The sequence below is a fragment of the Halomonas sp. I1 genome, from assembly GCF_032334135.1.
In the GTDB taxonomy this organism is placed as follows: Bacteria; Pseudomonadota; Gammaproteobacteria; order Pseudomonadales; family Halomonadaceae; genus Halomonas.
Genome location: NZ_JAVXUS010000003.1, coordinates 113,008 through 167,988 on the forward strand (window position 1 = coordinate 113,008; position 54,981 = coordinate 167,988).

The window sequence follows — 54,981 nt, forward strand, 5'->3', positions numbered from 1 at the left end:
GAGAACAGGGCCGGCGCAGTGACGTATTGCGCCTGAACAGCCAGCGTGCGCGTCACGTAGCGGATCAGGCCCACAGCCAGATGGGTCTTACCGGTCCCCATGTTGCCCATCAATACCAGGCCGTCGCCGGTCTCGAGGTGCTCTGTCAGCCCCTTGGCGTACTCGCAAACCTGGCGGTGGGCGGCAGCCTGCTCGTCACTGTCGCTGACGTAGCCCTTGAGGGTGGCGCCTTGCATGCGCCGCGGCACGCCGGATGCTTCGAACATGGCCTGGCCGCGCATGCGACGAAGTTCGTCCGCCTGGCATGCGTCGCGTTCCGCCTGGTGCTGCTCGATAGTCTCCGCAGAGCAATCCGGGCAGCCGGTCCAGCGTTGACCGTCCAGGTTGAGCATCACGGATTCATACTCGCCGTGACGATCACACTCCGCGGGGCGCGTCTGCAGGGCGCCGAGAATGCCTTGCTCCGTCATAGCGAGAACGTCCCGTCCGACCGCGGCGTCAGGCCAGCGGAGTTGGCTTGATCCAGACCGGTGTGCTTGGGCCGGGGGCGGTGGTCTTCCATGCGATGGACGTTGGCCTTCACCGGGAAGACGCCTTTCCAGCCGTTGACGATGGTCTGCTCGATCACCGCAGCCGGATCGCTGCCGTCCTGGCGGAGCTTGTCGAGCTTGTTAATCGCCTTGGTCTTGGCCAGGTCGTTCATCGGGGCCTTGAGCTGGCGTCGGTGCTCGATCAGTTCGGCCCAGGCGTCGGCAGGAAGCCAGTCAGGCAAGGCGCTTTCTTGATCACTGGTATCCTGATCCTTGGTATCGTGATCACTGGTATCCTGATCTGTCGGAGATTTTTCCGACCCCGGATCGGATTTTTTTCCGACATCGCTCGGATTTTTTTCCGACCCACCTCGGAGATTTTTCCGACCTTGGGCCGGAAATTTTTCCGATCCGTCCTCTTTCTTGTTCCAGGCCTTGGCCTTGGCTGTCAGACGGACCAGCGTGATGGAGTTGGTGCTAGCAAGAACGATCAACCCCTTGTCCTGCAGCACCTTAAGCATCCGATAGGCGGTGTCCGGCTTATCAGTCAGCAGCGGCAGCTCCTCGACGATCTTGCTCTTGGCCAGCGCGTAGAAGACCTCGCCGTCACGGGTCACCGGGTCGGCCCAGGACGGGACGCCATAGACGAACGCGAACAGCATGGCCTGCTGTGAGTTGAGCCCCCACTCAAGGGCCCTGGACTGGTTGATAGTCACGGTGTACTGCATGGCTCAAAGCTCCAGCTCGCGGGTCACGCGGGCGATGAATTGGTCGTAGGTCTCGGTCATCACGTAACCGGCTGCTTCCTGGCCCTGACGGATCTGTTTGGCGTGTTCATACCACTGCCAGCGCACCGGCTCCGGTAGGTGCCGGAAGGACCGGTAGCTCGGCTCGGCGTCGATGATTGACGCGCTGGATAGTTGATCGCTCATGCCGCCACCTCCCCGATCCAGTAGCCGTACACGCGCGCCAGGTAGTCGATACCGGCGGACGTGACGCGGGTCTGTTCATAGGCGTGACCGTTGCGCTCGCCAGTCTTAACGACGAATCGCTCGGCGGCGTGGTGTTTTTGGTGTGGCAGCAGGCTGCCGGACTGGCGGAACAGAATCTTGTCCTCGATCATCGCCTTGATGAACGCCTTTTCCGGCAGGCCGAGAATCTTGGCGGTCTCGCGGATTGACTTGGTGTTGCCGGTCTCGACGAACCGGCCGACAAACTCCACGGCAGGCTTGGCGGCTTCAGCTTGCTCAACGGCTCGCTGCTCAGCTTCTTTGGCATCGGCCCATGCACGGGCAGCTTCAACCGGGTTGTTGAAGTCGGGCAGCGCAGTAGCCGCAGGCTGGGCGTTGCCGCTCTCCAGGTCGTACCAGCGTCGGATTACAGCGGCCCGACGCTTCACGTCATAGCCGGTGACCAGCACTTCGGTGTGGTAGCGGTCGAGCTCGAAGCACGCGAGGATGCGGCCGGAGCCATCCCGGTACTGGGCTGAAAATTCAGCCGAGTCGATTCCAAGCTGGTCGCACATGGAGCGGATGTCGGCCATCACGTTCTTGTGAAGCTTCCCGGTCAGTTCCGCGATCTCGCGGCTGCTCATGGTCGGGTTGCGGTCAGTCAGTGCTTGCATTACGCTTACCTCATCACGTTGTTGATACATGAAGCCCCGGGGTTTGGTTGGTAGCCTCCCGGGGCTTTGTCGTGTCAGTCGCCCACCACCTTGAGCGACGGCTTCACGACCCGCTGCTTGATCAGCTCGCGAGTCCCCATCAACGCCGCGATGGCGTTATCGATGTCCTTCATCACTTCCGGCGCTGCCGCTGCGTCCTGTTCATCCAGCACGCCGTCTTCCAGCAGGCCGGTATACGAGCCCATCATCTCGCCGGCCTCTCGGCTCACGGCGCCCAGGGCAGCGAAAGCACAGGCCGGTGTCTCACCGGCTTGAGGCCGGCGAACGCCCAGGAAGCCGTGGCGACGAACCAGCTCGACGCGGTTCTCGGTGTCGCCCAGCTCCTCCAGGGCCGTCATCCACGGCTCTTCCAGCCAGGCCGGGAACTCCACCGCCCCGCTCGCCCACCGCTGGACACGCTTGTTCCAGCTCATGACGGCGTGGTCGTACTCCTCGCTGACCTCGGTGAATGAGGCCAGGCATGCCATGTCCTCGGTCTTCGCCGGGCACATGGCATGCGCGAGGATGTTCAGCGTGCGGGCGAAACGCTCGAGCGATACACCGCGTTGTTCTTTCAGTTGGCCGAGGGCGTCGCGGAGCAAGGCGTCTCGGCTGGGGTGTCTGGTGCTAGACGTGGGCATCGGAATGTCCTGTCGATACGCTGTAGGTGTGGTTAGGCGGCATGGACGCCGGGGCTGAAAACCTGCGGGCACAGCTCAGCCGCCTTAAAGGCGCCGCCCGTCAGTGACTCGGCGCGCATGGCAACAACAGGAGACATCCCATGCTTTCCGCGCACCCAGTTGGAAACGGCCCCCTGGTTCACCTGAAGGGCGTCAGCAGCCTTGGCTTGGGTTCCGAAGTGAGCGACAAGACGCTCGAAGATGCTGTCCATTGCGCTTCCCTCTATGCGAATTCTCATATTGTAGGCCATGCGAAAAGACATTTGCAACGATATGAGCCCGCGCATAACAATCAGCGCATGGAATTCAAAGACCGCCTCAAGGCTGCGCGAAAGCACGCCAAACTGACGCAAGTGCAGCTCGCTCAAAAGGCGGGAGTGCATCAGTCCGTTATTTCAAACCTGGAGCAGGGAAAGCACCGGGGATCCTCTCATGTCGTGAAGATCGCCGAGGCTTGCGGCGTACGCGCCCGATGGCTGGCATCAGAAGATGGCGAGATGATTGGCCAGGAGGACGGCGGTGGCGTCGCCCAAGCGCCAAGTGAGGAGGATTACGCCCTAATCCCCCAGCTCAGCGTCTGCGGCGAGAATGGAGACGGCTACCTCAACCACCACGTCGAAGTGAAAGGCGGCCTGGCATTCAAGCGGGACTGGCTTGAGCGGGTCCACGCCAAGCCGGAGAATCTGCGCGTCATCTACGCCAAGGGCGACAGCATGGAGCCCTACATCATCGAGGGTGACGTTGTGCTGCTCGACCTCTCCCGCACCGAGCCCATCCACGGCAAGCCGTTTGCCATCCGCCGGCCTGACGACAGCATTAGCATCAAGCGCCTCATGCAGCGCGTCACCGGCGAATGGATCCTCAGCAGCGACAACCCGAACAAGGCGCTGTACATGGATGAAGAGGTGAACGACATGTCAGCGAGCCAGGTGCCGATCATCGGCATGGTGATCTGGCGCGGCGGCGCGATGGCCTGATCGGCTCGCTGTGGCTCAGGAAGCCTAGGGCGTAGAGCGCCACCTATGCCCTACGGGAACTTTTCGCTACACTGCATGTGTCATATAGCCACCACCCACCAATAAGGAGGTCTTGCGATGAGCATCAGCGCACTACAGGCCGCAAAGGTGGCGTGCGAAGCATCGGGCTGGAGTCTCACCAACCTTCAGCTCCAAAAAATCCTATACATCGCACACATGGTCTTTGCCGGTCGTCAGAACGGCGAACGACTTATCACGGGCGATGAATTCGAGGCGTGGAGCTACGGCCCTGTCTTGCCATCTGTCTACCGCTACGTCTCTGCGTTTGGCGCGCGCCCGGTAGGGAATGTCTTCCGCCGGATCGGGGACCCTGCTGACGGTGATGAGGTCAAGATCATCCGCGATGCGGTGAAGTCGCTTGGCAATACGCCGCCATTCCGCCTTGTCGAGTTCACGCATCGCCCTGGCGGCGCATGGGATAAGAACTACCACAATGGCGTGATGGGCATCCATATCCCGCATGACGACATCTGCGCCGAGTACAAAACAAGGTTCCCGGATGCCGAACGACACCCAGCCCCCGCATGATGAGTTCAACGACATCGCGAGCGAGGGTGGGGGCGAGCCTCACCCTTCCGATCACGCCAGTCAGGCGGTAGAAGATCTCTCCGAGAGGCTTCAGGCCGAACAGGACGCCCGCAAGGAGGAGCGATTCCTGTTCGTGCTCATCGGCCTGACTCTTCTCAATCTTCACACGTTCACCAGCGCAACGACCTGGACTACGCCGATTGTGATCGGGCTGCTGCAGTTGATCGGCCTTGCCATCTACGCTCGGCGGTGTGGAGTCGAAGAACTGGAGAAGCTGGTAGACAAGTTCCTCTCTGCCATGCCAGGCCGCGACAAGTAGCCCCGCCCTACTCTCCCCAACCCGCCCCAGTGGCGGGTTTTCTGTTTCTGCCCGCCTGATCCCGCCCTGAGCGGGATTTTTTGTGTCTGACTGATCCATAAAAATCATGGAGTTATGCGCTATCTCCTAAAAATATGCGAATACTCATTGACAGGTAATATGCGATTGCACATAATTCAAACCGTCACAGGGCAAAACGCCTACCCGAGCTGCCGGGAGCAAGACGCAGCGGCTCTTTAGACAACCTGGATGGTGCCCCAGACACCGAAAACCTGGGCGGTCGTCGGCAACAGCCGGCGGACGGGCACGGCCACCTCAGATCAGAGGGCACCCCTGTGGTGTGCGCGTCGGGAAACAAGATCCCCGGGGCGTAGAGCGAAAGCGAGCGAAGGTCGTGTGCAAGAAGGATTCCGCCCATTGCCGAGGCAGTGGGCATCCGCCACTCCGTTCATCGAGCGGGGTGACGGATGGCCAACAGGAGGAATCGCCATGAGTGATATCGAAACAACAGCCCGCCTCGCAGAGCTTCACGGGTTGCAAACGAAAATCCTCGCCCTGCGAGAAAAAGAAGAGGATCTGAAGCAGCGCGCCGACGACGCTCTCCTTCTCAGGGTCGAGCTTGAGCGCGCCTTGTGGAACAAGCTGGCCGACCTGAACGGCGTGGACGGCCAGCTTGAAGATGGAGAGCCAGTACCCCCTTTTACTACTCTTCACGGCCCTCAAGCTGAGTGATTCGCTGGTCTTGCCGATCAACGGCATCCGCAAGGCTCCTAATAGCCTTTGCTATTGCCTTCGGGTCGATGCGATTGCCGTGCGTGGCTCGGGACTCAATTTCTGCCGCAAGCCGTCTTGCTGCGCCAGTGCTTACTCCCGATCCGCCACCCCTGGGCTCGCCGCTGACTCTGCGCTGACCAATTCCTCGTTCCATTAGTTGATACCTCTTTCGCTACGCGATGTGTGGAAACTTCAGCGTAGCGCGAAGCGCGTCACCTGCGAAGTGGTGAGGCAGCCGGGGCAGACCGGCATGCGTATTCCCGCACAGCGGGGCGTCACGCAAGACGCTGGCCCTGAGCGTATCGGGGCCATCGGGATAGGCATCGCGACTCTGAGGTTATGCAGTCGAGCGAGCGGAAGGCCGCTCAAGGCCGGGTGCGGAGCCGGTGTCTATCCCGATGCATCCGCATCACCAGGAGAACGCCATGACGATGATCTGGCTCGCCCTCCTGGCTTGGGCAGCGGGACCGAGACCGCTGGTAATGAGAGCGACGGCGCCAACGCCTGCGGCAGCAGCGCCGACCATCGCCGACATGCCGCCCAGCCAGCAAGAGGGCAGTAGAGAAGCGCCGCACCAGCCGTGGCTCGGCACGGAGTGCGCAGCGGGCGCGATGACAGAAGTGCGCGACCACAGCGGCCCGTCCCTGAGCCGAGATCAGGGGCCACCGGAAGGCGTCCACGGACTGAGGCAAGGGTTCGTCCCTCTCGTCAGGACGGCTGGGGCGCCTTCCGATGCACAACGGACAGGAGAGAGCAATGAATTGGTTCGACAAGGCAGCAGACCAGATCGAGCAGGAGTACGAGGACGGCCACATCGACATGCACGAGATGCATGACCAGCTGGCCGATCTGAGGGCCGAGGCACAGCAGGAGGCGGAGGACGCGGCGCAGGCTGCGTACGACGACTGCATGGGGTGGTGAGCCACCTCATCCGAGAGCGGCCTTGATGACCTATCAGCGAAAACTCAGACGGGTCGGCCCGAGCGCTGAAGGCCGCTCTACGGATGACAACGGACAGGAGAGAGTGATGAAAGACACCGCTATTTCACTACTGGCGAGCGACGTTGATTGGTTCAAGGTCGCGTGCCGTATGGCTCAGATTGCGCCGTCCGGCTTTTCCATCGCCGTCATGTTGGAGGCCGGGAACGCTCCTTATGACTGGAAAGAGCAGGTCAAGATGGCAAAGACGCCAGGTGAGGCTTCCGACCTCATTCAAAAGCTGGCTGGCTGCAACCACCCGACGTTAGGCGCGTACGCACACTCCTTACGTGGCGGCCACTGATCAACAGAACATCGCGCCCTAGCGCAAGGAGAGAACGATGACTACCACAGCAGTAGATGACCAGCTTGACCCCGATCCGAATGCGCGGTCTGGCGGCTGGATCAGCGTGGAGGATCGGCTACCCAGCACAGACGAGAGCGTGCTGGTAGTCGAGACGAAAATAGGTTGCGAGCCGCTATATCGAGTTGCAGCGATTGATGACTGTGGCGACTGGGCCGAAGACCAGGAGTGCATGATCATCCACCCGAGCCACTGGATGCCGCTCCCGGCACCGCCCCACACCGCGCCCCGGGCGTAGAGGAGGAGAGATGGAAGACGAACTGACGCCAACGGAAAAGCTGGTGATCGACCAGTTCCTGGCCGGCAGTTGGTCAGCATTTCAGAGTCACTGCGTAGATCACGGCGTCGATGCCGATGAGATCGCCGAGAAGCTGAGCGACGACGACTGAGCACCACCCCGATCCGCCGGGTAAGCGCGGCCCATAGCCTCCCGGTGGGCTGAGAATACGCCGGGACGCATCAGGCATGCCGCCTGCCCCGACGGGACTACGGGGAAGCGCCAGGCGGCATAGCCGATGCGCCACCGCATCCCAATTCCCTGCATTCGCCCGCCCAGCGCGGGCGCTTTTTATTCTGCGGGCTCGCCACGGCGGGCCGCGCCCACGACATGGAGATCGCCATGGATAACATCACCCCAACAACTAAATATCAGCGCCGCATCCAGAACGATCAGCGGGCGGTAAGCCGCTACGCCCGGCGCCGAGATATTGATCGACTCCACGACGAGATGCGGCTCGAGCGAGAGCTGCGGGAGCTCGCGGGATGAGCGCCAAATACATCGCCATCGAGCCACGCGGGCGCATCAGAACGCCGCGTGTTGATCTACCGGGGTCGCCGTTCGGAAGCCGCAAGCAAGCCAAGCAGGCGGCGCAAAGAGCCGGCATCGAACAACCGCGCATCACCACTGTGACCAGGAGGGCGTATGCCAACTGACACATTCCTCCAGACCCTCACCCAGGGCGGGCACATGACCGCCATGGCGCTATTCGCCGTATGCATTGCCGTGGCCACCACCCTGGTGGTGATCGGCATCGCGATTGAGCGACGAGACACACGCAAGCAGCAGGAGCTCGACCGGAGCGTCAAGCAGGCGCGACGCCCGCTCGTCGGGCCGCACTGGTCCGACCGGCACATCGATCAACGGAGGCAGTCATGACCAACGACCAGATTCAGACGCTGGCGGACATCCAGCGCATGGCGCTCATATCCGTGCCCGGGCAAACCGGACAGCAGACACGTCACGAACTCAACACGTTCACCGACGGCGGCGCATGGAGCGCGGTCGGCGTGTACGACAGCAGCAACGCTCCGCTCTATTACTCGCGAGTCAGCATCGAGGCAGATGGCACGGAGATGCCGAAGCCTGGCGATCCCGACTCGCCCTGCACGCTCAGTGAGCAGCACACGCAGCTCGCCGAGTGGATCGCAGCGAACCGGCAGAAGGTGGCGGCATGAATACAGCAGTAAAGTTCCCGCAATTCGACCCTGACCAGCCCGATCGCGACGAGCATCGCCGGCAGGTGCAGGCGGAATACCTCAACGACTGGATCAACGGCAATCTCTACGACGACGGCGGCGTGTACAGCGGCCCGCTGGAGAAGATGGCCGAAGACGATCGGTTGGTGCAGTTGCTGACGGCGAAGGATGACGAGCAGTTGCTGCAGGTCGCCAAGATGCTGCGCGGGCAGCTTCGCCAAAGCGTCGAGACGCAGGCAGATATGGATGATGCCGCATAAAGAAGCCCACCACCTGGCGCAACAGGTGATGGGCTGTGGAGATCCGCCTACAACGAATCACGGGGAGTATAGCCCATGACTCAAGTCGCGCACCAGCAGCAAGAGGCGCCATCGCCGCTCGCTGTCTTTACCCACTCTCTCGACAAGCGCGAGGATCAGTTCAAGCAACTGCTCGACGGAACCGGTATTGACTTCTCGACCTTTCGGTCGGCTGCCTTGACCGGTGTCCAGGCCAATCCGGACCTGCTCCATGCCGATCCCGCCAGCCTCTTTGACGCACTGAGCCAGTCCTGTCGAGACGGCCTGTTGCCCGACAACCGCCAGGGCGCCCTGGTCATCCACTCCACCAATACCGCGAAACGCGAGGAGCCACCCAACTGGGTGCAGAAGGTGGCCTGGATGCCAATGATCCGCGGCCTCCTCAGCAAGATCCGTAACGCGCCCGAGGTGGCCAATGTCCACATGGATGTCGTCTACCAAGATGACACCTTCGATTACTGGGTAGACGAAGACGGACAGCACTTGAAGCACCGCCCGAAATGGGGTGGTGATCGCGGCGACGACAAGATCTCGCTCGCCTACGCCACGGTCCGGCTGAAGAGCGGCGAGGTGCAGATCGAGGTGGTGGCCCGTGCAGACCTCGAGAAAATCCAGGCCGCCAGCAAATCCGGAAGGAAGGGTTACGGCCCCTGGAAAGACTGGAAGCCGCAGATGTGCAAGAAGTCCGCCATGCACCGTCTGGCACCGAAGCTGCCGCTCCCTGATGCGGTGATGAAGGTCATCAACCGTGACGAGCAGCTCTATGACTTCGAGCAGCGCAAGGAGCAAGACGTCACGCCCCAGCAACCCCAGGTCGAGGCGCTACCCCCCTACTCCGACGAATCCTTCAAGGGAAACTTTGAGCAGTGGCGGGCCGCCATTCTGGCAGGCAAGACGTCGCCCGAGCGCGTCATTGCCAAGGTCAGCAGCCGGGCAATGCTCTCTGATGAGCAAAAGCAGCAGATCCAGAACATTACCGCGGAGGCATCAGTATGAAGATTCTCGAGGTTGTTCAAGGCACCCAGGAATGGCACGACGCCCGCGCCAACCACTTCACTGCCAGTGAGGCCCCGGCGATGGCCGGAGTCAGCAAGTATCAGACCCGCGCCGAACTGCTCAAGCAGAAATACACCGGTGTCGCCGAGGAAGTGACGGCCGCCCAGCAGAAGCTGTTCGACCGTGGCCACGCCACCGAGGCAGCGGCCCGCCCCATCGCCGAGGAGATCATCGGTCAGGAGCTCTACCCGGTCACCGGCGTCAGCGAGGAACATCCCCACCTGCTGGCCAGTCTGGATGGCTCCACGATGCTCGAAGACATCATCTTCGAGCACAAGCTTTGGAACGAGAGCCTGGTCGCCGCTGTGCAGGCCAACGACCTGCCCGAGCACTACAAGGTGCAGATGGATCAGCAGCTACTCGTCAGCGGCGCTGAGCGCTGCCTGTTCATGTGCAGTGACGGCACCCGTGAGAACGCTGTCTGGTGCTGGCATGAAGCGGATCAAGCCCGTTTCGATGCCCTGCTCGCCGGCTGGGAGCAATTCCGCGCCGACCTCGAGGCCTACCAGCCCACCGAGCAGAAGGTCACGCCCCAGGGCGAGGCGCCCGAGGCCTTGCCAGCCCTCAAGATCGACCTCACCGGCGCCGTGAAGGACAGCAACTTGCCGGACTTCAAGGCCCGCGCGCTGGCCATGATAAACGGCATCCGTACCGAGCTGACAACGGACCAGCACTTCGCCGATGCCGCCGAAACCGTCAAGTTCCTGCAGAAGGGTGAGAAGCAACTGGAGGCCAGCAAGAAAACCGCCCTAGAGCAGACCGCCAGCATCTCGGAGCTGTTCAACACCATCGACGAGCTGCGCGAGACGATGCGGAAAAAGCGGCTACATCTCGACAAGCTGGTGAAGGCAGAGAAGGAAAACCGGCGGCTCGAGATCCAGCGCAAAGCGGTCGATTCCTTTATGGACTGGCTGACTGAGCTGGGTGGCCACGTCACTCCGCACCACACCCTCGACGTTGCCGGCGCCATGAAGGGCAAGAAGACCATCGCCAGCCTGCAGGCCGCCGCAGATGATGAGGTCGCCCGGGCCAAGGTTGAATCCCAGCAGGACGCCAAACGGCTCACCGACAACCTCGCCCTCCTCGAGCAGGAGCAAGGGGAGCACGGCTTCCTGTTCGTCGATTGGCGCGAGTTGATCCAGAAACAAGCCGATGACCTGGTGGCCACCATCAAGGCACGCATCGCCGAGCACAAGGAGGCTGTGGCCAAACGAGAGGAGGCTGAACGCGAACGCATCCGCCAGGAGGAGGCAGCCAAGGCGAAGGCCGAAGCCGAGCAGCAGGCGCAGCAGGAGAAGCCCCAGGAGTCAGCGCATGTCGGCGTCGATACCGGTGCTGGCGACGACAAGACCGTCCGCCAGCCGATCGACACCAGCAAAATCACTGCTGCCGCCGACCGTGGCGCCGCCCTCAAGCCGGCCCGAGAGGTCGAGCAACCCGACACGGTGACCATCAGCCGCAAGGAGTACGACGCCCTGCTGGAGGCGCGCGCCAAGCTCGACGCCCTGGAGGCCGCCGGTGTGGACAACTGGAGCGGCTACCCCGACGCCATGGCCCAGCTCGAGGCCGCCTGACAACCACCCCAGGCCCTGCCGGGCCCGCCAGGAGATACCAATCATGTGGTTCAAGAACCTACACCTTTACCGCCTGCACGACGCCCCCGATGCCGATGCTGCAATCCTCGAGAGCTTTCTCGCCAAACAAGCCCATCGACCGCTCAGCGGCAGCGAGGCGCGGCGCATTGGCTGGTGTCCGCCCGCCGGCCGCGCCGGCACCCAGCTCTGCCACGAGCTCCAGGGCCACCGGCTGCTGACGGTCATCCGCCAGGAACGGCTCCTGCCACCGGCGGTGATCAAGGAAGAGGTCGAGGAGCGTGCCGAGGCCCAAGAAGCCGCCGAGTACCGCAAGCTGACGCGCCAGGAAAAGCTCACCCTCAAAGAGCAGGTCTACGAGGAGCTGCTACCCCGGGCCTTCGTGCGCAGCCAGAAAATCGACCTGTGGTGGGACACCCGCCGCGGACTGATCGGCATCAATACCAGCAACCGCAAGCGTGCCGAGGAAGTGCTCGACCTGCTGCGGGAGACGCTGGGCTCACTGAAAGTCACGCCGCTGGCCACCAACACCCTACCCATGCGGGCCATGACTCACTGGATGATCGACCCATCCAACCGCCCAGCTGACCTCATCGTCGGCGACCAGGTGGAGCTCAAGACCAAGGGCGACGACGGCGTGATCCGTGCCCGCCAGGTGGACTTGGACAGCGATGAAATGTTCAAGCACCTCGAGAGCGGTCGGATGGTCAGCAGGATGGCCCTGGGTATCGAAGGCCGCATGACGTTCGTACTCCACGACGACCTGGCGGTGAAATCCATCCGGTTCGACGACGCGGTGATTGATGAGGCTTCCCAGCAGGACGATGGCGACGACCCTATTGCTCGCCTTGAGGCCGACTTCTCGATCATGGCCCATGTTCTCGGCGTCACCGCCGACACATTGGTCCAGTGGCTGGGTGGCGAAGCCCAGGCTGGTGCAGACACCCCTTCAGCAGCATAGGAGGCCCCATGGCCCGAGGCGTCAACAAAGTCATCTTGGTCGGCAACGTCGGTCAAGACCCCGAGGTGCGGTTTACGCAGTCCGGGAACCCGGTCGGAAATATAAACCTGGCAACGTCCGACCAGTGGAAAGACCGGCAGACCGGCGAGAAGCAAGAGAAAACCGAGTGGCATCGGCTGATCGTATTCCGACGACTGGCCGAACTGGCCCAGCAGTACGTCCGCAAAGGCTCGAAGCTGTATATCGAGGGAAAGCTACAGACTCGCAAGTGGCAGGACCAGAGCGGCCAGGATCGCTACACCACCGAGATCCTGGTCAACGATATGCAGATGCTCAGCTCCCCGAATACCGGCCAGCAACAGGGGCAGGCGCAGCAGCAACACGGTGCGCCGGCGGGACAACCCGGCAACCCTGGAGGCGGATACCCGCAAGGTGGCGGCATGGGGCCGCCCCAGCAAGGCAGCAACGGCAGCAACTACGGAGCGCCGAACCCCGGCAGCTTCGATGACTTCGATGATGAAATTCCCTTCTGATCCAGCTTCCACCTGACACGGCCAACTGGCTGTAAACCGAGGCTGCTCGCCAGGACGGGCCGGCCAGTTATAGCAGCACCCAATATCCACTGAAGCAGCGGCGACGCGCCGACTCCCCGCCCTACCCTCGGCGCCACTCTGGCAGTCCGGCCGGAGCGCTGTGGGCGGGCGTACCGCTGCGCGGTAGGCGCGGGCAATGCCGGTCACCCCTCCGAGATGGGGCACCACCCACAGCAGGAGATCGATATGGATAGTGACATGCTCTCTTACACCGACCAGCGAGGCGCCAAGCTACTGGCCAGCCTGTGTCATTCGCAGTCTGTAAAGGCTGGCTGGTGGCATGACCCCGAAACAGGCAAGCCGCTCGACTTCACCCCCGAACGCTTCGCGCAAAAGCTATGCCTGATTCACTCCGAGGTAAGCGAGGCCATGGAGGGTCATCGGAAGGGGATCATGGACGACAAGCTGCCGCATCGGGAAATGACCGAGGTTGAGCTTGCCGACGCCGTGATCCGCATCTATGACCTGGCGGGCCGCGCCGGTTACGACATCGTCGGCGCCATGATGGAGAAGCTCGAGTACAACGCCCGGCGGGCCGACCACAAGCTGGAGAATCGTACCGCCGAGGGCGGGAAGAAGTATTAAGCCCACCACCGGCCCGCGGGGCCAAGGAGCGAGAGATGGAACCAATACGCCAGGCAGCCAGGGTGCTGGCTCACTCGTCGAGCGGCAATCCGATTATCTCGACGATCACGATCATCCTGTTCTACTTCATGTTCTCGATAGTTGAGGCAGGCACTGAGAGGCTGGTTTTCGGCGAAAGCTTCCCCCACTGGCTAGATCCGATCTTCGGGACGCTATTCATCGCATTTGCCGCCTACAGCGTATGGGCGTGCGCGATATACAACTCGATGGAGCGCGGGCAATGAACATGATGCTCGCCACCGCCTCGATGCTGAACGCCACCGCTCGGGACTGGCCGGGTGCAGCCATTCACGACATCTCGCCGCCGGAGATCAATCACCGCAAGGCGCCGCCCCGGCCACGATACGGCGGAGTGAAGCTCCACCAGCGGGCCGCCGCCAAGCGCCGATCACGCAAACGGGCGCGACAACTCAAGCACTTCTGAGCCTCGGCAACGCCGGGGCTTTTTATTCCAGGGAGACCGACATGACGGTGGACTACCAACAGTTTCTCGAAAACAAGATTGCCCAGGCCCCGGTCTACGGTGAGCCGGTGGCCAAGGCCGACATCAACCCGATCCTCAAGCCTCACCAGCGAGCCATGGTGCAATGGCTGGTAGATGGTGGGCGCCGAGCCTGTTTCGCTGCTTTCGGCCTGGGCAAAAGCGTCATTCAGCTCGAGACAGTGAGGATCTGCCGCGAGCGTGCCGGCGGCATGGGGCTTATCGTTATCCCGCTGGGCGTCCGCCAGGAGTTCCGGCGTGATGCCGAGATGCTGGGCATCGACATCCAGTTCATCCGGCGCATTGATGAGGCCACAGACCCGAACGGGATCTACTTCACTAACTACGAGACGATCCGTGACGGAAAGATGGATCCGCGGCTGTTCTCGGTAACATCGCTCGACGAGGCCTCGATCCTGCGCGGCTTCGGCAGCAGCAAGACGTTCCGCGAGTTCATGTCGTTATTCGCCGGCGACGACCGCAAAGCTGGAGTGAAGCGCGAAGGCATCCGCTACCGCTTCGTGGCTACGGCCACACCGAGCCCCAACGAGTTCATCGAGCTGCTCGCCTACGCCGCATTCCTCGGCATCATGGATGTCGGCCAGGCCAAGACGCGGTTTTTCAAACGCAACAGCGAGAAAGCCGACCAACTGGAGCTCCATCCTCACAAGGAAAAGGAGTTCTGGCTGTGGGTCGCCAGTTGGGCGCTTTTCGTACAGAAGCCCAGCGACCTTGGGTTCAGCGACGAGGGCTACGCCCTGCCCGAGATGGACATCCGCTGGCACGAAGTCCCCAGTGACCATAGCGCCGCCGGCACCGAAAAGGATGGCCAGGGCCTGCTATTCCGCAACGCAGCCGGCGGCATCCAGGAAGCTGCACGCGAGAAGCGGGACAGCCTATCTGTCCGCATCGACAAAATGCTGGAGATCCGAGCCGAAGATCCTGCAGCCCATCGCCTGATCTGGCACGACCTGGAGTCAGAGAGGCATGCCATCGAGAAAGCGGTACCAGGCATCACCAGCGTATACGGCAGCCAGGACCTCGATCGACGCGAGCAAGCGATCATCGACTTCAGCGAGGGTCGCTTCCAAGAGCTGGCCGCCAAGCCATCTATCGCCGGCAGCGGCTGTAACTTCCAGCGCCATTGTTCCTGGGCCGTATTCCTCGGCATCGGCTTCAAGTTCAACGACTTTATCCAAGCGATTCATCGCGTCTACCGCTTCCTGCAGACACACCAGGTGCGAATCGACTTGATCCACACCGAGGCTGAGATCGAGGTGCGGCGACAGCTCGAGCGCAAATGGAATCAACACATTCATATGGTGGGGAAAATGACCGAGATCATTCGTGAGTACGGCCTGACGCACGCCGCCATGGCCGCCACCCTGGCCCGCTCACTCGGCGTGGAGCGCGTCGAGGCCTCTGGCGAGGGCTACGCCGTGGTCAACAACGACTGCGTGCTGGAGACCCGAGGCATGGATAACGACAGCATCGACCTGATCGTGACCAGCATCCCGTTCGCCACCCAGTACGAGTACTCGCCGTCATACAACGATTTCGGCCACACCGACGATAACGCTCATTTCTGGGAGCAAATGGATTACCTGGTACCAGAGCTGCTGCGAGTGCTCAGGCCAGGCCGGGTCGCCGCCATTCACGTGAAGGACCGAATCACGCCCGGAGGCATCAACGGACTCGGTTTCCAGACCGTTCACCCATTCAGCGACGAGACGGTCGCCAACTTCACGAAACATGGATTTGCCTTCCTGGCTCGCAAGACGATCGTCACCGACGTCGTGCGTGAGAACAACCAGACCTACCGCCTCGGCTGGTCTGAGCAATGCAAGGATGGCTCCCGCATGGGTAATGGCACGCCGGAGTATCTGCTGGTCTTCCGCAAGCCTCCCAGCGACCCCAGCAACGGCTATGCCGATCTGCCGGTAACGAAGGATAAGAGCCAATACAGTCGCGCGCGCTGGCAGATGGATGCCCATGGGTTCATGCGCAGCAGCGGTACCGCCCGCTGATGCCTGAAGAGCTCGAGGGCCTGGACCAGTCGGGCATCTTCCAGATGTTCAAGCGGCACAGCCTCGAGAACGTCTACGACTTCCGCCACGACGTGAAGATCGCCGAAGCCGTGGACGAATCAGGATGGCTCCCCACAACGTTCATGCTGCTGCAGCCGCAAAGCTGGCACCCCGACGTCTGGGCTGACGTCGTGCGCATGCGGTCGCTCAACACAGCGCAAGCGACAAAAGGCAAAGAGCAGCACCTGTGCCCGCTGCCACTGGATATTGTCGAGCGCTGCATCGAGCAGTACAGCATGAAGGGCGAGGAGGTCTACGACCCATTCGGCGGCCTCATGACCGTGCCCTACCAGGCCATCAAACTTGGTCGCCGCGGTCGTGGATGCGAGCTCAACCCCACCTACTACTTGGATGGCGCCGCTTACTGCGCCGCTGCATCGCGCGAGATGTCGATGCCCACCCTGTTCGACATGCTGGATGACAACGAGGAGGCTGCATGACAGCAACAACCGCGGCCACCGACGCCGCATACGATCAACTCGCCAGGCGCAATGCCGAGCTGGAACAGGAAAAGGCCGCCCTAGTCGATGTCCTGGAACGAACTGAAAAGGAACGCGACGACCTGCTTGGCGAGATTGAGCGGCTCCACGCCGTGATCGAGCCGTTCGCCCGAGCCTGGCTACACCGTGAGCCGAAAGGCGAGCCAGGAAGCAAGGGGTATCAGCGTCGTCTAGAGCGCTCGCTGCTGCCGTTTTACTCATGCGGCGACGATAGCGAGCCGCTAACTGGAGCCCATTTGCGCGACGCGGCCCTGGCGCTATCAGCCTCGGGCATCGATATGGAGAGCGAATCATGAGCATCGACATCGACAAGCTGGAGGCTGATGCAAGAGACTGCCGCGCCGAGCGCCCGGAATTTCAGATGGTGGCGGATCCGGGCGACATACTCGCCCTGATCAATCGTCTACGCGAGGCCGAGGGCCGGGAGCAGGCCCTGGCGGCGCATGTGGAGCGGGTGCAAGATCGGGCGCGCCTGATAACAGACCGTCGCCAGTGGGAGGGCAATGCCGACCCGCGCGTTCCTCATGTCCTGCTCGACAATCTCTCAGATGCATGCATGGACGCACTCGCCAACTCCCTCGCCCGCCGCGATGCGCGGATGAAAACGGAGGAGCTAGAGCGTATCGAGCGCTACGAGGAGCGCGTGGGAATTGACTGCTTGGGCGGGTTTATTTATGCCCGCATCTGCGAGCTACGCCGCCAATCCGAGCGAGGTGAATCATGCCCTACCTCATCGCCGGAATCGTGATCGGCGTCGTGCTGACGCTGGGGATCGAGGCGCTGCTTTTCTGTATCGGCACCCGGGAGATGAATCATAGAGGCGAGGATGAGTGACTCATAATTGAGCACCATACTGCTCAGAAACCGCCGACCCGCCCGATATTGAGCAATATTCCGCACATCGCCGCCCACGGGCGGCTTTCTTGTTTCTGGAGAACGACGCACACCATCAAAGGAGCCGAGCCAATGAAAACCGAATTCCTGCTGCTCGCCCAGTACGAGCAGGTGCTGATCCCGCTCGAGGTGTTCGCCAAGGACATCATGGGGGTCGAGCTCCAGACGGCACGCAACCGGATCGCCGCCGGCACATTCCCGGTGCCGCTGACCCGGACAAGCCAGCGCAACCCGATGATCCACGTATCCGACGCTGCGGCCTATATCGATGCTCAGCGTGACGCCGCGGCCTAGCGGTCGCGGTCCTTCTTCGCTAGATCCCCCGCCCTCAGATTCACGTACCGCCGCAAGCTGCCCCAATCCCGGTGCCCGGACACCAGGGCCACCTCCTGTATCTGATACCCGCGCTCGAACAGCCGGCTGATACCCTCGTGGCGCAAATCATGGAAGTGCAGGTCTTCGATCTCGAGGTGGCGGCAGATACGGCGAAAGCCGTTCGATACCGACTCCGCTCCATACGGGAACACGCGCTCGTCGATGCGCGGCTGATCCTCAAGAATCGCCTGACTCTCCCCCATCAGCGGCACCTCTTGGTCAGTTTTCTGCCGGGGGTGCTTCCTCAGACGGATGATGACCGTCCCCGCCTCGTGATCCACATCTTCCCAACGCAAGCTGCATATCTCATCGAGCCGCATGCATGAAGCCACTGCGAATCGGATCAGGTCGTTGTACCGGATGCGGCGCAGCGCCTTGTTATGCTTCGTGTGCGTCAGCAGATCGCCGAGCTCCTTGTCGGTCGGTCGGCGGTCGCGGCTCTGTGGCGAGCCAATCAGCCCAGCCCGCCGAAGACCTTCGCGCCACGTCGCCATCATCTCCTTGAGCCTGGTCGGCAGATCGGCCTCGACTGTACCAGTGGTAATCGCCCCGGACAGGTGCATGATGTCCGACTTCACCGTGGAGGCGCTGACGCCGTCGACATCCCGCCGAGTGGTACAGAAGTCGGCCAGTTTGGAGTAGCTCAACTCAGACAGCAGCGTCTCCTCGCCGAGCCCCTTCCTCAAGGTGCGATCACCCGCCTTGTTCTTGCGCCCACGGCTTGAGATGCGGTCGAGGTGCGCCATGTGCAGATCGAGCAGGTCGCCCAGTGTCATGCTACCCAGGCTGACGCCGCCGCCGGCAGCCTGCTCCTCGATACCACCCTCCACACTCTTGGCCCAAGCCTTCGCCCGCGCCTTGGTAGAGAATGTCTTGCTCTGTGCCGGGTGGCCTTTCTTCCGTACAATGGCCCGCCAACGGTCGCCGCGCTTCTGGAATGTCGCCATGGTGTACCACTCTCCTGCCAAAAACAGGCTCCGCGAAAAAACTGGTACGCGGATGGTACACCAAGGTCGGTTTTGGGCGGTATTGGATAGTATTAAACGTGATCGGACGAACGCCGGAACGAAGGTTAAGTGACTGATATGTCGATGAATAACGCTCTCTCAGAGGCTCGTCGGTTCAGTGTCGCACCCATGATGGACTGGACGACCCGCGACTACCGAGCGTTCGCTCGAACCCTGACGCGCCGCGCCCTGCTCTACACCGAGATGGTGACGACCGGGGCCATCCTGCATGGGTCACCTCGGGAGCGCTTCCTGGGCTTCGATGCCATCGAGCATCCCCTGGCCCTGCAACTGGGCGGCAGCGACGCCGGAGAACTCGCCGAGTGTGCCGCCATCGCCGAAGCCTGGGGCCATGACGAGGTCAACCTCAACGTGGGGTGTCCCAGTGATCGCGTGCAGAACAATTTGATCGGCGCCTGCCTGATGGCACATCCCGAGAAGGTCGCCGCGGCCGTCAAGGCGATGCAGGCGGCGGTATCGATCCCGGTGACCGTGAAGTGTCGCATCGGTATCGACGACCAGGATGAGGACGCCGACCTCGCGTCTTTTATCCAGTGCGTCGCGGATGCCGGTTGCGACACCTTCATCGTGCATGCCCGCAAGGCCTGGCTGGAAGGGCTCTCGCCCAAGCAGAATCGTGACGTGCCTCCGCTCAACTACCCGCGCATCCACCGCTTGAAGGCCCAGCACCCCGAGCTGCACATCGGACTCAATGGCGGCCTCAAGACCCTCGACGACTGCCACGAGCAACTCACCCACGTCGATAGCGTGATGGTCGGTCGTGAGGCCTATCAGAACCCCTGGTTACTGGCGTCTGTGGATTCTCGCCTGTATGGCGAGCCAGACCCGGCTGTGGATCGCCATGCAGCGGCACGCGCCCTGCGCCCTTATATTGCCCGGCGCCTCGAGGAAGGTGCCAGGCTCAATCACCTCACCCGCCACTTGCTGGGCTTGTTCCAGGGATGCCCCGGCGGTCGCCGCTTCCGGCGCCACCTGTCAGAAAATGCCCACCGCGACGGCGCCGGCCTGGCAGTACTCGATGACGCCCTGGGCCTGGTGGCAGAAGAGCCACCCGCCCTGGCCGGCTGACGCTTGGCTGCTACCTGCTCAGTAGAGCGAGTCGGGCGGCGGCTCCAGGCTCGACTGGAAGGTTTCCACGGCACTCTCGGCTTCTTCGATGACATCGAAGCGTGCGATATGAAACAGCGCTTCGCCCTCGTTGACCAGCGGCAGGCGTCCCATGCCAATGACGATACCGTCGGCCATCGACAGAACCTCGCCCTCGGCATTGCCGAAGGGGTCGGCCACGCGCCCCAGCCGCTCGCCCTTGGCAACCCGGGCACCAAGCCGCACCTGAGGACGCAGGATGCCGTCGATCGGCGCTCTCGCCCAACTCGACCCGGTCGCCAGTTCCGCCGCCGGTGGCGTGCGACGTCGGTGCTCACCGCTGAGCATCCCGAGACGCCGCATTACCCGCAGCACCCCCCTCACGCCAGGCGTGATCGCCCATTCGTCGAAACGTAGCGCCTCGCCGGCTTCGTAGGTCAATACCGGCGTGCCACGATTCTGCGCATAGTGGCGCAAGCTGCCTTCGCGCAACTCTGCATTGAGAATGATGGGCGCCCCGAAGGCACTGGCCATGCGTTCGGTCTCGTCATTCGACGTCAGCTGCGCTCGGATCTGCGGCAAGTTCGTGCGGTGAATGGCGCCGGTGTGGAGGTCGATGACATGGCTCGCCTGATCGACGATCTGCTCGCGGAACAACGCCGCTACCCGACCGCCCAGAGACCCCGACTCGCTCCCGGGGAAGCATCGATTCAGGTCACGCCGGTCCGGTAGATATCGGCTGTGCTGCACGAATCCGAACACATTGACGATGGGAACGGCGATCAGGGTACCCCGCAGTCGCGACAGTTGCCGCGAACGCAGCAGTCGTCTCACGATTTCCACACCATTGATCTCGTCGCCGTGAATACCGCCGCAGACCAGCAGCACCGGGCCGGATTGCCGGCCATGCACGATCTCCACGGGAATATACAAGGGGGCATGGGTGTAGAGCCTGGCCACCGGCACGTCAATCTGTTGCCGGGTTCCCGGCGCCACACGCACACCGGCCAGTTCGAAGGAAGCACGCGCCATCGTCGGTCCTTGTTGACGGGAAAGAGCTTGCCTCGTCTTATACACCCCCTAAACGTCGGGCACGAGTCATCGCTTACAACCATACACCAACGAATGTAAAAACTGCCGCCCTCGGGTAGAATGGGCATCACGCATTACCCGGAGTCGAATTTACCCATGGCCAGACGTACCAAGGCCGAGGCCGAGGCCACACGAGAGGCGCTGCTGGACGCTGCCGAAGAAGTCTTCTTCGAGAAAGGTGTCGCCTGCACCTCCCTGGAACAGATCGCCCGACAGGCCGGCATGACCCGCGGGGCCGTCTATTGGCATTTCCGCAACAAGGCCGATCTGTTCCGCGCCATGCTCGACAGGGTCCGAATGCCATTCGAGGAGCTCGTGGCGGAAACGGCCCCCAGCGATGCCTCGCCACTGGAAGCGATCCGCCTCGGCTGTCGGCAAGGCTTCCGCCGCATGGAGCAACCCCGCCATCGGCGCGTGCATGCTACCCTGCTCCATCGCTGCGAGTTTTTCAGCGACATCGACCCCCAGGCCATGGAAGCCGAAATGGCCAATGAATGCCTGGGCGCCCTGCTGATCTACCTCAACAATGCCCGGGACCAGGGCCTGCTGCGCGACGACCTCGACCCCGACGTCGCCACCCGCCTTCTTCAGGCCACCCTTAGCGGCCTTTTCCATGACTGGCTGCGCGATACCGAGGCGTTTTCTCTCTACGAGCGAGGCACTCAACTGGTCGACACCCAGCTTCGCTTGTTCAGTCGAGACAACACCTCAGGCTGACGGCGTGGAACCATTGTGGCCATGCCCGTGCGTCTCCGAGGCCTCGTGCTGGCCGACCAGGTGCAGCCGTACCAACCGCGTACGGGCATCCAGATAGTCCTGTTCGGGCACCGAGCGATAGGCATCGATATCCGGGAGATACTTGACCAGGATCCGCGCTTCGCCGGGCCTGGGCCGATTGCCCGTCTTGCCCAGCAGACGCACCTCACGCGCCTCGTCATCATCCATCACGGCGCGGGCATGGTCACCCTCATCGATGCCAATGACTCGGACGCGCTCGCCAAGCAGGCAACGCCGGGACAGGCCGGGATGCCGATGTAGCCGGCAATGCAGCCGCTGGCACAACCTCGCGGCCAGCGGCGACGCCAGAGCGAACGATGCCCACAGCACCACGACCCCCACCGGCACCCGAAACATTCCCAGCGGGAACCACCTGAGCACCAGCAACTCGATGGCCAGAGTCAGGGCGCCGGCCAGCACCACCAGCATGCTCAGAGCCATCGAGACGGGCACACCGGCGAATCCCAACGACACCATGGTGCTGGCCAGATGATCCTCCTTGAGGCTGTCACGTTCGAACAGTTCGGTGGGCACCAGGCGCAACAGCACCAGCAGCCAATACACTCCCAGCAGCGCCAGCAGCACCGTGAAAACGATCAGCGGGAAGCTCAGGGCGAGATCGATAATGGCGTTCATGGCGTCTCCTCCGGCCGGCCTGATTAGCCGGCAAAGTGTTCTTCTTACTGTCAGCGTAGACGAGTCGCCCCGAACGGGGTTCCCTCTTTTCGTCGAAAGGCATATTCGCCTTCCTGCAAAGAAAACGGGCATCGCCCCGGAGGAACGATGCCCGTATACGCTCGATCACGTCGAGGGGTCAGCGCGTATCCTGCTCCAGCACCGGCTCACCACCGCGATCGTCGCTCTTGCCTGTCTTGCGCTTCAGCCAATCGGTGACCACAGCGATCATGGCATAGAAGCTCGGCACGAACAGACTGCCGAGAATGGCGACCGAGGCCATGCCCACCGCCACCGTAGTACCGATATGATGGCTACTGGTGGCACTGGCACCGGTGGCGATAGCCAGCGGCAAGGTGCCGAAGATAAACGCCAGCGACGTCATGACGATCGGTCGAAAACGCAACCGCGCCGCCGTGATGGCCGCCTCACGGATCGACCTGCCCTGCTCGCGCCGTTGCAGCTCGGCAAACTCGACGATCAGGATGGCATTCTTTGCCGCCAGGCCGACCACTACCAGCATGCCGATCTGCACATAGACACTGGTATCGAGCCCGCGTAGCACGATGCCGCCAATGCCGCCGAGGAAGGCAAACGGCGTGGCCGTCAGCACCGCCAGCGGCAGGGACCAACTCTCGTACTGCGCCGCCAGGATCAGGAACACCATCAACATGCCGAAGACGATGGCCAGCGTGGCCGCATTGCCTGCCTGGCTTTCCTGGTAAGCCGTGCCGGTCCAGCCCATGCCCCAGCCGTCGCCCAGCTCTTCCTGGACCAGCTGCTCCATGGCCTCGATGGCCTGCCCCGAGCTATACCCCGGCGCCGGCCCGCCCTGGAACTGTGCACCACTGTAGACGCCAAAGCGCGTGACCACCGACGGTGAGGTCTGGCGCTCGATGCTGGCGAATTCGGAGATCGGAATGCGTTCTCCGTCACCGCCACGCACATAGATGTTGTTGATGTCATCCGGCGTCTTGCGGAACTCGTCCTCGTTCTGCAGATAGACCTGGAAGTTGCGGCCCTGATAACTGAAGTAGTTGACGAAGCCATTACCCAGCGTCGTGCCCAGGGTCGAGTTCAAGGCATCCATGGAAACGCCGTAACTCAAGGCTTTCTGCCGGTCCAGTTCCACCTCGTAGGACGGCACATTGGCGCTGTAGGTAGTAAACACCTGGCTCAGTGCCGGGTGCTTGGCCGCCGCCCCCATCAGCTTCTGGGATGCCTGGGACATTTCTTCGGGTGACGCCCCATCGAAAGACTGCAGGTAGCCGGTGAAGCCACCCGTGGTCGACAGTCCCACGATGGGCGGCATATTGAAGGCCATGGCCGAGCCCCCCGGAATCTGAGCACCGAACTGCATGATCTTGCCGATCAGCTCACCCACCGTAAGGTCACGGTCCTCCCAGGGTTCCAGGTTGATGAAGATGATGCCTCGGGCAGTATTGACCGAGCTGGTCAACATGTCATAACCCGCGACTGCCGTGGAGAACTTCACGCCATCGACATCCTCGATGGCTGAGCTCAGCTTGCCCATATAGGCTTCGGTGCGCTCCAGCGAGGCCGCATCGGGCAACTGCACCGATGCCAGCACGATGCCCTGATCCGTCTCGGGCACCAGCGTCGAAGGCGTGCTCTGGTAGAGCCACCAGGAGCCGGCACCGACCAGTGCCGTCAGCAGAAGGGCCAGGCCCCAGAAGCGCACCAGTCCCTTCACGCCCCACATGTAGACGGTCGTGATGCCGGCAAACAGCCGGTCGAACAAGCGCAACGGCGTGCGCACCGCGCGCATGAAGGCCGACTCCTTGCGATGCATGTCATGCTTGATGAAGATCGCCGAGAGCGCCGGCGTAAAGGTCAGGGCCATCAGCGCCGAGAAGGCCACCGAAACGGCCACCGTCAACGCGAACTGCTGGTAGATCTGGCCACTGAAGCCCCCCAGGAAGGCCACCGGCACGAAGACCGCCGCCATGATCAACGAGGTCGCGATCACCGGACCGCCCACCTCCTTCATCGCTCGCACCGTGGCCTGCATGACGGTGATGTCTTCGTCTTCACTGAGCACCCGCTCGACGTTCTCCACCACCAGTATGGCGTCATCGACCACGATGCCGATCGACAACACCATGGCGAACAGCGTCAACAGATTGATGGAGAAACCGAAGGCATAGAAGCCGGCAAAGGTCGCCAATACCGACACCGGCACCACCGACATGGCGATGACCGTGAAGCGCCAGTTCTGCAGGAAGATGAACAGAATGACGGCCACGATCAGGAAGGCTTCGATGAAGGTGTGGAAGACGGTTTCCACCGACGCATCGATAAACTGCGTGGTATCGTACGGCGTGACATACTCGAGCCCCGGAGGGAAACGACCGGAGAGCTCGTCCATGACCGCTTCAACCGCGCGTGCCGTCTCCAGCGCATTCGCACCGGGTTGCTGGTTGATCATGATCGGCGTCATGGTGCCGCCGTTCAGCTTGGCATCCACACCGTAGAACGATGCCCCCAGCTCAATGCGAGCCACATCGCCGAGGCGAAGTGCCGACCCATCCGCATTGGTCTTGAGGAAGATGTCACGGAAGTCGTCCGGATCCGACATGCGCCCTTCAGAGGTCACCGTATAGGTATAGGCGCGTGGGTCACTCTGGGGCGTTGCTGCCAGGCTGCCGGCCGGCACCTCGGTATTCTGAGAGCGAATCGCGGACGACACCTCGGCCGGCGTCAGGTCATACTCTGCCAGCTTGTCGGGATCCATCCAGACCCGCATGGCGAACTCGCCACCACCCAGCACTTCGGCGGAACCCACCCCCGGTACCTGACGAAGCTCGTCCAGGATGTTGAGCGTGGCATAGTTCTGCATGTAGACCTTGCCATAATCGCCATCTGGCGAGATCAAGGACACCAGCATGAGAATCGAGCTGGAACTCAGCTCGACCGTCACGCCCTGGTCCTGGACCGCCTCGGGCAACTGGGAAAGTGCTCCCTGGACGCGATTATTGACATTGATGGTGTTGATGTCGCCATCGGAACCAATGGCGAAAGACACATTCAGTGACGTCGACCCCTGGCTGGAGCTGGTCGACGTCATGTAGAGCATGTCCTCGACACCATTGATCGCTTCCGCCAACGGAGCCGCCACTGTCTGGGACACGGTTTCGGCATCGGCACCCGGATAGGTGGCCTGAACCGACACCGTCGGTGGCACCACGCTTGGATACTGCTCGATGGGCAGCACCCGCATGCTCATCAACCCGACGATCGTCAGGATGAGCGCGAGAACTGTCGAGAAGATCGGCCGCTTGATGAAGAAGTTGGAGAAACTCATTCCGCACCCTCTTCAGCCGGCGCAGACCCCTCTTGATCGGACGATGATGGACCGCCCGCTTCAGTTGCCTGCCCCGAGCCACCGGACCGAGCCTGGGCCTGCCCGGCCATCAGGGCTTGGGCATCGCCATCGAAGGATTGCGGATCGATGGGTGTGCCGGGCTGCAGACCAGCCGGATCACCGACCACCACGCGATCCCCCGGCTGAACGCCATCCAGAAGAATCTGCCAGGGCCCGGCGAGTTCACCGAGCTGCACTGTCCGTGCACGCGCCACGTCATCCTCGTCCAGCACGAACACCTGTGGGCCCATGAGCCCCTGGGTGACCGCAATCTCCGGCACCGCCAGCACATCGAAGCGCTTGAGGCCTTCGAGACGTATACGGGCAAATTGCCCCGGGAGAGCCGTTCCATCGGGATTGGCAAAACTCGCTTCGGCTTGAACCGTGCCGGTCCCTTCGCTGACCCGAGAGCCCAGGAACTCAAGTTGGCCCTCCAGCGTGCTGATACCCGAGTTCAACTCGAGACTCGCCTCGATGTCACTATCGGGCTGCTCATTCAACTGCCGGCGCAAGGCAGACGCATCGGCCTGGGGCATCTGGAAGCGCACTTCCAGCGGATCCAGCGGAGTAATCGTGGCGAGTTCGGTCCCCGAGCTCACCAGGTTGCCCACATTCACTTCACTGAGGCCGATCTGCCCACTCACCGGCGCGGTGACATCGGCATAGCCCAGATCGAGGCGTGCGCTGCTCAGGGCCGCTTCTGCCTGGGCGACGCTGGCTCTTGCCACATTGCGATCGGCCAGCGCCTGATCGTACTGCTGGCGACTCACCGAATTCTGACTGAGCAATTGCTCATAGCGCCGGGCATCGTTCTGCGCCCTGGCCAACTCTGCCTTGGCACTTTCCAGATCGGCCTGGCGTTGAGCGACGGTCGCCTGGTAGAGGTCCGGCTCGATGGAATAAAGGCTATCGCCCTTCTCGACCATATCCCCCGGCTCGAACTTGCGCGCTTCCAGGGAACCGGTTACACGGGCTACCAGCGTGACTTCCTCATCACTGCGCAGCTTGGAAGGATAGGACTTGTTCAGGGGAATATCCTGGCTCGCCATTTCCATGACCGGCATCGGCCTGGGCGGTGCATCACCGGCCCCGGCTTGCTGTTGCTGCTGGCCGCCACCATCGCCTTGACCGCAGGCTGCCAGCAACAGACTCGAAGCGAGCGCCAGAAGTCCACCTCGAGTCCTGTGAATCGTCGTTTTCATGCCTAGCTATCCCGTTGAGCACTTCGAAAGTCGACAGAGACTATACGCATACAGGAATGAATGTAAATATACATCCGCCACTGTATGCCATGACCGGTTCCGACGACATCATGCGTCGGGCTGGGGCGGTTCACCGATATCCAGCGCCTGGTCGTACCGGCCTTCCTCCGGCAGCGTGAAAGAAACATTCTCGCTATCGTCCAGCCAACCGTTGACTTCCTCGATGGCCGCGACATCGAGCGTTCCCGACTGCTGCCGCAAGGAGAGCAGGTTGATGACATAGTCATAACGTGCATCGGCATGGTCGGCGATGGCGTCATAGAGGCTCTGCTCGGCGTTGAGCACATCGACGATGTTACGGGTACCCACTTCATAGCCGGCACGGGTCGCATCCAGGGCACTCTGGTTGGAGACGATGGCTTGGGCACGGGCTTCCACCGTCGCCACATTGTTGCTCACCTGAGTGAACAACGAACGCACCTGCTGGACGGTATCGCGACGCTGTGCTTCGAAGTTGTACTGGCTGGCTTCCAGGGCATAGGTGCTCTGTCGAATCCCTGCACTGGTGCGACCACCGGTATACAGCGGCATGCTCACCCCGACGCCAACCTGAGCGGAGGAATCCTCGCCCTCCAGGGTGGAGTTGTCACTGTCGGCATATTGATAGTTGGCGAAGGCCTCGACGACCGGCAGACGCTGCGCCTTCGAGACCTCGACCCCGCTGCGCGACACCTCGACGCCGGCCTGCTGAGCCAACACCTGCGGATTGTTGTCCATGGCCAGGTCGACCCAGGCATCACGCTTGGCGGGCTCTGGCGGTGTGACCGTCATGGCATCTCCGAGCGACTCGATGCTGTCGTAACGTTTGCCGGTCAATCGCTCGAGCGCCTCGAAGGCCACCTGCAGATCGCTTTCGGCGGCAATGCGATCGGCGCGCGACTGGTCATAGCTCGCCTGGGCCTCTTCCACCTCGGTGATGGCAATCAGGCCCACGTCGAACTGCTCGCGTGCCTGCTCGAGCTGGCGACCGATGGCCCGTTCCTGAGCACGCCGCGCCTCGAGGATCTCGTGGGCGCGCAGGATATCGAAGTAGGCCGAGGCCACATCGATCAACACCTGCTGTTCGGTGGCGGCAAGCTGATAGGTCTGCTGATCGATCTGCCGCTCGGCCTGTTCGAGCTCGGCACTGTTGACCGCATCATACAGCGCCTGGGTCGCTTCCAGGGTCAGGCTGGCACTGTTATAGCGATCATCCGAAGCACCGCCCCCCGAACCACCGGTACTGCCGAACGAGCTGGTCTGGCTCTCGAATTGCTCATTGTGGGCGACCTGTCCGGAAGCATTCACCTGGGGCAGCAGATCGCCACGTTCGACATCGCGCCCGGCTTCCACACTACTGGTATCGGCACGCGTCGCGGCCAGGTCGGCATTGTTCTCCAGGGCATCCCGGGTAATGGTCAACAAATCGGCGGCCTGCACCTGGCCTACCATCAAGGAGGCGACTAGCATTGACAGAAGAGTCCTACGGGCCGGGCGGGCAGTGCGATTCGCCGGCTTCACGGGACGAGAAGGCATCATCGGCAAGATCCTTTGTCGATTCGTGGACTTGATTTACATACATTGTCGCATGTTTCCAGCGCGAGTCCATCGCTGTTCATGCAAGTTACGTGAAAAAATTACGTGAAGACCTTTCATGGAAAAGCCCTTATGGACAGAGCTCCATGGGACAGCCCATGAAAACGTTGCGTGTAAATTCCGTAATTCACCAGCACTCCACGCCGTATCGACTATGCTGCAAGGCAGCGTAGCGCAGACCAACAAGGATGCCACTACATGGATGCACTGACCCTGCTCAAGGTCCGGGAACTGGAAATCGCCGTACGGGTGTGGAACCCGGACGCCCCTCGCACCGTCATCGCCTGGCATGGCCTGGCCCGGCATGGCGGCGACTTCGACGACTTCGCGCGCCAACTGGGCCCCGAATGGCGCGTACTGGCCCCCGACACTCCAGGGCGCGGCCTGTCCAGCTGGTCGCTCTACCCCGCTCACGATTATCTCTACTCGCATTACATGACGATCGCCAGGGCGGTGATGGACCATTTCGAACTCGAGCGCACCGCCTGGGTCGGGACCTCCATGGGCGGCCTGCTGGGCCTGCTGCTGGCAGCCGACAAGGACACCGCACCGCGCATCGACCGGCTGGTGCTCAATGACGTCGGTCCGGAACTCGAAGCCGATGGCCTGGCATCGCTGGCCTCCTATTTCGCCGTTCCACATCGCTTCACCCGGTTCAGTGAGCTGGAAGCCGAACTGCGCCGCCACTATGCCGACTTTGGCATCGAGGGCGATGACGCCTGGCGACGACTGGCACTGAACAGTGCCCGCCGGCTGCCCGATGGCAGTTGGACCCACCACTACGACCCACGCATCGGCGAACAATTTCTGCATGACACGCCGCGGGATCTCTGGAATGACTGGCACGCCGTGCGTTGTCCGGTGATGGTGGTGCGCGGTGCCGCATCCACGCTGCTTGGCGCCGAGAGTATAGACAAGATGCGCGAAACGCGCCCTGATCTGGTCAGCCTGGAAGTGCCCGAATGCGGCCATGCCCCCATGCTCGACCGACCCGACCAGGTGGAGCCGATCCTCGACTTCCTGACGCGCCCCATGGAAAGCCCGACTTCGACCGACACCCGTCCTCCCTGGTGGCGACGACTGCTCGGACAAGGCCGCCAGTCGCCGGCGACAGAGTAACGCTCAGCCGGCCTCGACTCGGCGCAAGGCACGCTCGACGCCGCCACGGTAGGCGCCACCGAACAGCAGCAGATGATTGAGCAGTGGATACAGCTGAAAGAGCGCCTCCCGACGTGGCCAGTCGGAGGGCGCGGCACCATCACGGTACGCCGCGAAGAACGCCTCTCCGGGGGAACCGAACAGCGTCAACATGGCCAGATCCACCTCGGGATAGTGCCGATAGACCGCCGGATCGATGATGGCCGGCCCCTGGCGGGTGAACAGCACATTGCCCGACCATAGATCGCCGTGCACCAGACTCGCGGGCATCGGCGGCAGCCAGGTCTCGAGCGTGGCGGCGACCTCTTCCAACCTGGAACGCAAGCGGGTATCGATGAGGCCTCGGTCATGACAGGCACGCGTCAACGGCAGCAGACGCCGTTCACGCTGGAAGGCCCGACCATCCTCCAAGGGAGCATTGGGCTGCGGCGTACTGCCACAGGCATTGTCGCGATGCCAGCCATGCATCGCGCCGGTCGCGCCATGCAGTTCGCGGAGTCCCTCGCCCAGCGCCGCTTCGTCTCTTGCGGTGCGTCCGATACCCTCCAGCGCCACCATGACCAACCAGCCATCGCCTTCTCCCAATACCTCGGGTACGACCAGCCTCGATGACGCCTGTCGTAGAGTGCGCAATCCTTCCGCCTCGCCGGAAAGCCGTTCGGGGTCATCACGCTTGATCACCACGGCTCCCTGATCGGTGTCCAGCCAGGACACGGCCGCGATATCCCCGCCGCCCAACGGGCGTGGCTCACCTCGAGGAACCAGGTCGAGGGAGCTCAGACAGTCGCGCCATTCGGTATCCATGATCTCGCTCCTTTCGTTTCCCAAGCGCTTGCCATGCCCCGGCTCAACTACGAGGATGGGGCCTGACCGAGCCACCGGAGGGGGACCCCATGTATAAACTCGCTTTCTTCGTGCCCGAGGAAGACGCCGAAACGGTCAAGGAGGCCGTCTTCGCCACTGGCGCGGGGCGCATTGGCGACTATGAAGCATGCTGCTTTCAGACACCGGGCACCGGGCAGTTCCGCCCCCTGGATGGCGCCGATCCGCACATCGGCCGTGTCGGTGATCTGGAAAGGGTCACCGAACTCAAGGTCGAGCTGGTCTGTGACGACACGCTCCTCCACGATGCCGTGGCGGCACTGCGACAGGCCCATCCCTACGAAGAGCCGGCGTTCGATGTGTGGCGCCTGGAAGACGTCTGACCGGTCGGGGTACAACATTTCATCGTGGTACGGAAGCGTTCAAGCCGAGCCGAAGTAACGCTCCCTATCCTCGGGCGTGATATCGCTGACGTGCAACGGATAATGCCCCTCGCGCCGGTCATCGTAGAAATGACGGAGGGTCCGTTCGATGGTGGGAAATGCCAACTCGTCCCAGGGAATTTCGCCTTCCTCGAACAACGCCACTTCGAGACTCTCCGGCCCGGCATCGAAGCCACCGTCGAGGTCGGCCAGGAAAATCATGTAGACCTGATCGATATGCGGGAGGTTGATCAACGTATAGAGGCCATGCAACGCCACCTGGGCACAGGCCTCTTCTTGCGTCTCGCGAGCCGCCGCCTCCAGGGTCGTCTCGGCGTTTTCCATGAAGCCGGCCGGCAATGTCCAGTACCCCTTGCGTGGCGCGATGGCACGACGGCACAGCAGGATTCTCGAACCACTGACCGGCAGCGTTCCGGCGATGATACGCGGATTCTGGTAATGGATAGTGCCGCAGGCGTCGCACATATAGCGCGGTCGATCGTCCCCTTCGGGGATGGCGAAGCGGACCGGTTGGCCGCAATGGCTGCAGAAGTTCATGGTCCTCCCTGACAAACCGGCAACCTGCTGCCGGTCCAGACTTGACGCCGCGCTCGGCGACTGGGTAAAAGGGGTGAAACCCGACGGAAAGACCATGTTAGAGAAACTCCGCGAACACCTGCAAGCGCATGCCCCCCGACGCTTGCGACTCGACCTGCCTCAGGCCGCCGTACTGATCCCCTTGGTGGCCCGCCCGGAACCGACGTTGCTGTTCACCCGCCGCGCCGACCACCTGGCCACCCACAGCGGCCAGGTCGCCTTCCCCGGCGGCAAGCGTGAGCCCGAAGACCCTGACCTGCTGGCCACCGCCCTGCGTGAGTCCCGCGAAGAGATCGACCTTCCCGCCGAGCAGGTGGACATCCTCGGTAGGCTCTCGGATGTCGTCTCGTTGCACGGCATCCTGGTGACGCCCTACGTCGGCGTGATTCCGCCGGACTTGCCACTGACACCCGACCCGAGCGAACTGGATGCCATCTTCGAAGTCCCTGTGCGCTGCTTCCTCGAGGACCAGCGCACCCATACCGACGTGATTCGCGTCGACGAACGCGACTACTACGTTCCCAGCTACCGCCAGGACGACCATGTCATCTGGGGCTTGTCTTCGATGATGCTGGTGGAACTGCTTGCCGAAGGCTTCGACATGCCGATCAGTCTCTTCCATCGACCCGGGGGCGAGCTGCGCCACCATCCGGCGCGACGGATGTCCGCCTCATGAGCGATTCGCCACGACTCCCCGAGGCCCGCCTGGGCGAGTTGATCGATGGCCTGGTCACCCGAGGCTGGCATGTCGACACGTCCTTCCTGCCTGACGCCTTGTGCGGCGCCTTGCATGCGGAGCTGGAGGACATGACGGCACGCGAGGCCCTGGTCGCCGCCGGTATCGGGCGTGGCGACGGCCATCATCTGCGCCGCGATGTGCGCGGCGACGCCATCCGCTGGCTGGATCGCGAGAGCCAGGCCCAGCGGCGCTACCTCGAGGCCATGGGTGAGCTGCAGCAGGCGCTGAACCAGGCCCTGTTTCTGGGCCTGTTCGAGTACGAGGCCCATTTTGCCCGCTACCCGCCCGGCGCCTTCTATCGACGCCATCTGGACAGTTTCCAGGGGCGCGCCAATCGCGTGGTGTCCACGGTCGGCTACCTGACACCCGGCTGGCCCGCCGACGGTGGGGGCGAAATGGTCATCTACTCGCCGGACGACGGCAGTGAGGTGGCGCGAGTCCGCCCCGAGGCCGGCACCTTCGTGTGCTTTCTCGCCGAGACGATCCCCCATGAGGTATTGCCGACCCGATGGCCCAGAGCCAGCATCGCCGGCTGGTTCCGCCGCAACGCCTCTCTGGGAGGCCGGATCGACCCGGCTCGGTGAGCCTTTCGCTCGCCTGCGCCGCTCTCGGCCGTTCAAGCCTGCTCACGATATCCGGCAACACTCAGCCGATCGCCCACCCGCAGTTCACGGCCCTCGCCGGCCAGAAGCGTTGCATTCTGTCCGAAGAAGGCGCCCTTCCAGCCCGGCTGGGTCGCCATCTCGACCAGCGTCTTGAGCGGCTCCCTGGGCACCGGGGCGACACCCGTGTGCTGATCCTGGGTGATAATCTTGCAACGCTTGCAGGGCTTGCGCAGCCCCAGGCGTACCCCGGCCTCATCGTTCCCGAGTTCACCCCACTGCCGCTCGTCGAAGGGCCCCTCTCCGGTTACCACGATATTGGGACGGAACCGACTCATCGGCACGCCATCGAGCCCCTTGTCGAGGAGGCGTTCATTCAGCGCCTCGAGTGACGCCTCGGACGTCACCAGAAAGGAATAGCCATCGGCGAAACCGGTCTGGGCAGGCTCGCCGCGCAGATAATCGGGCTCGATGTCACGACGCTGATCATCGGGGAAACGCACCAGCCTCAAACCGCTCCCGCCAGGCCGACCGATCACTCTGGTCAGCCAGGCGGCAGCCTTCTCGCCTTCATCCAGCGCCTCGCACTCATCCTTCCAGATGCGCACAGCGAGACGCGGCGACGCCGCGTTGCGCCCGAGCTCGATGACCAGGGGGTCAGGCGCGTCGGCATGCTCGAGGATCAGCGCCTGTGGCTCGAGCCGAACCCTCACCTGAGCCATGGCGGGCAGTTCCCGCTGGGTCACGAAACGGTTGTCATCGTCGACAATCATCCAATGCCGATCAAAGGCCAATCCCCTCGCGGTGACCGATGCCGTCTCCAGGCCGATCCCCCGCAATGACTTGACCGGATAGATATTGAGCTGGGTAATACGCACCTTGCCTCTCCCTCGGCGAATTCACGAGCCCCGTACTCTACCAGCGCGTCTTCCCGACTGCCCGTCGCCCCACGGGCATCACGGCTCGAGTGCCCTGGCCACGGCACTGCCCGCATGGATCGCCGTGGTGTCGTAGAGGGGGACCGTCGTGTCCGTCTGGTTGACCAGCAGAGCAATTTCGGTGCAGCCGAGAATCACCGCCTCGGCACCCCGCTGACGCAATGCCTCGATGATCTCGAGATAGTCGGCCTGAGAGTTCGGCTCGGTTTGCCCTCGACACAGCTCCTCGTAGATGACCCGGTGAACCCGTTCTCGTTGCTCCGCCTCGGGCACCAGGACGTCAATGCCGAAACGCTCGGTCAGGCGGGCCTTGTAGAAGCCCTGCTCCATGGTGAAACGTGTCCCGAGCAGGCCGACACGCTGGATGCCATCGGCCACCAGCCGTTCCCCGGTAGTATCGGCGATATGCAGCAGCGGAATGTCGATGGCAGCCGCCACCTCGGGCGCCACCTTGTGCATGGTATTGGTAGCGATCAGCAGCATGTCCGCCCCTGCGGCCTGGATGCGGCGGGCTTCCCGAGCCAGAATGCTGGCCATGGCCTCCCAGTCCCCTTGACGCTGCAACGCCTCGATTTCGGCGAAGTCGAGGCTGACCATCACCACCCTGGCCGAGTGAAGCCCGCCCAGCGATGCCTTGATCCCGGTGTTGAACGCCCGATAGTAGCGCTCGGTAGACTCCCAGCTCATGCCCCCCAACAGGCCGATGGTCTTCATGTTCTGTCCTTGCGCCTCCGAGTCGTCTTCCCTGGACCCATTGCGTCACCCCGCGTGGTGCAATGAAGCATCCAGCCCGATCATTGAGTCTCCTCATTGTAGCCGACCCTCGGCGCCTCGTTATTCTCGCGCCGTGACCGCTCGGAGCGTCTCGACCGCACGGTGTCGACGACCCGGGCGAGCCGCGAACGAAACGGCCACAGCATCGCTGCCGTGGCCGTCCAAAGGCGGGCCCTCACCCTGAGACTGTCAGAAGTTCGGCTTGCGCTTCTCGACGAAGGCGCCCATTCCCTCGGTCTGTTCCTCCCCAGCGAAGCATAACGCAAACAGGCTGTTCTCCAGCGCCAAGGCACTATCCAGGTCCTGATCCTGCCCCTCGTGCACGGCCTGCTTGGCGCTGCGCACGGCCTGCGGCCCGTTGCCGCCGAGCTGTCGCGCCAGTTCGTCCGCATAGGCATCGAGCTCATCCTGGGTCATGACACGATTGACCAGCCCGATGCGCAGCGCCTCGGTGGCATCGATCTTGCGGCCGGTGGTCACCAGATCCAGTGCCATGGCCGGCCCGACCCGCCGCGGCAGGCGCTGAGTGCCCCCGAAGCCAGGAATCACGCCGAGCTGCACTTCGGGCTGGCCAAAGACGGCATTGTCGCTGGCCACCGCCCAGTCACAGGCCAGCGCCAGCTCACAACCGCCCCCCAGGCAGAAACCGTTGACCAGGGCCACCACCGGCACCGGCAAGGCCTCCAGACGCTTGATGGTGCTCAGTGCCTGGCCGGCAAAATCACGCGCCTGCTGAGGCGTCTTGTCGCGCATTTCCGTGATGTCGGCACCTGCCACGAAGGATTTTTCGCCGGCGCCGGTGAGCAATACGGCACGCAGGTCCGCACGCCCCTCGAGATCGGTCAACAGACGCGCCAGCTCGTCGATCACCTCACTGTTCAAGGCATTGAGAGCCTTGGGACGGTTGATGGTCAGACGCACGATGCCAGCCTTTTCCTGCACCTCGATCAACGGTTCGCTCATGATGGCTCCTCATGGGATGGAATGATGATATGACCGCCCCAACCCTAGCGAACGCTAGGTTGGGCGGCAATCACTCCTTTCGATGGACACGGACTCCGGCCACCGGCACGCAGAAGCCAGACCGTCAATCACTACTGGGGGCATAGCGTGACAGGCTATCCACGCCGGCTTCGATGACGGCACGCTGGGCACGGCCGATCGGCAACCAGTGACGCAGGGCATGGTCGGCGGCAGCCAGCTTGGCATGATAGAAGGCGTCGGTACTGCCATCGATCAGCGCGCCCTCGGCCACCAAGGCGGCGCGTCCCATTTGCCAAGCACACAGCACATGACCGACCAGCGACAAGAAAGGCGTGGCGAAGGCCTGGATGGCATCGGCACCGTGATCAGGATCACGCCCCCTTTCCAGCACCACGGCCATGGCGGCACGCAGGTCGGCCGCGCCTCCGGCCAGGCTCTCGCCAAGGGCCATCAGGTCCTCGCGAGCCGACAGCGCCGTGGCGGTGGCGTCGACGTCATCGACCAGGGCGGCCAGGGCGGCGCCCCCGTCACGCCCCAGCTTGCGGCCGGCCAGATCCAGCGCCTGGATACCATTGGTCCCTTCATAGATGGGCGCAATACGGGCGTCACGCAGCAGTTGCGCAGCACCGGTTTCCTCGATGTAGCCCATGCCACCGTGCACCTGTATTCCCAATGACGCGATCTCCACGGCCTGGTCGGTGGAGAAGGCCTTGACCACCGGGATCAGTACATCGACCCGGGCCTGCGCCCGTTGCCGCGCATCGTTACCATCGGCATGGCGAGCCTTGTCCATCTCTGCCGCACACGTCAGTGCCAGGGCCCGCAGGGCATCGGTCCGTGCTCGCATCGACAGCAGCATTCGCTTGACATCAAGATGTTCGGCGATCATGCATTCCGTACCGTTGCGACGACCCTGCCGACGCTCCCGGGCGTAGGCCAGTGCCTGCTGGCAGGCACGCTCGGCCACCCCGATGCCCTGGATACCGACCTTGTGACGTGCGGCGTTCATCATGGTGAACATGTGATTCAGCCCGCGCCCGGGGTCGCCGACCAGGTAGCCAATGGCACCTTCCCCCTCGCCGAAGCTCAGCACGCAGGTCGGTGAACCGTGGATGCCCATCTTGTGTTCCAGGGCGGTACAGACGATATCGTTGCGTTCCCCGAGGGCGCCGTTGTCATCGACCAGGAACTTGGGCACCAGAAACAGCGAGATGCCCTTGTTGCCCTCGGGGGCATCGGGCAGGCGTGCCAGCACCAGGTGCAGGATGTTCTCGGCGACCTCATGCTCGCCCCAGGTAATGAAGATCTTCTGGCCGACCAGGCGATACGCCCCGGTCTCGCCGCAGGGCTCCGCCCGGGTACGCACCAGGGAAAGATCAGAGCCCGCCTGAGGCTCGGTGAGGTTCATGGTGCCCGTCCAGCGCCCCTCCACCAGCGGGGCCAGGTAACGCGCGCATTGCGCTTCGTCGCCATGCTGGACAAGCGCCTCGATGGCCCCGGCGGTCAGCATCGGGCACAGCCCCAGGGCCATGTTGGCACCATGCAACATTTCCTGGACAGCACTGGCCAGCACCTCGGGCAGCCCCTGCCCTCCATGGGCCGGGTCGACGCCGATACCGTTCCAGCCACCATCGGCATAGGCCCGATAGGCGTCGGCGAAGCCATCCGGCACGGTCACGCCACCGTCATCGCGACGCACGCAGCCCTGGTGATCGCCACTGGCATTCAGCGGCGCCCACACTTCCTCGGTCAGGCGCGCCGCTTCTCCGAGCACTGCCTCGACCAGGTCGGCCCCGACTTCCTCGAAACCGGGCAGCGACAACACCTCGTGCTCCAGCAGTTCCTCGAGAACGAAACGGTGCTCACGGACTGGGGCGCTATAGGGGGTCATGATGACTCCTCGACAGAAAAGGAATGACGCCCGAGCTTATTTTCACGACGCCTAATAAGCCATTATGCCTAGGTCGCAGCCGTCGGCCTGCACGAGACCTCATTGTCGGCCTTGTCATCCTCGTAATAGGCGATATGCGCCTGATCGGGCCGAGGAGGCCCCATCAGGGGCTCGGCCACTTCCACGTCGGGCACGGCACGGGAGAGGTCCTCCACATGCTCGTGTTCGAGGGCCCCCTGAACCCACTCATCGGTCACCACCAGCTCGGCTCCCACTGCACTCAACGGCGTCGTCGGCGAGAAGGGCGCCACCGGCACCGGCGCCGGACGCACGCTGCGACGCCAGCCGAAGAAACCGACCAGTCCCACCCCCAGCACGCCCAGGCACCAGAAAAGGCCCTCATCGCCCAGCACGGCCATGACCGGCGTGATCACCGGCGGGCTCAGGGTCGACCCGATGGCATTGATCAGCAACAGGCCCTGACTCATGCGTACCAGGGCCCCGGCCGGGGCCCGGTCGGCGGCATGGCCGACCGCAACCGGATACAACGAGAACACGCCACCACCGAGCAGGAACAGCAAGATGGCGAGCCCCCAGCTCTCCAGCGGCAACCAGAGAATGCCAGCGGAGATCAGGGCGCAGGTGGCCCCCATCAGAATCAAGACCATCTGCCGATCATGACGATCCGACCAGCGGCCTACCGGATACTGCAGCAGCATGGCCCCGAGTACCATCACCGCCATCAACTGGCCGACCCGGTCGATGCCAAGGCCGATCCGTTGCAGATAAAGCGGCAACAAGGTGTAGACCGCCGCCACCGCCAACCCCGAGCCGAAGCTACCCATCACGCCGGTCGGTGTCAGGGTAATCAGACGCAACGGCGAAAGCGGCTCTGCGCGCTCCAGCAACGGCGTCACCCGAGGGATCATGGCCATGGGCAGTACCGATAGCGCCGCCAGCATGCCAATGATCATGAAAGGCGCGGTGCTTGTCATCGATCGGGTCGCGCCGAGCATCAACTGCCCCACGACCCCTGCGGCATACACGGCGATCATGTAGAGCGCCAGCAGACGCCCCCGGACCTTCGCTTCGCCGGCCGCCAGCAGCCAGCTCTCGATGACCAGAAAGACGCCGACCGTGGCCCAGCCGCCGATCAGGCGAAACACGAACCAGGCCATGGGGTCGACGAAAAGGCCCTGAAGGAGGACAGTCACCGCCACCAGCGACGCAAAGCTGCCATAGGCCCGAATGTGGCCGATTGCCAGCAGCAGGCGGTCATTGAGCAGCGCACCCAGGGCGAGGCCGATGAAATAGGCCGACGACACCCAGCCGATGACCTGAGGAGAGTGACCGGCGGAATCCAGGCGCAGGGTGGTCAGGGTGGCGAGCGCCCCGTTACCGATGGCAAGGATGAACAGTCCCGACAAGGGTGCCAGGGCCATGAGCAACAGCTGGCGCGACATGGAAGTCTCTCGAGGCAACGAGGTAGGAAGCGCAACGACCAGCATCGTAGCGCCATATCGCGCCGACTATACTCCCGCCCTCCCTGACGGCCAATCGATTTTCATCGTTGCAGCAGTGAACGTTCCTTCAATAACGGAATGTTATCGAACGCTGTCATTTACCGCCTCTGCAGCAGCACGACATCGTTGTCGGGAAAGGTCACGTGCAGACCGAAGCGTTGCCCCAGCCATTGAAACGTCGACTCGGAGAAGAAAGCCACATGAGTCGGGTCGCGAATATAGTGCCAGCCGGCAAAGGCCTCGCGTGAACGCACACGCTTGGTCATCAGGCCCAACCAGCCGCCGGGCGTCAGGTGATCGACCAGTCGCTCGATTTCCCTGCCTGGCGCCGCCAGATGCTCGACGACCTCGGTGGCCGTGATGACATCGTAGCGCCGCCGCCATACCTCCTCGTCCGGTGCATAGAAGGGATCGAAAAGCGCCATCCGGTGCCCGGCCTCCTCGAACATCACCGACAGGGTCGGCCCAGGCCCGGAGCCGAAATCGAGACCTTGCGCCCCGGGCGGCAGTCGTGCGACCAACGGCGTGAACAACCGCTCGAGGAAACGCCGGTAGCCGGGGTCGTCGGGACCATTCTCGTGACGATCATAGATGGCCTTCTCCTCGGCCGCGGACAGGTGTTGCCATGCGGGCACGAAAACGAGCGCACAGTGTCCACACAAGTGGTATTCACGTGTGTTATCGCGATGATAGGGCCCGGTATCGAGTGATCCGCATAGCGGACACGTCTGCATCATCGTATTCTCTTGTCAGAGTCATTGTTCAAGGAGACATGCATGCTGTCAGGTCTGGACCATCTGGTCATCACCGTGACCGACATATCCCGCGCCGTGGATTTCTACAGTCGAGTCCTGGGGCTCGATGTGCGCTATCGCGATCGGGAACGCGTCGACCTGATGCTGGGCGACATGGCATTGCGCCTGCACTGGACCGCCACCGATATCGAACCCCGTGCCGCCACGCCGACACCGGGCAGCCTGGACCTCTGCCTGCGCAGCCAATTGCCCCTGGACGAGGTGCACCGACACCTGGACGCCCTGTCGGTGGATGTGGAACTCGGCCCCGTCAGACGCCAGGGGGCCAATGGCGAGCTCGAGTCCCTCTATCTACGCGACCCGGACGGCAACCTGCTGGAAATCAGCCGACCATTGCGCTGACATGCGCCGTGCCCGGTGGCATCGATCGCGGTGCCAGGTATCATGGTGCAAACAACCGTCACGCTCACTCACCTTCAAGGATGACCGATGAACGAGAACGCGCCGCACGACCCCGTGGTCGCCGAATCCAACCCCAGGCCCGACACGACCATTCCCATGGTCATCTACGCGCTGCATCTGGCGGGTATCGTCACCGGCGGGCTGACCGCCCTGGTCGGCGTGGTGATCGCCTATGTCTATCGCGGCAAGGGGCCCGACTGGCTCGACGAGCACTACCGCTACCAGATCCGCACCTTCTGGATCGGCCTGCTCTACTTCGCCGTTTCTGGCCTGCTGACCTTCATTCTCATCGGCTTTCTCACCTGGCTGGTGGCGGTGATCTGGCTGGTCATCCGCTGCGTCAAGGGCTTCAAGGGCCTGCAGGAACATCGCAAACCGGAAAATGTGGATACCTGGCTGGTCTGATCCATGGCCGAACCCGATTCTTCCTCTGCACGTCTCCAGAGCCGGGCGATCGCCACGCTGTGGCGCGCCCTTGCCGGCTGGCGCCCCGCCTCGCTCTGGCGTCTGGCACAACTGACCGGCCCCCTCGTGCAACGTTTCAGCCAGCGTGAACGCCTGGTCACGTGCGTCAACCTGAACCAGGCCTATCCTGAGCTCGACGAATCGTCGCGCCGGCATCTCGCCCGCAACAGCCTGGTGCATTCCAGCGCCACCATGCTCGAACTCGGCATGGCCTGGATGGGTGACGACGAGCGCCTGGAGGGCTCCATCCTCGAGATCCACGGCCGTGAGCTTCTCGACGACGCCCGCGATCGAGGGCAGGGGGTCATCGTGCTGGCCCCCCACTTCGGCAACTGGGAAGTCCTCAATTTCTGGCTGTCGAGCCACTTCCCCTTCACGGCGATGTACGAGCCTCCCAAGCTGGCAGCACTCGACCCCATCATTCGCCGGGGGCGCGAGCGACAGGGGGCGTGTCTGGTGCCGACCAACCCGCGCGGAGTGGCCGCCCTGCTCAAGGCACTGAAGCGCACCGAGGCGGTCGGCATCCTGCCGGACCAGGAGCCCGGCTGGGGGAGCGGCGTGTTCGCGCCCTTCTTCGGGCGCCAGGCGTATACCGCCACGCTACTGCCCAAGCTCGTGGCCCGCACCGACGCCCGTGTGGTCACCGGTGTGGCACGCCGTCTCCCTGGACGCGGTTTCGCCATCCACTTCCTGGCTGCCGACGAGCGAGTGTACGACAGCGACGAAGCCACCTCCGCCGCCGGGGTCAACGCCAGCGTCGAAGCCGCCATTGCCCTGGACCCGGCCCAGTACCAGTGGGAATACAAGCGCTATCGCAAAACCCCCGAGGAAGCCGAGCAACGCCCTGACGGGAAACGCTTCCGCCTCTACCGCTGAGCCGATATGTCGACGACGATGGAACCATCCCGGTGCTCCATCGACAAAGACAGGGTAATGAAACACCCTCGATGATGGGTGATACCCCACACAAGGCATCCGTGACATCACAAGACATTCCGGGATGACCTGAACCTCCTGGCCCGGCTTGCGCGGGGATGTGCCGGCGGGACCCTATGGAGACATGCGACATGACGTTGCCGACCCGACTCCTGGCACTTGCACTGGGAAGCCTGGTGGCCATGGACGCCACCGGCTCCTCGTCCAGCGAGGCGCTGTACGACACCATCACCGACCGGGCCGAACGCCTGGCCGAGGAAGCCTATGCCGATACGGCGTCGGCGATTCCTCCCGAGCTCGCCGAACTGGATTACGATCAGTATCGACAGATACGCTTTCGTCCAGAGCATGCCATCTGGCAGGACCGGGGCCTCTTCGAGGTCCAGCTGTTCCATCCGGGGTTTCTCTATGACCGGCCGGTCACTCTCAATCTGGTGGGACCCGACGGCGACGTAAGCCCCCTGCCCTTCGACGCTTCACACTTCCGCTATGATGACGATGTCGCCGATCTGACCGACCTCGAACTCGGTGACCTGGGCTATGCGGGCTTCCGCCTGCATTACCCGCTGAACAGCGGCGAGTACCGTGACGAATTCATGGTCTTTCTCGGCGCCTCGTACTTCCGCATGGTCGGCCGCGGCCAGGGCTACGGCCTCTCCACCCGGGGCCTGGCCATCGACACCGCGGAACCCCACGGCGAGGAGTTCCCGGCCTTTCGCGAGTTCTGGCTGATCGAGCCCGAGCCGGACGCGACCCGCATGACCGTTCTGGCACTGCTCGACAGTCCCTCGCTGACCGGTGCCTACCGCTTCGCTATTGCACCGGGGAGTCAGACCGTGGTCGACACCGAGGCACGCCTCTTCGCCCGCGATGACGTCACCAAACTCGGCGTCGCCCCGCTCACCAGCATGTTCATGCACGGCGGCATCGCCAGCTACCCGGCCGACGATTACCGCCTGCGTGTCCACGATTCCAGTGGCCTGGCGCTGCATACCGGCAATGGCGAACGGATCTGGCGCCCGCTGAGCAACCCTGAGACGCTGCATCTCTCGAGTCTTCAGGACAGTTCGCCCCGAGGTTTCGGCCTGGTCCAGCGGCCTCGACATTTCGACGGCTATCTCGATGCCGAGGCTCGCTACGAAAAGCGTCCCAGTGAATGGGTGACCCCTCTGGACGATTGGGGCAAAGGACACATCGAGCTGGTCGAGATCCCCTCCGACAGCGAAGCCAACGACAACATCACCGCCTACTGGGTCCCCGAGCAACCGCTCGAGGCCGGACAATCGCGCACCTTCCGCTACCGGCTACAAACCTTCGGTGCCACGCCCCCCGAACAGCGACTCGCCCATGTCATCCGCACCCGGCAGGGCTGGGGAGCGATGCCGGGTCAGGACGACCCGCCCCCCGCCAGCCAGCGCCATTTCATCGTCGACTTCCAGGGGCCCGCGCTCGAGAACCTCGACGCCGACCAGCCGGTGAAGGCCCGGCTGACCACCTCCAGCGGCGAGATACTCGAACCGCGCGTCCAGCGATTGCCCGGTGACGACACCTGGCGCGCCAACTTCCGGCTCACTCCGGAAGAGGGCACGCCGGCCGACATGCGCTTGGCCCTCACGCTGCACGGCGAACCGCTGACCGAAACCTGGAACTATGTCTGGTACCCCGATGAGCGCCGCTGACGCCCGAGCCATCGTGGCCCCCATCCCCTTCCGGCGCACTCGCCGAGTCACCTTCGCCCTGCTGGTCGCCGCCACCACCGGCCTGGGCTTGTGGACGATGTTCCGCATCCTCCACGTCGGCGGCCTGACACCGTTGGAGCTCGCCATACTCGTGCTGTTCACCGTGACCTTCGGCTGGATCGTCATCGCCTTCTGGAGCGGTATCATCGGTTTCGTGCTGTCCCTGACCGGCCGTGACCCCCTGAGCCTGGCCAAGGCCTCGCCTCCCAGACCGCCTGACGATGCCCGCTCGTGTACCGCCCTGGTCATGCCGATCCACAACGAGGATGTCGAACGCGTGTCCGCCGGGCTCGAAGCCACCTGTCGAGATCTGCCGCCGATCACCGAGGCACGACGCATCGAGGCCTTCGTGCTCAGCGACAGCACCGACGCCGAGATCATCGCGCGGGAGCGCACCGCCATGGCAGCCTTGCAGAACCGCCTCGCCGATCACTGCCAGCTCCACTACCGGCACCGCGACAGCAATGCGGGCCGCAAGGCCGGCAATCTCGGCGACTTCTGCCAGCGCTGGGGACGACACTATGACTTCATGCTGGTGCTCGATGCCGACAGCGTGATGAGCGGCGACACGGTGCACGAACTGATCGCGGAGATGGAAGCCAATCCGCGCCTCGGCCTGCTGCAGACGGTGCCGATTCCGGTCCGCCAGGACAGCCTGTTCGGTCGTGCCAACCAGTTCGCCGCCGCCGTCTACTCGCCGATGCTGGCCACCGGGCTGAGCTTCTGGCAATCCGACGCCGCCAACTACTTCGGCCACAATGCCATCATCCGCGTCGACGCCTTCACCCGGCATTGTGGCCTCCCCGAGCTGCCCGGTCGCCCGCCACTCGGCGGCGACATCCTCAGCCATGACTTCGTCGAGGCGGCCCTGCTGCGGCGAGCCGGCTGGGAGGTCCGCATGCGCACCGATCTTGGCGGCAGTTTCGAGGAGATGCCGAGCCATATTCTCGACTATGCCAAACGCGATCGCCGCTGGGTCCAGGGCAACCTGCAGCACCTGCGCCTGCTAGGCGGCAGTGGCCTGCACATGATCAGCCGCGTGCACTTCCTGTGCGGCGCCCTGGCCTACCTGTCGTCGCTGATCTGGCTGGCGATCCTGGTGGTCAGCACCATCGACGCCCTGATGCGTGCCCTGATCGACCCCAACTTCTTTACTTCCAACGCCCAGCTCTTCCCCGACTGGCCGATCGCCCCGCCCAACCTGATCATGCCGCTGCTCGGCGGCACCCTGGCAATGCTGCTGATGCCCAAGGTGCTGGGTGTCTGTCTGGCCCTTCGCCAGTATCCGGCACGCTATGGCGGGCGTGCCAGACTAGTGACAAGCGCGCTGCTTGAAGCCCTGTTCGCGATGCTGATCGCCCCGCTGATGATGGTCTTTCACAGCCGCTTCGTGATCGAAGTGCTGAGCGGTCGCACCGTCGCCTGGAATCCGCAGTCCCGCGAGGGACGTGCCCTGCCCTGGCGCGAGGCGCTCCGCCACACCTGGCCGGGAACCCTGGCCGGCGCTTGCTGGGCATGGATCACCTGGTGGTATGCACCGACCTTTTTCTGGTGGCTGACACCGGTATGGCTGGGCCTGATGCTGGCTGCCCCCCTCGTCCGCCTGAGCAGCAGTCTTACCATCGGCAGGCGATTGCGCCAATACGGCCTGCTGCTGGTGCCCAGCGAGACGGTACCGCCTGCCGTGCTGAGAGAGTTGACCCGGCCGACGCCCGTACACGGCGGTGCAGAGCCAGCGTCTCCTCCCTCGGAGTGTCCTCGCGACATGCCGCTCCAGTCGTTTTCGCGGGATTGGGAACGACGCCTGCCCACCCGGCGTCGAGAGACCATCGGCAAGTAACGACAGGGCCTTTTCTTTGCCGAACAAGCTGCTAGACTGAGGCCACTCGCTTGACGGGGTGCCGGTTGAGCCGGCTGAGATGACGCGCGTTCGCGATGAACACAGCGTTGATCCCGTGGAACCTGATCCGGGTAGGTGCGACCTCGTCGCACGTGAACCGGCGTAGGGAATCAGGCGGTGGACTCGGTACCTCTCATGCCGACCGTCCTCCCTCCTCGTTTCGCTTCGCCCGCCATCCGGATCCCGACATCGGAGACATGATGGCTTATCGATTCAGCGACCTGACCGACGCCTGCCAGCAGGACTGGCGCGCCTATATCGAACACGACTTCGTCCGCTCCCTCGGCGATGGCACCCTCGCCCCGCCGGCTTTTCGCCACTACCTGCAGCAGGACTACCTGTTCCTGATCCACTTCTCCCGAGCCTATGCCCTGGCCGCCTACAAGAGTCACGACCTAGCCGAGCTGCGCCACGCCTTCGAAGGACTCAAGACGATTCTCGACGTGGAGCTCGGCCTGCATGTGGGGTTCTGCCGCGAATGGGGCATTTCCGAGGATGACCTGGCCAGGCTGCCCGAATCCCGAGCTACGCTGGCCTACACCCGCTACGTACTGGACACCGGCAGTCGCGGCGACCTGCTCGACCTCCACGTGGCGCTCGCCCCCTGTCTGGTGGGTTATGGCGAGATCGCCAACTGGCTGAACGCTCGCCCGGACACCGTACGAGGCAACGAGAACCCGTTCGACGCCTGGATCGCCATGTACGAAAGCGACGATTTCCAGGGTGCCATGCGAGATGAAGTCGCCTGGCTGGATGCCCGGCTGGCGGAGGTCACGCCGGAGCGCTTCGCGCGCCTGGCCACCATCTTCCGCGACGCCACCCGGCTGGAGATCGACTTCTGGCAGATGGGGCTGGATCGCACGGACTGACGCCATATGGCCCGCTAACGATGGCGGGCAACACCACGCTTGACGGGGTGCCGTTGAAGACGGCTGAGATCATGCGGAAACAGCATGGATCCCGTTGAACCTGAACTGGCTAGGACCAGCGTAGGGATCAAGCGACACGCGGCGGCGCCTGGCGCCGGCCGCCCCTGTCCTCCCCAGCTGTCCTCCCTGATAACACCCCCAAGCAAAGGGAGAACGACCGATGGCAAAGACCGATCATTTTCTCGCCGAGAGCGCCCGCGTCGACGACGCCGCCGTCCAGGCCCTGCCCGGCTCACGCAAGATCTACGTCGAGGGCTCGCGCCCGGATATTCGCGTGCCCTTCCGCGAGATCAGCCTCTCACCGACCCGCACCTCCGGCGTGGGCCCGGATGAGCAGAACCCGCCGCTGCTGGTCTACGATACCTCCGGCCCCTACACCGACCCCGAGGCCGAGATCGACCTGCGCCGCGGACTCCCGGAACTGCGCCGCGGCTGGATCGAGGCGCGCGACGACACCGAGTTCCTCGACGGCCCGACCTCCGAATACGGCCGCCGTCGCGCCAACGACCCGATGCTCGCGCCGCTGCGCTTCGACCTGACCCGCACGCCGCGGCGCGCCAAGGAAGGCAGGAACGTCACCCAGCTGCACTATGCCCGTCAGGGCATCGTCACCCCGGAGATGGAATTCATCGCCATTCGGGAAAATCAACGTAGACAAGCCATCTCGGCACAGTACTCAGGTACCGAGGAGGTCGAGCGCATCCTCGGCCACCAGCACCCGGGCGAGAGCTTCGGCGCCCGCCTGCCCGAGGAAATCACGCCCGAGTTCGTGCGCGACGAGGTCGCCGCCGGCCGCGCCATCATCCCCTGCAACATCAACCACCCGGAATCCGAGCCGATGATCATCGGCCGCAATTTCCTGGTGAAGATCAACGGCAACCTGGGCAACTCGGCGGTCACCTCCTCCATCGAGGACGAGGTCGACAAGATGACCTGGGGCATCCGCTGGGGCTCAGACACCGTCATGGATCTGTCCACCGGGGCCAACATCCACGAGACCCGCGAGTGGATCATCCGCAATGCCCCGGTACCGATCGGCACCGTGCCCATCTACCAGGCCCTGGAGAAGGTCAACGGCGTGGCCGAGGACCTGAGCTGGGAGGTGTTCCGCGACACCCTGATCGAGCAGGCCGAACAGGGCGTGGACTACTTCACCATCCACGCCGGCGTGCTGCTGCGCTACGTGCCGCTGACCGCCAGGCGCACCACCGGCATCGTCTCCCGCGGCGGCTCGATCATGGCCAAGTGGTGCCTCTACCACCACCGCGAGAGCTTCCTCTACGAGCACTTCGAGGAGATCTGCGAGATCTGCAAGCAGTACGATATCGCCTTCTCGCTGGGCGATGGGCTGCGCCCGGGCTCGGTGGCCGACGCCAACGACGAGGCCCAGTTCGCCGAACTCGAGACCCTGGGCGAACTGACCCGCATCGCCTGGCAGCACGACGTCCAGGTGATGATCGAAGGTCCCGGCCACGTCCCCATGCACCTGATCAAGGAGAACATGGACAAGCAGCTCCGCGAGTGCGACGAGGCGCCCTTCTACACCCTGGGGCCGCTGACCACCGACATCGCGCCCGGCTACGACCACATCACCTCCGGCATCGGCGCGGCGATGATCGGCTGGTACGGCTGCGCCATGCTCTGCTACGTGACCCCCAAGGAGCACCTGGGCCTGCCCAACAAGGACGACGTCAAGACCGGCATCATCACCTACAAGATCGCCGCCCATGCCGCCGACCTGGCCAAGGGCCACCCGGCCGCCCAGCGTCGCGACAACGCCCTGTCCAAGGCCCGCTTCGAGTTCCGCTGGGAGGACCAGTTCAACCTGGGCCTCGACCCGGATACCGCCCGGGAATACCACGACGAGACCCTGCCCAAGGACTCCGCCAAGGTGGCCCACTTCTGCTCCATGTGCGGCCCCAAGTTCTGCTCGATGAAGATCAGCCAGGAGGTCCGCGACTACGCGGCGGAAAACGGCCTCGACGGTGACCGCGCGGCGGTGGAGCGCGGCATGGCCGAGCAGGCCGAGAAGTTCCGCGACCAGGGCGCCGAACTCTACAAGGAAGTATAGGGGCAAGCGACACGCCTGATTTGCAGGCCCCGCAACAGCGCCCTATCGCCACTCGTGGCGATAGGGCGTTTTCGTGTCGATAGCCTGACGCGGAACCGATGTCATGGGGCCAGAAGCGCCCACAGCATCGATATCTGACACTCGGCAGAATGTACCCGCCCCAAAGAAGATCTCACCATGCGAGACGAACTCATGGTTTTATCTCGCTACCCTAAGGACGGATTCAGCAAGAAACGATGACTCGACCATGACGACCCGAAACGTTCCGAAGGGACAGGCGCCCTCGACCCTGATGCATGCCATGCAGGTGCTGCAGATCACCGCCGTGCAGGGTCAAAGGGGGGCGAGCATCGATGACTACCTGGATGGCCTGGCCCTCAGCCGGCCCACCATCTACCGCTTGCTGAAGGGCCTCAAGGAGCAGGGGTTCTTGCGCCCCGCGCCGACCAGAGGGCGTTACCTGCTCGGCTATGAACTTCTCGTGCTGGGCTCGCAAGCCGGTAATGGCGCCGGATTGCGGGACCTGACACGCCCTCGTCTGCTTTCCCTGGCACAGCAATTCGGCGACAGTTTCTATCTCTTTGCGCCCGATGGCGTGAATGCTGTCTGCCTGGAAGCCCAGAACGGCGAATATACAGTAGGCAGCTTCGTCCGTTCCACGGGCGGTCGCGTTCCCCTGGGCGTGGGGCAGGCATCCATTGCACTACTCGCTCACCTGGACGACCAGGAATGTGCCTCCATTCTTCGACGCAATGCCGAGCGCCTCGAGCGAGACTATCGGATCTCGCTGGATGACGTCCGCGTCGAGATCGAGCGCTCCCGACGCGTCGGCTACGCACGGGGCGTCGAAGGCTCCCAGCTCCCCGAGTACACCGGGCTGGCGGTCCCTGTTCTCGATCACAGCGGCCATCCACTCGGGGCTCTGAGTTGTTCGATGCTCAAGTCACGCATGACCGCGGCCCATCGACGCAACGTCCTGCAGGGCATGCAAGACGAAGTCTGCGAGCTCGTACGACAAGCCTCCGGCCTTCTGTATGTCGAGTGACCATGACATGACGTATCCCATCGCCCCTTCACACCAGCGCCCATGTGGCTGGAATGCCTGGCTGCCCGCTCGTGACGCCAGCCCGCCGGCGAAGGATTCCATGACCGCCGAGCTGGTCGTCGTCGGTGCCGGGTATACCGGCCTGGCTGCGGCCAGAGCCTGGGCAGAGGCCCGTCCGGATGATCGTGTGCTGGTGCTCGATGCCGAGCGACTTGGCGAAGGCAGTCCAGGGCGAAACTCGGGGTTCATGCTGGAAGTCGCACTAGCGGGCGATGCCTCGACCGATGAGCTGGAGCGCATGTCGAAGCTCAATGCCTTGAGCCGGCAGACCATGTCCCGGCTACGTCGCCAGGTCGAGCATCATGGTATCGATTGCCAGCTGCAGCACAGCGGTACCTATCGTGCCGCTTGCACGCCCGGCGGCATGGCGGCCCTGTCTCGCTACCAGACCTTTCTCGAGGCAGCAGGACTGCGCTACGAACAGCTCGGCCGACCCGATCTCGAGACGCGCATCGGTACCGATTATTATGAAGCCGGCCTTTATTCTCCGGATTGTTACCTGGTCCACCCCGCCGCCCTGATTCGCGGGCTGGCCGACGCTCTGCCCGACTCGGTATCACTGCATGAACACAGCCCGGCCGTATCGGTGCATGCCGAATGCAACGGCTGGCGAGTCAACACACCGGATGCCGAGATTCGTGCTCATCAGGTCATCCTGGCCAACAACGCCTACTCTCGTGCCCTGGGAGCCGATGCATCACGCGTGACGGCCATCTATACCTACGCCGCCGTCACGCCCGTTCTGCCCGATGCGCTTCGCGCCCGGCTCATTCCCGACGATTGGGGCCTGTTGCCCGCCCATCGGCTGGGGTGCACATTGCGCTCGACGCCGGACGGGCGCCTGATGATCCGCTCCCGTTACAGCTACGAGCGCGAGGCGGACAACGCCACCATCGAGGCTTCCCTTGCCGACAGCCTGACCCGACGCTACCCCTCCCTGACCGACATCGGCCTGGAACATGTCTGGGGCGGCACGACCGGATTGACCCATAACGGTGCCCCGCTCTGGGGCACGATCCAACCCGGGCTGCACGTCTCGGCGGGCTGCAATGGTGGCGGCATCGTCAAGGGCAGCTTTCTCGGTGATGCCCTGGCGCGTCATGCCCTGGGGCAGGCCGTGGAACCCATTCAACACCTCTTCGGCAAGGCCAAATGGATGCCCCCGGAACCGCTGCGCCGCACGGGCTTTCGACTGATCTCCACACTGGAACGACGGCGGGCCGGCCTAGAAACCTGACCCGCTTCACCCCACCGCCACAAGGCACAACAACAAATGAGGTAGACATGGACGCAACGCCCCATCTCGGTCTTTTATCGGTACTGCCGGCCACACTGGCCATCATCCTCGCCTTCATCACCCGCAATACGGTGTTTTCCCTGGCTGTCGCCTGCTTCGTCGGTGTCATGACCATGGGAGAGGGGCCAATGGGCTTTCCCAACCTGTTGAAGGAAACACTGGGCACCACCAGTTTCTCGTGGATTCTGCTACTGGAACTCTTTATCGGCACCGTCATCGCCTTTTTCCAGCGAACCGGTGCCATCCAGAACTTTACGGCCTGGGTGGAAAAGCGCGCCCTGTCACGCGTCAAGGTACAGCTCGTCGGCTGGGTGATGGGCATGTTCGTCTTCTTCAGCGACTATTTCAGCCCGCTGTTCGTCGGTAGCACCATGCGAGGCTTGACCGACCGATTCAGGGTTTCCAGAGAGAAACTTGCCTATATCGCCGACTCCACTTCGGCACCGGTCAGTGTGCTAATGCCAATTACCGGGTGGGCCGTCTTCATCGCCGGCCTGTTGATCGGCATGGGGCCGATAGAAGACGCGGGACAGGCCATGTCCGTTTTCGTACACGCCATTCCCTTCAACCTTTATGCCTGGCTGTCGGTCGCCACGGTGGGCCTGGTGATCGTCGGCATCATCCCGCTGTTCGGCCCGATGAAGAAGGCGGAACGGCGCGCCCAGGAAGAAGGCAAGGTACTGCGCGATGGCGCCGATCCATTGTTAGGAGAAGAGTTGACCGACATCGCCCCCTACCCGGCGGCGCGCACCTCATTGCTGCTCAATTTCATCATGCCGGTATTGATCGTGATCAGCGTGGCGATCGGCACCTTCATCGTGCTGGATTCCGCCAAGACCATGGAAGCCTTTCTGACGGCCGCGGTCTTCCTCGGCATCATCATGCGGTTCCAGGGCATCCCCTTCAACGACATCATGAAGACCGCGACTGCCGGCATGAAAGGTGTCATGCCGGCCATCATCATTCTGGCGCTGGCCTATTCGCTCAACCAACTCTCCGAGAACATGGGAACGGCCGACTACATCGTCGAGATCACCGAGGGCTGGCTGACACCGGCACTGCTCCCTGCCATGACCTTCATGATCGCTGCCGTGATTGCTTTCTCGACCGGAACCTCCTGGGGAACATTCGCCATCATGATGCCGCTGTCGGTTCCCATCGCCTTCAACTTCACTGGCGATACCATTACGCCGCTGGTCTATGCCACGGTCGCTGCTGTCGCGGGCGGCGGTGTCTTCGGCGACCATTGCTCGCCCCTCTCGGACACCTCCGTGCTCGCTTCGACCGGTGCGGCCTCCGACCATATCGATCACGTCAAGACGCAGATCCCTTTCGCCCTGCTCGTCGCAGCCGTAGCGCTTGCCGCCTATCTGATAGCAGGCTACTGGTGGATCGACGTGGGATAACCGGATTCACATCCCTGCTCCCCGCCCTCTGAACGATTCAGGATGGCGGGGACATGACTCTGGGGCCCACCGGTATCATTACAGGCTGGACAAATCAAAATGGATAAAGGCCAGGACGACCAACAGAAGGAACAGCGTCTCCGTCACCATCAATATCACCGGCCGCCAGCCGACCACCGCCAGCTTCTGGAACGATGTCTTGATCCCGAGAGCGGCAATCGCCGTTACCAGGCACCAGCGTGAGAGATCAGTAAACCCCTCGGCGACGACCGGCGGAATCCAGCCGAGACTATTGATCATCACCAGGGCTACGAAAGCGACAAGGAATGTCGGCAACATCGGTACTTTTCCGCCTTTCCCCTCCTGCTTCCGCTCGGACCGAAAAAGAAACATGAAGACCATCACGGCAGGCACGAGCATCGCGACCCGCAACAACTTCACGAAGGTAGACACATCACCCGTCCCCTCGGAAATCATATAACCGGCGCCCACTACCTGCGCTACATCATGGATAGTGCCACCAAGGAAAATGCCCGCGTCGGTATCACTCAGTCCCAGAAGGCCCACAAGCAGTGGATAAAGAACCATCGCCATGGTAGACAGCGTCGTTACACCGACCACTGTCATGATCACATTGCGTTCGTGAGTCTCGTGACGCGGCATCACTGCCGATAGCGCCAGCGCTGCCGAAGCCCCGCAGATCGCTACCGACCCTCCCGTCAACAGCCCCATGTCCTTGTCCAGGCCCAGCAAGCGAGATAGCACCGCTCCGATAACAATGGTCAAGACGACACCACTCACCACGGTCAGCACCGGGCCGATACCAAGCTCGGCAACCTGCTCCAGGGTGATGCGTACCCCCAAAAGGGCGACACCGATTCTGAGAACTCGCTTGGCAGCAAATTCGACACCCTCCAGGCACCGTCCTTCTTCGGAAAGGAAGTGCAACGTCATGCCAAACAGTAAGGCATACAACAGAGTGGGACCGCCATAATGGTCCGCAATGAAGGTCGTCGCCAGGGCAATGGTGATACAGATCATCAATCCCGGCATGATGTTGCGAAGGGAATCCAGGTTGCGAGCCAAGACTCGCTGTCGATCCTGGGAAGGCGACATGTGAGCCTTGCCTTCATGATCTCGACGTGTCATATCGCCACCTTGCAAGTCACGGGACGCCCCTTCCGCACGTTCACTGATACGGACCGTCCCTTATGGATGAGAAAATGAACTCATGAGAGGGAAGCTCGGCGTGGCGTCAATTACGAACAGTGCCCGCCGTCACGAACGCCATGCTGCCTGGGTTCCATCAGAGAGGTTAGGACCAGTTCCCGGATAGCCTTGAGACCAGCCACGCCCGCCATCAAGAAGCACGCGCTTGCGATGCATGAGCTGCCTTGATCATATCGGCGGCTTTCTCGGCAATCATGATGGTGGGGGCATTGGTATTACCGGACACAATGACCGGCATGATCGACGCATCCACCACACGCAATCCCGTCAAGCCATGCACACGCAACTGGTCATCCACCACCGCCCAGGCGTCATGCCCCATCTTGCAGGTACCGACGGGGTGGTAGATGGTCTGGCTGTGCTGGCGGGCCGCCTCGAGCAAGGCGTCGTCACTCTGATATTGTGCCCCGGGCACATATTCCTCGGTGATGACCGATGCCAAGGGCGCCTGCCCAGCGATACGCCGTGCCACCTTGATGGCATCCACGGCGACCCTGCAGTCTTCTTCGGTGCTCAGGTAGTTGGCACGAATCGAAGGATAGACATCGGGATCAGGACTGGTGATGCGAATAGACCCACGGCTCGTGGGGCGAAGCTGGCAAACCGAAGAAGTGAACGCCGAGAACGGGTGAACCCCCTCGGCCGGCTTATCGGCAGAGAGCGGTTGCATGTGAAACTGGATGTCCGGTCGCTCGAGCCCCTCACGAGACCTGGTGAATATGCATACCTGGCTGGCGGCCAGCGTCATGGGGCCGGTGCGCGTCAGGAGATACTGGGTTCCCACGGCCAGCTTCCTCAGGGGGTGACGTACTTCATCATTGAGCGTACGACAGCGCGTCTTGAACACCAGCCGAATTTGCAGGTGATCCTGCAGATTCTCGCCGACACCCGGTAACTCATGCAGACACTCGACCCCGACCCCCTTCAGGTGGCCAGGCTCGCCAATACCGGAACATTGCAGGATCTGTGGTGACCCGATGGCACCACTGGCGAGCAGTACCTCGAGGCTGGCACTCACCCGTTCCCGGCGACCATCGCGCAGGTACTCGACCCCCAGAATGCGCTTGCCTGCCAGCAGCAGACGCTGACAATGCGCACGCTTGATCACGGTCAGGTTGGCACGCTTCCGAACTGGATGAAGAAACGCCTTGGCCGTCGAACAGCGAACCCCCCGGTAGGACGTCTGCTGAAAATAGCCCACGCCTTCCTGGCTGGCACCGTTGACATCGGCGTTCTCGGGAATGCCGGCGGCCTTGGAGGCCTCGATGAACCGTTGGGCAATCTCGCGTCTGAGCCTCAGGTCCGACACCTTCAGGGGGCCATCGGTGCCATGGTAATGATCCCCTCCTCGTTCCTGGCATTCAGACTTCTTGAAGTAAGGCAGGACATCATCGTAGCCCCAGCCTGAATTCCCGGCCGCGGCCCAGTTATCGTAATCATCGCGTTGCCCACGAATGTACAACAAGCCATTCAGGGAACTGGAGCCCCCCAGCACCTTGCCCCGAGGCCATTGCAGGCGGCGCC

General features: G+C 63.0%; 62 protein-coding genes and 2 riboswitches (2 of these 64 cut by a window edge). Of the genes, 40 read left to right on the plus strand and 22 right to left on the minus strand.

Annotated elements, in window-relative coordinates; genetic code table 11:
- The 6 genes from RSO41_RS06040 to RSO41_RS06065 all read right to left on the minus strand — a co-directional run.
- On the minus strand, positions 1-470 hold the 5' portion of the coding sequence (locus tag RSO41_RS06040; RefSeq protein WP_315618174.1) for an ATP-binding protein. Its footprint begins 301 nt before the window's first position; only the first 470 of its 771 coding nucleotides appear in the window; it begins with the start codon at positions 468-470; the stop codon falls past the left edge of the window.
- Entirely contained in the window at positions 467-1,258 is a 792-nt protein-coding gene (locus RSO41_RS06045; protein WP_315618175.1) for a hypothetical protein, read from the minus strand. Before RSO41_RS06045 ends, RSO41_RS06040 begins: the two co-directional genes overlap by 4 nt.
- Before the next feature lie 3 nt (positions 1,259-1,261).
- Complete coding sequence (locus RSO41_RS06050; RefSeq protein WP_315618176.1) at positions 1,262-1,462, minus strand: hypothetical protein; 201 nt, start codon at positions 1,460-1,462, stop codon at positions 1,262-1,264.
- Positions 1,459-2,154: a phage regulatory protein/antirepressor Ant gene (locus tag RSO41_RS06055; protein WP_315618177.1), complete on the minus strand. Its 696-nt coding sequence runs from the start codon at positions 2,152-2,154 to the stop codon at positions 1,459-1,461. Before RSO41_RS06055 ends, RSO41_RS06050 begins: the two co-directional genes overlap by 4 nt.
- 74 nt (positions 2,155-2,228) lie before the next feature.
- Positions 2,229-2,834: a hypothetical protein gene (locus tag RSO41_RS06060; protein ID WP_315618178.1), complete on the minus strand. Its 606-nt coding sequence runs from the start codon at positions 2,832-2,834 to the stop codon at positions 2,229-2,231.
- A gap of 32 nt (positions 2,835-2,866) precedes the next feature.
- Positions 2,867-3,016: a hypothetical protein gene (locus tag RSO41_RS06065; RefSeq protein ID WP_315618179.1), complete on the minus strand. Its 150-nt coding sequence runs from the start codon at positions 3,014-3,016 to the stop codon at positions 2,867-2,869.
- On the opposite strand from RSO41_RS06065, the gene RSO41_RS06070 reads away from it, so the two are divergent.
- The 24 genes from RSO41_RS06070 (at position 2,975) to RSO41_RS06185 (ending at position 17,751) form a co-directional block, all read left to right on the plus strand.
- Positions 2,975-3,850: an XRE family transcriptional regulator gene (locus tag RSO41_RS06070; RefSeq protein ID WP_315618180.1), complete on the plus strand. Its 876-nt coding sequence runs from the start codon at positions 2,975-2,977 to the stop codon at positions 3,848-3,850. The genes RSO41_RS06065 and RSO41_RS06070 overlap by 42 nt on opposite strands.
- Positions 3,851-3,967: 117 nt before the next feature.
- A complete protein-coding gene (locus RSO41_RS06075) occupies positions 3,968-4,438 on the plus strand; it encodes a Panacea domain-containing protein (protein WP_315618181.1) in 471 nt (156 codons plus the stop codon).
- Positions 4,410-4,757: a hypothetical protein gene (locus tag RSO41_RS06080; RefSeq protein WP_315618182.1), complete on the plus strand. Its 348-nt coding sequence runs from the start codon at positions 4,410-4,412 to the stop codon at positions 4,755-4,757. The genes RSO41_RS06075 and RSO41_RS06080 overlap by 29 nt, the downstream gene beginning before the upstream one ends.
- Before the next feature lie 489 nt (positions 4,758-5,246).
- Positions 5,247-5,489 (plus strand): hypothetical protein, encoded by a 243-nt coding sequence (locus RSO41_RS06085; protein ID WP_315618183.1) that lies wholly within the window; start codon positions 5,247-5,249, stop codon positions 5,487-5,489.
- Positions 5,490-6,287: 798 nt separating this feature from the next.
- Positions 6,288-6,452 (plus strand): hypothetical protein, encoded by a 165-nt coding sequence (locus tag RSO41_RS06090; RefSeq protein WP_315618184.1) that lies wholly within the window; start codon positions 6,288-6,290, stop codon positions 6,450-6,452.
- A gap of 106 nt (positions 6,453-6,558) precedes the next feature.
- Positions 6,559-6,813, plus strand: coding sequence for a hypothetical protein (locus RSO41_RS06095; protein WP_315618185.1), 255 nt, complete (start codon positions 6,559-6,561; stop codon positions 6,811-6,813).
- A gap of 37 nt (positions 6,814-6,850) precedes the next feature.
- Complete coding sequence (locus tag RSO41_RS06100) at positions 6,851-7,111, plus strand: DUF551 domain-containing protein (protein WP_315618186.1); 261 nt, start codon at positions 6,851-6,853, stop codon at positions 7,109-7,111.
- A gap of 10 nt (positions 7,112-7,121) precedes the next feature.
- Complete coding sequence (locus RSO41_RS06105) at positions 7,122-7,262, plus strand: hypothetical protein (RefSeq protein WP_315618187.1); 141 nt, start codon at positions 7,122-7,124, stop codon at positions 7,260-7,262.
- Between the two features lie 230 nt (positions 7,263-7,492).
- On the plus strand, positions 7,493-7,639 hold the full coding sequence (locus RSO41_RS06110; protein WP_315618188.1) for a hypothetical protein: 147 nt from the start codon (positions 7,493-7,495) through the stop codon (positions 7,637-7,639).
- Complete coding sequence (locus RSO41_RS06115) at positions 7,636-7,806, plus strand: hypothetical protein (protein ID WP_315618189.1); 171 nt, start codon at positions 7,636-7,638, stop codon at positions 7,804-7,806. Before RSO41_RS06110 ends, RSO41_RS06115 begins: the two co-directional genes overlap by 4 nt.
- A complete protein-coding gene (locus tag RSO41_RS06120; protein WP_315618190.1) occupies positions 7,796-8,029 on the plus strand; it encodes a hypothetical protein in 234 nt (77 codons plus the stop codon). Before RSO41_RS06115 ends, RSO41_RS06120 begins: the two co-directional genes overlap by 11 nt.
- On the plus strand, positions 8,026-8,328 hold the full coding sequence (locus tag RSO41_RS06125) for a hypothetical protein (RefSeq protein WP_315618191.1): 303 nt from the start codon (positions 8,026-8,028) through the stop codon (positions 8,326-8,328). The genes RSO41_RS06120 and RSO41_RS06125 overlap by 4 nt, the downstream gene beginning before the upstream one ends.
- Positions 8,325-8,609, plus strand: a complete 285-nt coding sequence (locus RSO41_RS06130) for a hypothetical protein (protein ID WP_315618192.1) — start codon at positions 8,325-8,327, stop codon at positions 8,607-8,609. Before RSO41_RS06125 ends, RSO41_RS06130 begins: the two co-directional genes overlap by 4 nt.
- A gap of 75 nt (positions 8,610-8,684) precedes the next feature.
- Complete coding sequence (locus RSO41_RS06135) at positions 8,685-9,644, plus strand: recombinase RecT (protein WP_315618193.1); 960 nt, start codon at positions 8,685-8,687, stop codon at positions 9,642-9,644.
- Positions 9,641-11,278, plus strand: a complete 1,638-nt coding sequence (locus RSO41_RS06140; RefSeq protein ID WP_315618194.1) for a lambda-exonuclease family protein — start codon at positions 9,641-9,643, stop codon at positions 11,276-11,278. The genes RSO41_RS06135 and RSO41_RS06140 overlap by 4 nt, the downstream gene beginning before the upstream one ends.
- A gap of 43 nt (positions 11,279-11,321) precedes the next feature.
- The gene (locus RSO41_RS06145; protein WP_315618195.1) at positions 11,322-12,257 is read left to right on the plus strand and encodes a recombination-associated protein RdgC; all 936 of its coding nucleotides are present in this window, start codon (positions 11,322-11,324) and stop codon (positions 12,255-12,257) included.
- An 8-nt stretch (positions 12,258-12,265) separates the two neighbouring features.
- Positions 12,266-12,790 (plus strand): single-stranded DNA-binding protein, encoded by a 525-nt coding sequence (gene ssb / locus RSO41_RS06150; RefSeq protein ID WP_315618196.1) that lies wholly within the window; start codon positions 12,266-12,268, stop codon positions 12,788-12,790.
- Positions 12,791-13,036: 246 nt separating this feature from the next.
- Positions 13,037-13,435, plus strand: coding sequence for a hypothetical protein (locus RSO41_RS06155; RefSeq protein WP_315618197.1), 399 nt, complete (start codon positions 13,037-13,039; stop codon positions 13,433-13,435).
- Between the two features lie 35 nt (positions 13,436-13,470).
- On the plus strand, positions 13,471-13,719 hold the full coding sequence (locus RSO41_RS06160) for a hypothetical protein (protein WP_315618198.1): 249 nt from the start codon (positions 13,471-13,473) through the stop codon (positions 13,717-13,719).
- Entirely contained in the window at positions 13,661-16,003 is a 2,343-nt protein-coding gene (locus RSO41_RS06165) for a DNA methylase N-4 (protein ID WP_315618199.1), read from the plus strand. Before RSO41_RS06160 ends, RSO41_RS06165 begins: the two co-directional genes overlap by 59 nt.
- Positions 16,003-16,503, plus strand: coding sequence for a DNA methyltransferase (locus RSO41_RS06170; protein ID WP_315618200.1), 501 nt, complete (start codon positions 16,003-16,005; stop codon positions 16,501-16,503). The genes RSO41_RS06165 and RSO41_RS06170 overlap by 1 nt, the downstream gene beginning before the upstream one ends.
- Entirely contained in the window at positions 16,500-16,859 is a 360-nt protein-coding gene (locus RSO41_RS06175) for a hypothetical protein (RefSeq protein ID WP_315618201.1), read from the plus strand. The genes RSO41_RS06170 and RSO41_RS06175 overlap by 4 nt, the downstream gene beginning before the upstream one ends.
- Entirely contained in the window at positions 16,856-17,311 is a 456-nt protein-coding gene (locus RSO41_RS06180; protein ID WP_315618202.1) for a hypothetical protein, read from the plus strand. The genes RSO41_RS06175 and RSO41_RS06180 overlap by 4 nt, the downstream gene beginning before the upstream one ends.
- A 218-nt stretch (positions 17,312-17,529) precedes the next feature.
- Positions 17,530-17,751 (plus strand): pyocin activator PrtN family protein, encoded by a 222-nt coding sequence (locus tag RSO41_RS06185; protein ID WP_315618203.1) that lies wholly within the window; start codon positions 17,530-17,532, stop codon positions 17,749-17,751.
- Here the strand turns inward: RSO41_RS06185 and RSO41_RS06190 are convergent.
- Positions 17,748-18,779 (minus strand): site-specific integrase, encoded by a 1,032-nt coding sequence (locus RSO41_RS06190; protein WP_315618204.1) that lies wholly within the window; start codon positions 18,777-18,779, stop codon positions 17,748-17,750. The two genes, RSO41_RS06185 and RSO41_RS06190, sit on opposite strands and share 4 nt — an antisense overlap.
- A gap of 138 nt (positions 18,780-18,917) precedes the next feature.
- On the opposite strand from RSO41_RS06190, the gene dusA reads away from it, so the two are divergent.
- Complete coding sequence (gene dusA, locus RSO41_RS06195) at positions 18,918-19,928, plus strand: tRNA dihydrouridine(20/20a) synthase DusA (RefSeq protein WP_315618205.1); 1,011 nt, start codon at positions 18,918-18,920, stop codon at positions 19,926-19,928.
- Between the two features lie 18 nt (positions 19,929-19,946).
- Here the strand turns inward: dusA and RSO41_RS06200 are convergent, their stop codons facing one another.
- Complete coding sequence (locus tag RSO41_RS06200; protein WP_315618206.1) at positions 19,947-20,978, minus strand: succinylglutamate desuccinylase/aspartoacylase family protein; 1,032 nt, start codon at positions 20,976-20,978, stop codon at positions 19,947-19,949.
- A gap of 156 nt (positions 20,979-21,134) precedes the next feature.
- On the opposite strand from RSO41_RS06200, the gene RSO41_RS06205 reads away from it, so the two are divergent.
- Complete coding sequence (locus RSO41_RS06205; protein ID WP_315618207.1) at positions 21,135-21,755, plus strand: TetR family transcriptional regulator; 621 nt, start codon at positions 21,135-21,137, stop codon at positions 21,753-21,755.
- Here the strand turns inward: RSO41_RS06205 and RSO41_RS06210 are convergent.
- The 4 genes from RSO41_RS06210 to RSO41_RS06225 form a co-directional block, all read right to left on the minus strand.
- Positions 21,747-22,451: a hypothetical protein gene (locus RSO41_RS06210; protein WP_315618208.1), complete on the minus strand. Its 705-nt coding sequence runs from the start codon at positions 22,449-22,451 to the stop codon at positions 21,747-21,749. The two genes, RSO41_RS06205 and RSO41_RS06210, sit on opposite strands and share 9 nt — an antisense overlap.
- Before the next feature lie 178 nt (positions 22,452-22,629).
- Positions 22,630-25,815, minus strand: coding sequence for a multidrug efflux RND transporter permease subunit (locus RSO41_RS06215; protein ID WP_315618209.1), 3,186 nt, complete (start codon positions 25,813-25,815; stop codon positions 22,630-22,632).
- Complete coding sequence (locus tag RSO41_RS06220; RefSeq protein WP_315618210.1) at positions 25,812-27,077, minus strand: efflux RND transporter periplasmic adaptor subunit; 1,266 nt, start codon at positions 27,075-27,077, stop codon at positions 25,812-25,814. The genes RSO41_RS06215 and RSO41_RS06220 overlap by 4 nt, the downstream gene beginning before the upstream one ends.
- A gap of 108 nt (positions 27,078-27,185) precedes the next feature.
- Complete coding sequence (locus RSO41_RS06225; protein WP_410000317.1) at positions 27,186-28,655, minus strand: TolC family outer membrane protein; 1,470 nt, start codon at positions 28,653-28,655, stop codon at positions 27,186-27,188.
- A gap of 255 nt (positions 28,656-28,910) precedes the next feature.
- Between RSO41_RS06225 and RSO41_RS06230 the strand changes: the two genes are divergently transcribed.
- Entirely contained in the window at positions 28,911-29,831 is a 921-nt protein-coding gene (locus RSO41_RS06230) for an alpha/beta hydrolase (protein ID WP_315618212.1), read from the plus strand.
- Positions 29,832-29,834: 3 nt separating this feature from the next.
- Here the strand turns inward: RSO41_RS06230 and RSO41_RS06235 are convergent, their stop codons facing one another.
- Positions 29,835-30,674: a fructosamine kinase family protein gene (locus tag RSO41_RS06235; protein WP_315618213.1), complete on the minus strand. Its 840-nt coding sequence runs from the start codon at positions 30,672-30,674 to the stop codon at positions 29,835-29,837.
- A gap of 89 nt (positions 30,675-30,763) precedes the next feature.
- Between RSO41_RS06235 and RSO41_RS06240 the strand changes: the two genes are divergently transcribed.
- Positions 30,764-31,075 carry a YqfO family protein gene (locus RSO41_RS06240; protein ID WP_315618214.1) on the plus strand — a complete coding sequence of 104 codons (312 nt, stop codon included), beginning with the start codon at positions 30,764-30,766 and terminating at the stop codon, positions 31,073-31,075.
- 39 nt (positions 31,076-31,114) lie between these two features.
- On the opposite strand, the gene RSO41_RS06245 is transcribed toward RSO41_RS06240, so the two are convergent.
- Complete coding sequence (locus tag RSO41_RS06245; RefSeq protein WP_315618215.1) at positions 31,115-31,672, minus strand: NUDIX hydrolase; 558 nt, start codon at positions 31,670-31,672, stop codon at positions 31,115-31,117.
- A gap of 94 nt (positions 31,673-31,766) precedes the next feature.
- On the opposite strand from RSO41_RS06245, the gene RSO41_RS06250 reads away from it, so the two are divergent.
- The gene (locus RSO41_RS06250; protein WP_315618216.1) at positions 31,767-32,387 is read left to right on the plus strand and encodes a CoA pyrophosphatase; all 621 of its coding nucleotides are present in this window, start codon (positions 31,767-31,769) and stop codon (positions 32,385-32,387) included.
- Positions 32,384-33,034: a 2OG-Fe(II) oxygenase gene (locus RSO41_RS06255; RefSeq protein WP_315618217.1), complete on the plus strand. Its 651-nt coding sequence runs from the start codon at positions 32,384-32,386 to the stop codon at positions 33,032-33,034. The genes RSO41_RS06250 and RSO41_RS06255 overlap by 4 nt, the downstream gene beginning before the upstream one ends.
- Before the next feature lie 32 nt (positions 33,035-33,066).
- On the opposite strand, the gene RSO41_RS06260 is transcribed toward RSO41_RS06255, so the two are convergent.
- The 6 genes from RSO41_RS06260 to RSO41_RS06285 form a co-directional block, all read right to left on the minus strand.
- Positions 33,067-33,930, minus strand: coding sequence for an MOSC domain-containing protein (locus RSO41_RS06260; RefSeq protein WP_315618218.1), 864 nt, complete (start codon positions 33,928-33,930; stop codon positions 33,067-33,069).
- 78 nt (positions 33,931-34,008) lie between these two features.
- Entirely contained in the window at positions 34,009-34,704 is a 696-nt protein-coding gene (locus tag RSO41_RS06265; protein WP_315618220.1) for an aspartate/glutamate racemase family protein, read from the minus strand.
- Between the two features lie 249 nt (positions 34,705-34,953).
- Positions 34,954-35,727: an enoyl-CoA hydratase-related protein gene (locus RSO41_RS06270; RefSeq protein ID WP_315618221.1), complete on the minus strand. Its 774-nt coding sequence runs from the start codon at positions 35,725-35,727 to the stop codon at positions 34,954-34,956.
- 124 nt (positions 35,728-35,851) lie between these two features.
- On the minus strand, positions 35,852-37,639 hold the full coding sequence (locus RSO41_RS06275; protein WP_315618222.1) for an acyl-CoA dehydrogenase: 1,788 nt from the start codon (positions 37,637-37,639) through the stop codon (positions 35,852-35,854).
- A 68-nt stretch (positions 37,640-37,707) separates the two neighbouring features.
- Entirely contained in the window at positions 37,708-39,102 is a 1,395-nt protein-coding gene (locus tag RSO41_RS06280; RefSeq protein ID WP_315618223.1) for an MFS transporter, read from the minus strand.
- A 158-nt stretch (positions 39,103-39,260) separates the two neighbouring features.
- On the minus strand, positions 39,261-39,899 hold the full coding sequence (locus RSO41_RS06285; protein ID WP_315618224.1) for a class I SAM-dependent methyltransferase: 639 nt from the start codon (positions 39,897-39,899) through the stop codon (positions 39,261-39,263).
- A 39-nt stretch (positions 39,900-39,938) separates the two neighbouring features.
- On the opposite strand from RSO41_RS06285, the gene RSO41_RS06290 reads away from it, so the two are divergent.
- The 10 genes from RSO41_RS06290 to RSO41_RS06335 all read left to right on the plus strand — a co-directional run bounded on the left by RSO41_RS06290 (position 39,939) and on the right by RSO41_RS06335 (position 52,227).
- Positions 39,939-40,319: a VOC family protein gene (locus RSO41_RS06290; protein ID WP_315618225.1), complete on the plus strand. Its 381-nt coding sequence runs from the start codon at positions 39,939-39,941 to the stop codon at positions 40,317-40,319.
- Positions 40,320-40,406: 87 nt separating this feature from the next.
- Positions 40,407-40,784, plus strand: a complete 378-nt coding sequence (locus RSO41_RS06295; protein WP_275286252.1) for a DUF4870 family protein — start codon at positions 40,407-40,409, stop codon at positions 40,782-40,784.
- 3 nt (positions 40,785-40,787) lie between these two features.
- Positions 40,788-41,720 (plus strand): lysophospholipid acyltransferase family protein, encoded by a 933-nt coding sequence (locus tag RSO41_RS06300; protein ID WP_315618226.1) that lies wholly within the window; start codon positions 40,788-40,790, stop codon positions 41,718-41,720.
- 191 nt (positions 41,721-41,911) lie between these two features.
- Complete coding sequence (locus RSO41_RS06305; RefSeq protein WP_315618227.1) at positions 41,912-43,459, plus strand: glucan biosynthesis protein G; 1,548 nt, start codon at positions 41,912-41,914, stop codon at positions 43,457-43,459.
- Positions 43,446-45,359 carry a glucans biosynthesis glucosyltransferase MdoH gene (gene mdoH, locus RSO41_RS06310; protein ID WP_315618228.1) on the plus strand — a complete coding sequence of 638 codons (1,914 nt, stop codon included), beginning with the start codon at positions 43,446-43,448 and terminating at the stop codon, positions 45,357-45,359. Before RSO41_RS06305 ends, mdoH begins: the two co-directional genes overlap by 14 nt.
- Positions 45,360-45,403: 44 nt before the next feature.
- Positions 45,404-45,546: riboswitch (TPP riboswitch) on the plus strand.
- A gap of 73 nt (positions 45,547-45,619) precedes the next feature.
- Entirely contained in the window at positions 45,620-46,288 is a 669-nt protein-coding gene (gene tenA, locus RSO41_RS06315) for a thiaminase II (RefSeq protein WP_315618229.1), read from the plus strand.
- Positions 46,289-46,321: 33 nt separating this feature from the next.
- Positions 46,322-46,432, plus strand: a riboswitch (TPP riboswitch).
- A 76-nt stretch (positions 46,433-46,508) separates the two neighbouring features.
- On the plus strand, positions 46,509-48,419 hold the full coding sequence (gene thiC / locus RSO41_RS06320; protein ID WP_315618230.1) for a phosphomethylpyrimidine synthase ThiC: 1,911 nt from the start codon (positions 46,509-46,511) through the stop codon (positions 48,417-48,419).
- 247 nt (positions 48,420-48,666) lie between these two features.
- Positions 48,667-49,464: an IclR family transcriptional regulator gene (locus tag RSO41_RS06325; RefSeq protein ID WP_315618231.1), complete on the plus strand. Its 798-nt coding sequence runs from the start codon at positions 48,667-48,669 to the stop codon at positions 49,462-49,464.
- A gap of 7 nt (positions 49,465-49,471) precedes the next feature.
- On the plus strand, positions 49,472-50,761 hold the full coding sequence (locus RSO41_RS06330; RefSeq protein ID WP_315618232.1) for an FAD-binding oxidoreductase: 1,290 nt from the start codon (positions 49,472-49,474) through the stop codon (positions 50,759-50,761).
- Between the two features lie 47 nt (positions 50,762-50,808).
- Complete coding sequence (locus RSO41_RS06335) at positions 50,809-52,227, plus strand: Na+/H+ antiporter NhaC family protein (protein WP_315618233.1); 1,419 nt, start codon at positions 50,809-50,811, stop codon at positions 52,225-52,227.
- Between the two features lie 78 nt (positions 52,228-52,305).
- On the opposite strand, the gene RSO41_RS06340 is transcribed toward RSO41_RS06335, so the two are convergent.
- Positions 52,306-53,376, minus strand: a complete 1,071-nt coding sequence (locus RSO41_RS06340) for a YeiH family protein (protein ID WP_315618234.1) — start codon at positions 53,374-53,376, stop codon at positions 52,306-52,308.
- A 211-nt stretch (positions 53,377-53,587) separates the two neighbouring features.
- Positions 53,588-54,981, minus strand: partial view of a choline dehydrogenase gene (locus RSO41_RS06345; protein ID WP_315618235.1) — the 3' portion only. 238 nt of this gene lie beyond the right edge of the window; only the last 1,394 of its 1,632 coding nucleotides appear in the window; its start codon lies beyond the right edge, outside the window — the gene reads right to left on this strand; the stop codon is at positions 53,588-53,590.

Excerpts from the sequence above, each read along its gene's own strand:
- RSO41_RS06045 (WP_315618175.1), bottom strand. The coding sequence starts at position 1,258 with ATGCAGTACACCGTGACTATCAACCAGTCCAGGGCCCTTGAGTGGGGG.
- RSO41_RS06050 (WP_315618176.1), bottom strand. The coding sequence starts at position 1,462 with ATGAGCGATCAACTATCCAGCGCGTCAATCATCGACGCCGAGCCGAGC.
- RSO41_RS06055 (WP_315618177.1), bottom strand. The coding sequence starts at position 2,154 with ATGCAAGCACTGACTGACCGCAACCCGACCATGAGCAGCCGCGAGATC.
- RSO41_RS06060 (WP_315618178.1), bottom strand. The coding sequence starts at position 2,834 with ATGCCCACGTCTAGCACCAGACACCCCAGCCGAGACGCCTTGCTCCGC.
- RSO41_RS06070 (WP_315618180.1), top strand. The coding sequence starts at position 2,975 with ATGCTTTCCGCGCACCCAGTTGGAAACGGCCCCCTGGTTCACCTGAAG.
- RSO41_RS06075 (WP_315618181.1), top strand. The coding sequence starts at position 3,968 with ATGAGCATCAGCGCACTACAGGCCGCAAAGGTGGCGTGCGAAGCATCG.
- RSO41_RS06080 (WP_315618182.1), top strand. The coding sequence starts at position 4,410 with ATGCCGAACGACACCCAGCCCCCGCATGATGAGTTCAACGACATCGCG.
- RSO41_RS06085 (WP_315618183.1), top strand. The coding sequence starts at position 5,247 with ATGAGTGATATCGAAACAACAGCCCGCCTCGCAGAGCTTCACGGGTTG.
- RSO41_RS06090 (WP_315618184.1), top strand. The coding sequence starts at position 6,288 with ATGAATTGGTTCGACAAGGCAGCAGACCAGATCGAGCAGGAGTACGAG.
- RSO41_RS06095 (WP_315618185.1), top strand. The coding sequence starts at position 6,559 with ATGAAAGACACCGCTATTTCACTACTGGCGAGCGACGTTGATTGGTTC.
- RSO41_RS06100 (WP_315618186.1), top strand. The coding sequence starts at position 6,851 with ATGACTACCACAGCAGTAGATGACCAGCTTGACCCCGATCCGAATGCG.
- RSO41_RS06105 (WP_315618187.1), top strand. The coding sequence starts at position 7,122 with ATGGAAGACGAACTGACGCCAACGGAAAAGCTGGTGATCGACCAGTTC.
- RSO41_RS06110 (WP_315618188.1), top strand. The coding sequence starts at position 7,493 with ATGGATAACATCACCCCAACAACTAAATATCAGCGCCGCATCCAGAAC.
- RSO41_RS06115 (WP_315618189.1), top strand. The coding sequence starts at position 7,636 with ATGAGCGCCAAATACATCGCCATCGAGCCACGCGGGCGCATCAGAACG.
- RSO41_RS06120 (WP_315618190.1), top strand. The coding sequence starts at position 7,796 with ATGCCAACTGACACATTCCTCCAGACCCTCACCCAGGGCGGGCACATG.
- RSO41_RS06125 (WP_315618191.1), top strand. The coding sequence starts at position 8,026 with ATGACCAACGACCAGATTCAGACGCTGGCGGACATCCAGCGCATGGCG.
- RSO41_RS06130 (WP_315618192.1), top strand. The coding sequence starts at position 8,325 with ATGAATACAGCAGTAAAGTTCCCGCAATTCGACCCTGACCAGCCCGAT.
- RSO41_RS06135 (WP_315618193.1), top strand. The coding sequence starts at position 8,685 with ATGACTCAAGTCGCGCACCAGCAGCAAGAGGCGCCATCGCCGCTCGCT.
- RSO41_RS06140 (WP_315618194.1), top strand. The coding sequence starts at position 9,641 with ATGAAGATTCTCGAGGTTGTTCAAGGCACCCAGGAATGGCACGACGCC.
- RSO41_RS06145 (WP_315618195.1), top strand. The coding sequence starts at position 11,322 with ATGTGGTTCAAGAACCTACACCTTTACCGCCTGCACGACGCCCCCGAT.
- ssb (WP_315618196.1), top strand. The coding sequence starts at position 12,266 with ATGGCCCGAGGCGTCAACAAAGTCATCTTGGTCGGCAACGTCGGTCAA.
- RSO41_RS06155 (WP_315618197.1), top strand. The coding sequence starts at position 13,037 with ATGGATAGTGACATGCTCTCTTACACCGACCAGCGAGGCGCCAAGCTA.
- RSO41_RS06160 (WP_315618198.1), top strand. The coding sequence starts at position 13,471 with ATGGAACCAATACGCCAGGCAGCCAGGGTGCTGGCTCACTCGTCGAGC.
- RSO41_RS06170 (WP_315618200.1), top strand. The coding sequence starts at position 16,003 with ATGCCTGAAGAGCTCGAGGGCCTGGACCAGTCGGGCATCTTCCAGATG.
- RSO41_RS06175 (WP_315618201.1), top strand. The coding sequence starts at position 16,500 with ATGACAGCAACAACCGCGGCCACCGACGCCGCATACGATCAACTCGCC.
- RSO41_RS06180 (WP_315618202.1), top strand. The coding sequence starts at position 16,856 with ATGAGCATCGACATCGACAAGCTGGAGGCTGATGCAAGAGACTGCCGC.
- RSO41_RS06185 (WP_315618203.1), top strand. The coding sequence starts at position 17,530 with ATGAAAACCGAATTCCTGCTGCTCGCCCAGTACGAGCAGGTGCTGATC.
- RSO41_RS06190 (WP_315618204.1), bottom strand. The coding sequence starts at position 18,779 with ATGGCGACATTCCAGAAGCGCGGCGACCGTTGGCGGGCCATTGTACGG.
- dusA (WP_315618205.1), top strand. The coding sequence starts at position 18,918 with ATGTCGATGAATAACGCTCTCTCAGAGGCTCGTCGGTTCAGTGTCGCA.
- RSO41_RS06200 (WP_315618206.1), bottom strand. The coding sequence starts at position 20,978 with ATGGCGCGTGCTTCCTTCGAACTGGCCGGTGTGCGTGTGGCGCCGGGA.
- RSO41_RS06205 (WP_315618207.1), top strand. The coding sequence starts at position 21,135 with ATGGCCAGACGTACCAAGGCCGAGGCCGAGGCCACACGAGAGGCGCTG.
- RSO41_RS06210 (WP_315618208.1), bottom strand. The coding sequence starts at position 22,451 with ATGAACGCCATTATCGATCTCGCCCTGAGCTTCCCGCTGATCGTTTTC.
- RSO41_RS06215 (WP_315618209.1), bottom strand. The coding sequence starts at position 25,815 with ATGAGTTTCTCCAACTTCTTCATCAAGCGGCCGATCTTCTCGACAGTT.
- RSO41_RS06220 (WP_315618210.1), bottom strand. The coding sequence starts at position 27,077 with ATGAAAACGACGATTCACAGGACTCGAGGTGGACTTCTGGCGCTCGCT.
- RSO41_RS06225 (WP_410000317.1), bottom strand. The coding sequence starts at position 28,655 with ATGATGCCTTCTCGTCCCGTGAAGCCGGCGAATCGCACTGCCCGCCCG.
- RSO41_RS06230 (WP_315618212.1), top strand. The coding sequence starts at position 28,911 with ATGGATGCACTGACCCTGCTCAAGGTCCGGGAACTGGAAATCGCCGTA.
- RSO41_RS06235 (WP_315618213.1), bottom strand. The coding sequence starts at position 30,674 with ATGGATACCGAATGGCGCGACTGTCTGAGCTCCCTCGACCTGGTTCCT.
- RSO41_RS06240 (WP_315618214.1), top strand. The coding sequence starts at position 30,764 with ATGTATAAACTCGCTTTCTTCGTGCCCGAGGAAGACGCCGAAACGGTC.
- RSO41_RS06245 (WP_315618215.1), bottom strand. The coding sequence starts at position 31,672 with ATGAACTTCTGCAGCCATTGCGGCCAACCGGTCCGCTTCGCCATCCCC.
- RSO41_RS06250 (WP_315618216.1), top strand. The coding sequence starts at position 31,767 with ATGTTAGAGAAACTCCGCGAACACCTGCAAGCGCATGCCCCCCGACGC.
- RSO41_RS06255 (WP_315618217.1), top strand. The coding sequence starts at position 32,384 with ATGAGCGATTCGCCACGACTCCCCGAGGCCCGCCTGGGCGAGTTGATC.
- RSO41_RS06265 (WP_315618220.1), bottom strand. The coding sequence starts at position 34,704 with ATGAAGACCATCGGCCTGTTGGGGGGCATGAGCTGGGAGTCTACCGAG.
- RSO41_RS06270 (WP_315618221.1), bottom strand. The coding sequence starts at position 35,727 with ATGAGCGAACCGTTGATCGAGGTGCAGGAAAAGGCTGGCATCGTGCGT.
- RSO41_RS06275 (WP_315618222.1), bottom strand. The coding sequence starts at position 37,639 with ATGACCCCCTATAGCGCCCCAGTCCGTGAGCACCGTTTCGTTCTCGAG.
- RSO41_RS06280 (WP_315618223.1), bottom strand. The coding sequence starts at position 39,102 with ATGTCGCGCCAGCTGTTGCTCATGGCCCTGGCACCCTTGTCGGGACTG.
- RSO41_RS06285 (WP_315618224.1), bottom strand. The coding sequence starts at position 39,899 with ATGATGCAGACGTGTCCGCTATGCGGATCACTCGATACCGGGCCCTAT.
- RSO41_RS06290 (WP_315618225.1), top strand. The coding sequence starts at position 39,939 with ATGCTGTCAGGTCTGGACCATCTGGTCATCACCGTGACCGACATATCC.
- RSO41_RS06295 (WP_275286252.1), top strand. The coding sequence starts at position 40,407 with ATGAACGAGAACGCGCCGCACGACCCCGTGGTCGCCGAATCCAACCCC.
- RSO41_RS06300 (WP_315618226.1), top strand. The coding sequence starts at position 40,788 with ATGGCCGAACCCGATTCTTCCTCTGCACGTCTCCAGAGCCGGGCGATC.
- RSO41_RS06305 (WP_315618227.1), top strand. The coding sequence starts at position 41,912 with ATGACGTTGCCGACCCGACTCCTGGCACTTGCACTGGGAAGCCTGGTG.
- mdoH (WP_315618228.1), top strand. The coding sequence starts at position 43,446 with ATGAGCGCCGCTGACGCCCGAGCCATCGTGGCCCCCATCCCCTTCCGG.
- tenA (WP_315618229.1), top strand. The coding sequence starts at position 45,620 with ATGGCTTATCGATTCAGCGACCTGACCGACGCCTGCCAGCAGGACTGG.
- thiC (WP_315618230.1), top strand. The coding sequence starts at position 46,509 with ATGGCAAAGACCGATCATTTTCTCGCCGAGAGCGCCCGCGTCGACGAC.
- RSO41_RS06325 (WP_315618231.1), top strand. The coding sequence starts at position 48,667 with ATGACGACCCGAAACGTTCCGAAGGGACAGGCGCCCTCGACCCTGATG.
- RSO41_RS06330 (WP_315618232.1), top strand. The coding sequence starts at position 49,472 with ATGACGTATCCCATCGCCCCTTCACACCAGCGCCCATGTGGCTGGAAT.
- RSO41_RS06335 (WP_315618233.1), top strand. The coding sequence starts at position 50,809 with ATGGACGCAACGCCCCATCTCGGTCTTTTATCGGTACTGCCGGCCACA.
- RSO41_RS06340 (WP_315618234.1), bottom strand. The coding sequence starts at position 53,376 with ATGACACGTCGAGATCATGAAGGCAAGGCTCACATGTCGCCTTCCCAG.